59 protein-coding genes (1 of these 59 only partly in view) are annotated in these 56133 nt (G+C 59.5%); 27 read left to right on the top strand and 32 right to left on the bottom strand.

Annotated elements, in window-relative coordinates; all coding sequences use genetic code 11:
- Nucleotides 1-79 precede the first annotated feature (79 nt).
- The 3 genes from E4O97_RS00305 (at nucleotide 80) to E4O97_RS00315 (ending at nucleotide 3272) form a co-directional block, all read left to right on the top strand.
- Nucleotides 80-1093, top strand: coding sequence for a diguanylate cyclase (locus E4O97_RS00305; protein WP_148852669.1), 1014 nt, complete (start codon nucleotides 80-82; stop codon nucleotides 1091-1093).
- 114 nt (nucleotides 1094-1207) lie between these two features.
- The gene (locus tag E4O97_RS00310) at nucleotides 1208-2461 is read left to right on the top strand and encodes an aspartate aminotransferase family protein (protein ID WP_078822269.1); all 1254 of its coding nucleotides are present in this window, start codon (nucleotides 1208-1210) and stop codon (nucleotides 2459-2461) included.
- A gap of 94 nt (nucleotides 2462-2555) precedes the next feature.
- Nucleotides 2556-3272: a hypothetical protein gene (locus tag E4O97_RS00315; RefSeq protein ID WP_032879566.1), complete on the top strand. Its 717-nt coding sequence runs from the start codon at nucleotides 2556-2558 to the stop codon at nucleotides 3270-3272.
- Nucleotides 3273-3374: 102 nt separating this feature from the next.
- Here the strand turns inward: E4O97_RS00315 and E4O97_RS00320 are convergent, their stop codons facing one another.
- Nucleotides 3375-4469: a pyridoxal phosphate-dependent aminotransferase gene (locus E4O97_RS00320; protein WP_248160735.1), complete on the bottom strand. Its 1095-nt coding sequence runs from the start codon at nucleotides 4467-4469 to the stop codon at nucleotides 3375-3377.
- Nucleotides 4470-4681: 212 nt separating this feature from the next.
- Between E4O97_RS00320 and E4O97_RS00325 the strand changes: the two genes are divergently transcribed.
- Both E4O97_RS00325 and E4O97_RS00330 read left to right on the top strand, forming a co-directional pair.
- Complete coding sequence (locus E4O97_RS00325) at nucleotides 4682-5287, top strand: helix-turn-helix transcriptional regulator (RefSeq protein ID WP_005791243.1); 606 nt, start codon at nucleotides 4682-4684, stop codon at nucleotides 5285-5287.
- Nucleotides 5274-6152: a queuosine precursor transporter gene (locus tag E4O97_RS00330; protein ID WP_032879563.1), complete on the top strand. Its 879-nt coding sequence runs from the start codon at nucleotides 5274-5276 to the stop codon at nucleotides 6150-6152. The genes E4O97_RS00325 and E4O97_RS00330 overlap by 14 nt, the downstream gene beginning before the upstream one ends.
- Before the next feature lie 141 nt (nucleotides 6153-6293).
- On the opposite strand, the gene queC is transcribed toward E4O97_RS00330, so the two are convergent.
- The 8 genes from queC to hmpA all read right to left on the bottom strand — a co-directional run bounded on the left by queC (nucleotide 6294) and on the right by hmpA (nucleotide 14689).
- Nucleotides 6294-6992 carry a 7-cyano-7-deazaguanine synthase QueC gene (queC, locus tag E4O97_RS00335; RefSeq protein ID WP_248160736.1) on the bottom strand — a complete coding sequence of 233 codons (699 nt, stop codon included), beginning with the start codon at nucleotides 6990-6992 and terminating at the stop codon, nucleotides 6294-6296.
- Nucleotides 6993-7159: 167 nt separating this feature from the next.
- Nucleotides 7160-8047, bottom strand: a complete 888-nt coding sequence (cyoE, locus tag E4O97_RS00340; protein WP_005791249.1) for a heme o synthase — start codon at nucleotides 8045-8047, stop codon at nucleotides 7160-7162.
- A gap of 11 nt (nucleotides 8048-8058) precedes the next feature.
- Complete coding sequence (gene cyoD / locus E4O97_RS00345; protein ID WP_003194051.1) at nucleotides 8059-8394, bottom strand: cytochrome o ubiquinol oxidase subunit IV; 336 nt, start codon at nucleotides 8392-8394, stop codon at nucleotides 8059-8061.
- Nucleotides 8394-9020 carry a cytochrome o ubiquinol oxidase subunit III gene (locus tag E4O97_RS00350; protein ID WP_005791252.1) on the bottom strand — a complete coding sequence of 209 codons (627 nt, stop codon included), beginning with the start codon at nucleotides 9018-9020 and terminating at the stop codon, nucleotides 8394-8396. The genes cyoD and E4O97_RS00350 overlap by 1 nt, the downstream gene beginning before the upstream one ends.
- 3 nt (nucleotides 9021-9023) lie before the next feature.
- A complete protein-coding gene (gene cyoB, locus E4O97_RS00355; RefSeq protein ID WP_005791254.1) occupies nucleotides 9024-11042 on the bottom strand; it encodes a cytochrome o ubiquinol oxidase subunit I in 2019 nt (672 codons plus the stop codon).
- Between the two features lie 3 nt (nucleotides 11043-11045).
- Nucleotides 11046-11987, bottom strand: coding sequence for a ubiquinol oxidase subunit II (cyoA, locus tag E4O97_RS00360; RefSeq protein WP_005791256.1), 942 nt, complete (start codon nucleotides 11985-11987; stop codon nucleotides 11046-11048).
- Between the two features lie 792 nt (nucleotides 11988-12779).
- Nucleotides 12780-13286, bottom strand: coding sequence for a disulfide bond formation protein B (locus E4O97_RS00365; protein WP_057703946.1), 507 nt, complete (start codon nucleotides 13284-13286; stop codon nucleotides 12780-12782).
- Nucleotides 13287-13507: 221 nt separating this feature from the next.
- Nucleotides 13508-14689 (bottom strand): NO-inducible flavohemoprotein, encoded by a 1182-nt coding sequence (gene hmpA / locus E4O97_RS00370; RefSeq protein ID WP_032879559.1) that lies wholly within the window; start codon nucleotides 14687-14689, stop codon nucleotides 13508-13510.
- A 147-nt stretch (nucleotides 14690-14836) separates the two neighbouring features.
- Here hmpA and norR point away from each other — a divergent pair, with 147 nt between their 5' ends.
- Nucleotides 14837-16381, top strand: a complete 1545-nt coding sequence (norR, locus tag E4O97_RS00375) for a nitric oxide reductase transcriptional regulator NorR (RefSeq protein WP_248160737.1) — start codon at nucleotides 14837-14839, stop codon at nucleotides 16379-16381.
- A gap of 14 nt (nucleotides 16382-16395) precedes the next feature.
- Here norR and E4O97_RS00380 read toward each other — a convergent pair whose 3' ends face one another.
- Entirely contained in the window at nucleotides 16396-17298 is a 903-nt protein-coding gene (locus tag E4O97_RS00380) for a DMT family transporter (protein WP_032879555.1), read from the bottom strand.
- A 136-nt stretch (nucleotides 17299-17434) separates the two neighbouring features.
- Between E4O97_RS00380 and E4O97_RS00385 the strand changes: the two genes are divergently transcribed.
- Nucleotides 17435-18310: an AraC family transcriptional regulator gene (locus tag E4O97_RS00385; protein WP_216092084.1), complete on the top strand. Its 876-nt coding sequence runs from the start codon at nucleotides 17435-17437 to the stop codon at nucleotides 18308-18310.
- A 403-nt stretch (nucleotides 18311-18713) separates the two neighbouring features.
- On the opposite strand, the gene E4O97_RS00390 is transcribed toward E4O97_RS00385, so the two are convergent.
- From E4O97_RS00390 to E4O97_RS00405, 4 genes are all read right to left on the bottom strand, one after another.
- Nucleotides 18714-19625 carry an SDR family oxidoreductase gene (locus E4O97_RS00390; protein WP_005791267.1) on the bottom strand — a complete coding sequence of 304 codons (912 nt, stop codon included), beginning with the start codon at nucleotides 19623-19625 and terminating at the stop codon, nucleotides 18714-18716.
- A gap of 130 nt (nucleotides 19626-19755) precedes the next feature.
- Nucleotides 19756-20658, bottom strand: a complete 903-nt coding sequence (locus E4O97_RS00395) for an alpha/beta hydrolase (RefSeq protein WP_032879552.1) — start codon at nucleotides 20656-20658, stop codon at nucleotides 19756-19758.
- A complete protein-coding gene (locus tag E4O97_RS00400; protein WP_248160738.1) occupies nucleotides 20658-21440 on the bottom strand; it encodes a class II aldolase/adducin family protein in 783 nt (260 codons plus the stop codon). The genes E4O97_RS00395 and E4O97_RS00400 overlap by 1 nt, the downstream gene beginning before the upstream one ends.
- Before the next feature lie 145 nt (nucleotides 21441-21585).
- On the bottom strand, nucleotides 21586-22041 hold the full coding sequence (locus tag E4O97_RS00405; protein ID WP_032879551.1) for a flavodoxin: 456 nt from the start codon (nucleotides 22039-22041) through the stop codon (nucleotides 21586-21588).
- 129 nt (nucleotides 22042-22170) lie between these two features.
- Between E4O97_RS00405 and E4O97_RS00410 the strand changes: the two genes are divergently transcribed.
- A complete protein-coding gene (locus tag E4O97_RS00410; protein WP_216092086.1) occupies nucleotides 22171-22638 on the top strand; it encodes a PAS domain-containing protein in 468 nt (155 codons plus the stop codon).
- Between the two features lie 58 nt (nucleotides 22639-22696).
- Nucleotides 22697-23302 (top strand): hypothetical protein, encoded by a 606-nt coding sequence (locus tag E4O97_RS00415; protein WP_248160739.1) that lies wholly within the window; start codon nucleotides 22697-22699, stop codon nucleotides 23300-23302.
- Nucleotides 23303-23304: 2 nt separating this feature from the next.
- Here E4O97_RS00415 and E4O97_RS00420 read toward each other — a convergent pair whose 3' ends face one another.
- Complete coding sequence (locus tag E4O97_RS00420; RefSeq protein ID WP_248160740.1) at nucleotides 23305-24261, bottom strand: MerR family transcriptional regulator; 957 nt, start codon at nucleotides 24259-24261, stop codon at nucleotides 23305-23307.
- 212 nt (nucleotides 24262-24473) lie between these two features.
- Here E4O97_RS00420 and E4O97_RS00425 point away from each other — a divergent pair, with 212 nt between their 5' ends.
- From E4O97_RS00425 to E4O97_RS00450, 6 genes are read left to right on the top strand one after another with little or no spacing between them, the layout of a single operon-like run.
- Entirely contained in the window at nucleotides 24474-25031 is a 558-nt protein-coding gene (locus E4O97_RS00425; RefSeq protein ID WP_032879547.1) for an antibiotic biosynthesis monooxygenase, read from the top strand.
- Nucleotides 25032-25089: 58 nt separating this feature from the next.
- Nucleotides 25090-25797 carry a dihydromonapterin reductase gene (gene folM / locus E4O97_RS00430; RefSeq protein ID WP_216092195.1) on the top strand — a complete coding sequence of 236 codons (708 nt, stop codon included), beginning with the start codon at nucleotides 25090-25092 and terminating at the stop codon, nucleotides 25795-25797.
- 20 nt (nucleotides 25798-25817) lie between these two features.
- Nucleotides 25818-26378 carry a GTP cyclohydrolase I FolE gene (gene folE, locus E4O97_RS00435; RefSeq protein ID WP_005791285.1) on the top strand — a complete coding sequence of 187 codons (561 nt, stop codon included), beginning with the start codon at nucleotides 25818-25820 and terminating at the stop codon, nucleotides 26376-26378.
- Nucleotides 26379-26380: 2 nt separating this feature from the next.
- Complete coding sequence (gene folX, locus E4O97_RS00440) at nucleotides 26381-26752, top strand: dihydroneopterin triphosphate 2'-epimerase (RefSeq protein ID WP_032857710.1); 372 nt, start codon at nucleotides 26381-26383, stop codon at nucleotides 26750-26752.
- Nucleotides 26753-26767: 15 nt separating this feature from the next.
- On the top strand, nucleotides 26768-27064 hold the full coding sequence (locus tag E4O97_RS00445; RefSeq protein WP_248130471.1) for a DUF1244 domain-containing protein: 297 nt from the start codon (nucleotides 26768-26770) through the stop codon (nucleotides 27062-27064).
- Nucleotides 27057-27398, top strand: a complete 342-nt coding sequence (locus E4O97_RS00450; RefSeq protein WP_148852675.1) for a HopJ type III effector protein — start codon at nucleotides 27057-27059, stop codon at nucleotides 27396-27398. The genes E4O97_RS00445 and E4O97_RS00450 overlap by 8 nt, the downstream gene beginning before the upstream one ends.
- A 123-nt stretch (nucleotides 27399-27521) precedes the next feature.
- Here the strand turns inward: E4O97_RS00450 and trxB are convergent, their stop codons facing one another.
- Entirely contained in the window at nucleotides 27522-28484 is a 963-nt protein-coding gene (trxB, locus tag E4O97_RS00455; RefSeq protein ID WP_003194076.1) for a thioredoxin-disulfide reductase, read from the bottom strand.
- A 294-nt stretch (nucleotides 28485-28778) separates the two neighbouring features.
- Here trxB and cysZ point away from each other — a divergent pair, with 294 nt between their 5' ends.
- The 4 genes from cysZ (at nucleotide 28779) to E4O97_RS00475 (ending at nucleotide 31678) form a co-directional block, all read left to right on the top strand.
- Nucleotides 28779-29543 (top strand): sulfate transporter CysZ, encoded by a 765-nt coding sequence (gene cysZ / locus E4O97_RS00460; RefSeq protein WP_078822280.1) that lies wholly within the window; start codon nucleotides 28779-28781, stop codon nucleotides 29541-29543.
- 54 nt (nucleotides 29544-29597) lie between these two features.
- Nucleotides 29598-30776 carry a glycosyltransferase family 1 protein gene (locus E4O97_RS00465; RefSeq protein WP_248160741.1) on the top strand — a complete coding sequence of 393 codons (1179 nt, stop codon included), beginning with the start codon at nucleotides 29598-29600 and terminating at the stop codon, nucleotides 30774-30776.
- Between the two features lie 234 nt (nucleotides 30777-31010).
- A complete protein-coding gene (locus E4O97_RS00470) occupies nucleotides 31011-31472 on the top strand; it encodes a hypothetical protein (RefSeq protein WP_248160742.1) in 462 nt (153 codons plus the stop codon).
- Nucleotides 31473-31498: 26 nt separating this feature from the next.
- A complete protein-coding gene (locus E4O97_RS00475) occupies nucleotides 31499-31678 on the top strand; it encodes a hypothetical protein (protein ID WP_032879540.1) in 180 nt (59 codons plus the stop codon).
- Nucleotides 31679-31727: 49 nt separating this feature from the next.
- Here the strand turns inward: E4O97_RS00475 and E4O97_RS00480 are convergent, their stop codons facing one another.
- From E4O97_RS00480 to rplU, 7 genes are all read right to left on the bottom strand, one after another.
- Entirely contained in the window at nucleotides 31728-32831 is a 1104-nt protein-coding gene (locus E4O97_RS00480) for an NADH:flavin oxidoreductase (RefSeq protein ID WP_032879538.1), read from the bottom strand.
- 219 nt (nucleotides 32832-33050) lie between these two features.
- Nucleotides 33051-33533 carry a glutathione peroxidase gene (locus E4O97_RS00485; protein WP_216092091.1) on the bottom strand — a complete coding sequence of 161 codons (483 nt, stop codon included), beginning with the start codon at nucleotides 33531-33533 and terminating at the stop codon, nucleotides 33051-33053.
- 101 nt (nucleotides 33534-33634) lie between these two features.
- Nucleotides 33635-34099 carry a CreA family protein gene (locus E4O97_RS00490; RefSeq protein ID WP_032879534.1) on the bottom strand — a complete coding sequence of 155 codons (465 nt, stop codon included), beginning with the start codon at nucleotides 34097-34099 and terminating at the stop codon, nucleotides 33635-33637.
- 16 nt (nucleotides 34100-34115) lie between these two features.
- Nucleotides 34116-35234, bottom strand: coding sequence for a glutamate 5-kinase (proB, locus tag E4O97_RS00495; RefSeq protein ID WP_005791305.1), 1119 nt, complete (start codon nucleotides 35232-35234; stop codon nucleotides 34116-34118).
- Nucleotides 35235-35343: 109 nt separating this feature from the next.
- The gene (gene cgtA, locus E4O97_RS00500; protein WP_005791308.1) at nucleotides 35344-36567 is read right to left on the bottom strand and encodes an Obg family GTPase CgtA; all 1224 of its coding nucleotides are present in this window, start codon (nucleotides 36565-36567) and stop codon (nucleotides 35344-35346) included.
- 192 nt (nucleotides 36568-36759) lie between these two features.
- Entirely contained in the window at nucleotides 36760-37017 is a 258-nt protein-coding gene (gene rpmA, locus E4O97_RS00505) for a 50S ribosomal protein L27 (RefSeq protein WP_003176049.1), read from the bottom strand.
- 34 nt (nucleotides 37018-37051) lie between these two features.
- Nucleotides 37052-37366: a 50S ribosomal protein L21 gene (gene rplU / locus E4O97_RS00510; RefSeq protein WP_003176051.1), complete on the bottom strand. Its 315-nt coding sequence runs from the start codon at nucleotides 37364-37366 to the stop codon at nucleotides 37052-37054.
- A gap of 239 nt (nucleotides 37367-37605) precedes the next feature.
- On the opposite strand from rplU, the gene E4O97_RS00515 reads away from it, so the two are divergent.
- The 3 genes from E4O97_RS00515 (at nucleotide 37606) to E4O97_RS00525 (ending at nucleotide 39514) form a co-directional block, all read left to right on the top strand.
- Complete coding sequence (locus E4O97_RS00515) at nucleotides 37606-38574, top strand: polyprenyl synthetase family protein (protein ID WP_005791318.1); 969 nt, start codon at nucleotides 37606-37608, stop codon at nucleotides 38572-38574.
- 181 nt (nucleotides 38575-38755) lie between these two features.
- Complete coding sequence (locus E4O97_RS00520) at nucleotides 38756-39097, top strand: zinc ribbon domain-containing protein YjdM (RefSeq protein WP_005791320.1); 342 nt, start codon at nucleotides 38756-38758, stop codon at nucleotides 39095-39097.
- A 159-nt stretch (nucleotides 39098-39256) separates the two neighbouring features.
- On the top strand, nucleotides 39257-39514 hold the full coding sequence (locus E4O97_RS00525) for a hypothetical protein (protein WP_005791321.1): 258 nt from the start codon (nucleotides 39257-39259) through the stop codon (nucleotides 39512-39514).
- Between the two features lie 60 nt (nucleotides 39515-39574).
- On the opposite strand, the gene E4O97_RS00530 is transcribed toward E4O97_RS00525, so the two are convergent.
- Nucleotides 39575-40192: an FKBP-type peptidyl-prolyl cis-trans isomerase gene (locus E4O97_RS00530; RefSeq protein WP_014719893.1), complete on the bottom strand. Its 618-nt coding sequence runs from the start codon at nucleotides 40190-40192 to the stop codon at nucleotides 39575-39577.
- Between the two features lie 104 nt (nucleotides 40193-40296).
- A complete protein-coding gene (locus E4O97_RS00535) occupies nucleotides 40297-41493 on the bottom strand; it encodes an OprD family porin (protein ID WP_216092196.1) in 1197 nt (398 codons plus the stop codon).
- Nucleotides 41494-41703: 210 nt separating this feature from the next.
- Here E4O97_RS00535 and E4O97_RS00540 point away from each other — a divergent pair, with 210 nt between their 5' ends.
- The 4 genes from E4O97_RS00540 to E4O97_RS00555 all read left to right on the top strand — a co-directional run bounded on the left by E4O97_RS00540 (nucleotide 41704) and on the right by E4O97_RS00555 (nucleotide 48070).
- Nucleotides 41704-42600 (top strand): LysR family transcriptional regulator, encoded by an 897-nt coding sequence (locus E4O97_RS00540; protein WP_198845094.1) that lies wholly within the window; start codon nucleotides 41704-41706, stop codon nucleotides 42598-42600.
- 107 nt (nucleotides 42601-42707) lie between these two features.
- A complete protein-coding gene (locus E4O97_RS00545) occupies nucleotides 42708-44135 on the top strand; it encodes an AbgT family transporter (RefSeq protein ID WP_032879527.1) in 1428 nt (475 codons plus the stop codon).
- A gap of 19 nt (nucleotides 44136-44154) precedes the next feature.
- Nucleotides 44155-45984: a CocE/NonD family hydrolase gene (locus tag E4O97_RS00550; protein ID WP_248160743.1), complete on the top strand. Its 1830-nt coding sequence runs from the start codon at nucleotides 44155-44157 to the stop codon at nucleotides 45982-45984.
- A gap of 166 nt (nucleotides 45985-46150) precedes the next feature.
- Entirely contained in the window at nucleotides 46151-48070 is a 1920-nt protein-coding gene (locus tag E4O97_RS00555) for a methyl-accepting chemotaxis protein (RefSeq protein WP_032879524.1), read from the top strand.
- A 626-nt stretch (nucleotides 48071-48696) separates the two neighbouring features.
- Here E4O97_RS00555 and E4O97_RS00560 read toward each other — a convergent pair.
- Genes E4O97_RS00560 through E4O97_RS00575 form a run of 4 tightly spaced genes read right to left on the bottom strand, consistent with a single transcriptional unit; the run spans nucleotide 48697 to nucleotide 52795 of the window.
- On the bottom strand, nucleotides 48697-49065 hold the full coding sequence (locus E4O97_RS00560) for a glyoxalase superfamily protein (protein ID WP_078822285.1): 369 nt from the start codon (nucleotides 49063-49065) through the stop codon (nucleotides 48697-48699).
- A gap of 29 nt (nucleotides 49066-49094) precedes the next feature.
- Nucleotides 49095-50558 (bottom strand): D-aminoacylase, encoded by a 1464-nt coding sequence (locus tag E4O97_RS00565; protein WP_248130475.1) that lies wholly within the window; start codon nucleotides 50556-50558, stop codon nucleotides 49095-49097.
- Nucleotide 50559: 1 nt separating this feature from the next.
- The gene (locus tag E4O97_RS00570) at nucleotides 50560-51420 is read right to left on the bottom strand and encodes a MurR/RpiR family transcriptional regulator (protein WP_216092095.1); all 861 of its coding nucleotides are present in this window, start codon (nucleotides 51418-51420) and stop codon (nucleotides 50560-50562) included.
- A gap of 25 nt (nucleotides 51421-51445) precedes the next feature.
- Nucleotides 51446-52795, bottom strand: a complete 1350-nt coding sequence (locus E4O97_RS00575; protein WP_228308955.1) for a gluconate:H+ symporter — start codon at nucleotides 52793-52795, stop codon at nucleotides 51446-51448.
- Between the two features lie 246 nt (nucleotides 52796-53041).
- Here E4O97_RS00575 and E4O97_RS00580 point away from each other — a divergent pair, with 246 nt between their 5' ends.
- Nucleotides 53042-53422, top strand: coding sequence for a lysozyme inhibitor LprI family protein (locus E4O97_RS00580; RefSeq protein ID WP_032879519.1), 381 nt, complete (start codon nucleotides 53042-53044; stop codon nucleotides 53420-53422).
- Nucleotides 53423-53458: 36 nt separating this feature from the next.
- Here E4O97_RS00580 and E4O97_RS00585 read toward each other — a convergent pair whose 3' ends face one another.
- From E4O97_RS00585 to E4O97_RS00595, 3 genes are all read right to left on the bottom strand, one after another.
- Complete coding sequence (locus E4O97_RS00585; protein ID WP_248160744.1) at nucleotides 53459-54904, bottom strand: SulP family inorganic anion transporter; 1446 nt, start codon at nucleotides 54902-54904, stop codon at nucleotides 53459-53461.
- Between the two features lie 195 nt (nucleotides 54905-55099).
- On the bottom strand, nucleotides 55100-55993 hold the full coding sequence (locus tag E4O97_RS00590; protein WP_248160745.1) for an NAD-dependent epimerase/dehydratase family protein: 894 nt from the start codon (nucleotides 55991-55993) through the stop codon (nucleotides 55100-55102).
- A 103-nt stretch (nucleotides 55994-56096) separates the two neighbouring features.
- Nucleotides 56097-56133, bottom strand: the 3' portion of a protein-coding gene (locus E4O97_RS00595) for a LysR family transcriptional regulator (protein WP_248160746.1). 860 nt of this gene lie beyond the right edge of the window; the window shows 37 of its 897 coding nt (coding positions 861-897); its start codon lies off the right edge, out of view; the stop codon is at nucleotides 56097-56099.

Genomic DNA, 56133 nt, shown 5'->3' on the forward strand with positions numbered 1-56133 from the left:
GCACAACAGCAGACCCGGCGCGACGGGGAAACTAATTGAGAACGCCCCCTAGAAGCCAGCCCTTGCAGGGAGCGCGCTGATGGACGATACACCCGGCAACGAGCCACTACGCAATGACTTTTCCGAACTCAACGCCGACCTGCTGCACGCCATCATGGAACTGGTCAGTGACGGGATCTGGGACTGGAACGCCACGACTGGCTACGTCTACCGCAACCCCGGCTGGTACGAAATGCTCGGTTACTCCCGAGACTCGCTGGAAAACAACGTGTCCACCTGGGAAAGCGTGATCCATAGCGAGGATTACCCGCGCGTGATGGCGTTGTTTGATGACTACATCAGTCAACGTTCGCCCCTTTACCGCGCCGAATACCGCTGCCGGAAAGAAGACGGCACTTACCTGTGGATCGAGGATCGTGGCTACATCATTGCACGCAACCCCGACGGCTCAGTGGCGCGCATGGTGGGCGCGCACCGCGACATTCATACGCGTAAATGCTCCATTGAACGCTTGCAAAAGCGCAACCAATCCCTTGAAGCACTGGTGGCAGAACGTACCCTTGAGCTATCGCGGGTCAATCAACAATTGCAGATACAGCTGGACGAAAACCGCTCCCTGGCCGAGCGCGACGCGCTGACACGCATCGCCAACCGTTATCGCCTGGAAAAATGCCTGCTGGAAGAATGCGACCGCGCCGAACGCTTTCGTGTGCCCCTGGCGCTGGTGGCGATGGACATCGATGACTTCAAGCCGGTCAATGACCGATACGGTCACGGCGTCGGTGATCAGACGTTGATAGGGGTGGCGGAACGTCTGGAAAGCTGCGTACGCACAACTGACCTGCTGGCTCGCTGGGGCGGAGATGAGTTCATGGTGGTGCTGCCCGCAAGCAACCTGGACACGGCGAAGGAATTGGCCGAAAGGATTCGCCGTGCAATCAAACAGTCGCCTATCGTCAACGACCTCAACGTCACCCTGAGCCTGGGGATTGTAGAGCGGCGCATGGGTGAGTCTCCCGCCGCGCTGGTGGCAAGGGCTGACCGAGCGCTATATCGGTCCAAGGCGGCTGGCAAAGATGGGGTGTCGGATTAATGCAGACAAGCGCTCCTTCCGATTTGGAATGACCCGGCGACTTTATTTCGTTTGCGGCAAGGCCCGGTGCGCGGCTTAGATAAACCACGCCCAGCCTTGTCGAGTACGCGATTCATGAGCCACGCCAGCATCAGCCAATCGATTTCCATCGTCCATCCCATCAGCCTCAGCCACGGTAAAAACGCTGAGGTGTGGGACACCGCGGGCAAACGCTACATCGATTTTGTCGGCGGTATCGGCGTGCTCAACCTGGGCCATTGCCATCCGGGCGTAGTGGCGGCGATTCGCGAGCAAGCAACCAGGCTTACCCACTACGCATTCAACGCCGCACCGCATACGCCCTACATCGAGTTGATGCAACGCCTGACGGCGTTTATCCCGGTGCACTACCCGGTCAGTGGCATGCTCACCAACAGTGGCGCGGAAGCGGCGGAAAATGCGTTGAAGATCGTCCGCGGCGCCACCGGGCGATCGGCGGTGATCGCCTTTGATGGAGCCTTCCACGGCCGAACCCTGGCGACCCTCAACCTCAATGGCAAGGTGGCGCCCTACAAGCAGAAGGTCGGCGTACTGCCTGGCCCGGTGTATCACCTGCCGTACCCCAGTGCCGATAACGGCGTGACCTGCGCCGAAGCGCTGAAGGCGATGGACCGTCTGTTCAGCGTGGAAATCGACGTAAACGATGTGGCCTGTTTCATCATCGAGCCGGTGCAGGGCGAAGCCGGTTTCCTCGCCCTCGACATCGAGTTTGCCCAAGCCCTGCGGTGCTTTTGCGACGAGCACAACATTCTGCTGATTGTCGATGAGATCCAGTCCGGCTTTGGTCGCACGGGGCAGCGCTTTGCCTTTTCGCGCCTGGGCATCGAACCGGATCTGTTGCTGCTCGGTAAAAGCATCGCTGGCGGCGTGCCGTTGGGTGCTGTGGTGGGGCGCAAGGCGCTGATGGACAACCTGCCCAAGGGCGGCCTCGGCGGCACCTACTCCGGCAACCCCATCGCCTGCGCGGCGGCACTGGCTACCCTTGAGGCGATGACCGATGAACACCTGCAAGCTTGGGGGGCACAGCAGGAGGCGGCCATTGTCAGCCGCCATGAAAGCTGGCGCTCACAACAACTGTCGCCCTACCTGGGCCGCCTCACCGGCGTCGGCGCCATGCGTGGTATTGAACTGGTGAATGTCGATGGCACTCCGGCCTCCAGGCAACTCACTCAGTTGCTGGGCCTGGCGCGAGACGCCGGCTTGCTGTTGATGCCCAGCGGCAAGTCGCGGCACATTGTGCGCTTGCTGGCACCGTTGACCATCGAGCCTTGGGTGCTGGAGGAGGGCCTGGATATTCTCCAGGCGTGCTTCGCGCAACTGGACCAATAACGTCACCTGCCCGAACCTGTCTTGACCTGATCCCCCACCCCGCCGAAAATGCCCGACGTTTTTGTCTCCCCGTTTACTACGCAGTGAAATTTTAATGCCTGATTCCTACACCGCAGAATCCGCCGAAGAATCCGTAACCGCCTTGCATGCCAAAGCCGAATACGAAAACGCCATCAATCTTTCACAGCATGTGCCAGCGGCCAAGATCATCAGCGAGATGGTGCTGGACGCGTTTCATACCTCCAAGGAAAGCGACCAGATCCGCGAGCTGCGCATCGCCATCCGCCAGGCCCATGACGCCTTCGACGATGACAAAGCCTACGACCTGATGGGCCAGCTCAAACAATTGAAGGACGCCGAAGCCGCCGATAACGCCGCCCTCGAAGACCTGAGCAGCAAGTTCTCGATCAGCCGCATCCTGTCCAGCTTCAAGGACGATCCCCAGTTTCAGGAACTGGTCTATGGCCTGGCCCTCAAGGTGCTGAACCAGTCGCACCAGGCCATCAGCAACCCAAGTGCCGGCAAGGGCAAGGCAGCACGTGCCAAGAAAGAAGCCGAGGTGTTCGTGATCAGCAAGGATGGCATCAGCGTCACCCTGCCGCTGCGCACACCGCGCTCCAGGCTCAGCGTGGACCGCGAAGCATTCGAGTTCCTGGGGTTCAACTTCGTCGGTGAAGGCGACGAGGCCGAACTGGAAGTGGAAAGCTTTGTGGATAACGCCGGTAATGAACAGCCGTTGAGCCGCAAAAGTGTGATTACTGCGCTGCAGCAGCAGACAGCGTTTGCCGGCTACAGCATTGCCCAGCAGTAACGCGGCAACACCGCTGGACTAAACATCACTTTCAAGAGATAGCACACTGTGGCGAGGGAGCTTGCTCCCTTGCCACAGCCTTGGCTGGCTGCAGGTAATGTTTCAGCCAACACGCGCGATCTGCGCGGCAAACACCTCGCGAAAGCGTTCCATCTCCTGCTGGTTGCCCACTGTCACCCGCACCCATTGCGGCCAGTTCTGCCATACGCGCCCCACCAGCACATTCTGTGCGGCCAGCCGCTCAACCACCTGCTCGGCTGGTTGCTTTACATCGATCATGAAGCAATTGCTCTGGGAAGCCGTGCAGCTAAAGCCCCGGCCTTTGAGCCAGGCGACTGTCTCATCACGCAACCTGGCATTGAGCGCTTTGCGTTGGCCCACCAACGTGGCGTCCTCCAGGCTGGCACGTGCGCCGAATAGGCTGGCAGCGGCCGGAACGTTGTCACCGCCGAACACCGCCAGCCGCTCCAGCAGCGCCGGATGACCGATTGCCAGCCCCAGACGCGCTCCGGCCATGCCGTAGATTTTCGAGAACGTGCGCAGCACCAACAGATCGTCGTGGTCGTTGACCCAACTCACACAGCTGGGTGCATCGCAGAAGTCGATATACGCCTCGTCCACCACCAGCACGCTGCCTTTGGGTTTGTTCGCCAAGGCTTGGCGGATGGCCTCAGTAGGGGTCAGGGTGCCGGTGGGGTTGTTGGGGTTGCACAGGTACAACATGCCGGCCTGTGGGTCTGCCGCGAGCATGGCCGGTACATCATGGGCATGACCGGCGTCGAGGTTCACTTCATGCACCGGTGCCTTGATCGACTCGGCCGCCTGACGCACAAGTTCATAGGACGGTGTCGCCATGACCAGGCTACGGGTTTGGCTGGTAAACGCCAGCACCGCAAAACGCAGGGCCGCCATCGAGCCGGCAAACACCGCGACGTTTTCTTCGGCAACCCCCTGCTGGTGGGCAAACTGCGCGGCCAAGGCGTACATGTCCGGGTAGGGATAGCGCCCAGACGCTGCAATCGCTCGCTGCATCGCCTCACGGGCGGCGTCTGAAGGGCCGTAGGGGCTTTCGTTGTAGTTGAGCCGTACCTTGTCGGATTGAGCCGGCAGCGGGCTGGCAACCGCCCAATCCAGCTGGCCAAGTACAGGTAACGCCGCCCCAAGCGCGAGAAGGGACCTACGGCTGAAGCTGACCATGGTGACTACTCCTTGTCGAAGTGCGAGGGATTCGCACAGGTCGGATATAACGGTATGACGAGAAAGCAGTTGCCTGATTTAGCGTCGGGACGTATCCCTGCACTCAGTACTTTATTGTCAACGCGAGCCCATGCAACACTTGCGCTGCCGCGGGCCTGGAACTAGACGTTCTGCCGGGTATGGACTGATGACTAAATGGAAGTGGTGAGCACTTGATACACAGACGAGAAAAAACCGAGCACTTGAAGAGCAATATCAAGTACTTGATCAAAAGTCGTGGCGAAACCCAGCTTTCGTTAAGCAATGCCGCCGGCGTGACCAGGACGACCATCTACAACATCCTGGAAGGCAAGGTCGTCAAAGTGCAACAGTCGACCATTCGCAAGATCTCTGATTTCTTCGGCGTTTCGTACGAAGAAATCGAGACCGTCAACTTTGAAGCCAAGGAAGTCATCGAAAGCAATGTTTCCCCCCTGGGCAACAAGAACCCGGCGGCAGTGCCTGTGCTCAAGGAAAGCCTGCTGATGCAGAACCTGGGCAAGCGCATCGGCGAACTGGCCACGCTTTACCCACTGACTTACTACTTCGGCAACTCCTGCAACTTGATCGGCGTTCGCCTGGAGCATGCGATTCCCGGCATCAATGAGCCGGGGGACTTGCTGATCGTGCAGAAAGGCGCATCGAGCGACGATAAAGAAAAGCTGGTGTACGACCGCGCCACCAAGAAGCTGTTCATCACCCTTGAACCCTGCGGCAACTCAGACCGCTTGTGCGTCATCGGCGATATTCTTGAGGAGCGCTTCAATGACAACCTTTGAAGGCGCCGTGGAAAACAGCAAATACAAGTTGCTGGGCTTTGAAAATGACAAGCGCCTGGCGGTGATCATGGTGATCGCCACGGGCAAGGTCGTCAAAATCAAGCTCAGTGAGGTGCTCAACAGCGAAATGATGGACAACTTCAACAAGCTGGAAATCAAGAACCTCTACAAGAAGTTCTATTCACAAGCAGGAGCACTCACCGCCTACGACATTAACGACCGCAATGAAAACTCGTGGATGATCTACATCATCCTGAACCTGTTGCTGTTCACGTTTTACATCTTCACCAGCATCGCCGCGACCAAACCGATCTACCTGGAATCCATGGGCATCATTGTGACGCCGGGGACTTTTTTGTACCCGCTGACCTTCTTGATTGTGGATCTGCTGAACGAGAACTTCGGCCTGCGCCTGGCCCGGCGAGCCATTATGTTTGCGTTTGCCAGCAACGCGATGATCATCATCCTGTTGTATGGCTCAACGTTCCTGCCGGGGCTGCCGGGCTGGAAACTCGATGGGCCGTATAACGACGTGATCCTGCAGGTGTCGTCGGTGCTGGTTGCCTCTTCGGTGTCGTTCCTGGTCTCGGAGAATATAAATTCCTATCTGCTGTGCAAGATCAAAGAGCTGACCAACTCCAGGTACCTGTACCTGCGGATTTTCTTCAGCACCTTCTTTGCGGTGATCATCGACAGTTTTCTGTTCTGCTTTATTGCCTTCTACGGCGCCATGCAGACCAGCGATATCCTGAGCATGATCTATGTGCAGATTGCGATCAAAGTCGGTTTTGCGTTCTTCAACATCCTGCCTGCCTATGGGGCGCGCTCGTTGTTCAAGCGCTACCTGACCACTGCCAACACATGAAACCTATGTGGGAGGGGGCTTGCTCCCGATGGTGGTGGGTCAGCTAAGAATGTATTTGCCTCGACACCGCTATCGGGAGCAAGCCCCCTCCCACATTTGGACTTCATACATCAGGTAGAGCCTGGCGGGCCTTGGATGCGGTTACTTCAGTTGCAACTTGTGCTTCAGGCTCTGCATGACATCCGCCTTGTTTTGCAGGTAGTCATTCAAGCCCCGGGCACGCAGGTTGCACGCATCGCAGTTGCCGCAGCCGGTGCCAATGACGCCGTTGTAGCAGGTCAGCGTCTGCTCGCGCACCAGTTCCAGTTGGTTGTGGTAATCGGCCAGAGCCCAGGTTTCGGCCTTGTTCAGCCACATCAACGGGGTGTCGAGGCTCACGTCGTATTCCATGCCCAGCTTGAGGGCCTGGTTCAATGCCTTGACGAACTCGTCACGGCAATCGGGGTAGCCCGAGAAGTCGGTTTCGCACACACCGGTAATCACGGCCTCGGCCTTGACCTGGTAGGCGTAGATCGCAGCCAGGGTCAAGAACAGGATATTGCGGCCCGGCACGAAAGTGCTCGGCAGGCTTTCGCCTGAGCTGTTAACGGTCGGTACCGGAATGTTGTCACGGGTGAGGCTGCTGATCGCCAGCTCATTGAGCAGCGACACATCCATCACTTTGTGCACGGTGGCGCCCAATTGCTTGGCCAACTTGCGGGCCACTTCGATTTCCGCCACATGGCGCTGACCATAATCGAAGGTGATGCAGTGCACTTCGTCATACTGCTTCAATGCCTGGATCAGGCAGGTGGTCGAGTCCTGCCCGCCACTGAAGACCATCACGGCTTTTTTACTCATTGCATTGCTTCCTGCATTTGTAGAATTGGGGTGTAGGAGCGAGGCGGGCGGCTAGCCCTTGCTCACGAAAAACGTCAACGATAACGCAGCGTATCCGGTTTAGCGCAGCGCTCAATAAAAAACCCCGCGCGTCTTTCGAAGGCGGGGCTTTTTTACTGCAAGACCACTCAGTGCGCGTAGGTCAGCAACAGCTCTTTCGGTACCTGGAAATCCAGGGACATCATCACGCTGAGCGCGGTGATGGTGAAGATCGAGAACACGAAGAGCTTGCGCGCCCAGACGGTGTCGTCCACCGCCTTGTAACCGGTCCAGGCCATGTACAACCAGTACATGCCCATGGCGGCGGCTACGGCGAGGTAGCTCATGCCGGCGTAGCCACTGAAGGTCAACATCAAGGTCGCCACGAGGAAGGCCAGGATGTAGAGCAGGATGTGTTTCTTGGCCACCTGGATACCACGCTTGACCGGCAATACCGGAATCGACGCAGCCAGGTAGTCATTGAAGCGGAAAATCGCGATGGCGTAGGAATGCGGCATCTGCCACAGGCTGAACATCACCAGCAGCACCAGCGCGGCCATGTCGAAGCTATTGGTTACAGCCACATAACCAATCACCGGCGGCATCGCCCCCGACAGGCTGCCCACCAGCGTGCCGTGAACCGACTTGCGCTTGAGGTACAGGCTGTAGAGGCCGACATAGATGACAAAACCGATCACGGCAAACAGCGCCGCCAACGGGTTGGCCACCTTGTACAACAACACTACGCCCGCAACACCCAGGATGGTCGCGAAGATCAGCGCCAGCTTCAGGGAAATAAGCCCCTGGACCAGCACTCGATTCTTGGTGCGTTCCATCTTGATGTCGATGTCACGGTCGATGCAGTTGTTGAACACGCATCCGGAAGCAACCACCAGGGACGTACCGATCATCGCAGCCAGGAAGATGGCCAGATCGACATGTCCCTTGGAGGCCAGGAAGAAACCGCCCGCCACAGAAAGCACGTTACCGAAAATGATCCCCGGTTTGGTGATTTGGATAAAGTGCTTAAGCGACATCGGGTCTTACCTCACTTCGCCATCATGTAGGTGTGGATGCTGAACATGATCCACAGCGACAGACCAACCAGCAGAACGATCACCAGGCCTGCGAACACAAACGCGATCACATTCTCGCGCTGCTCTTTGGAGCGATCCAGGTGCAGGAAGTACACCAGGTGCACCAGGACCTGAATCACCGCGAACGCCAGGACGATCATCAAGGTGATCGACTTCGGCAAGGTTGGGTACATCACCAGGCCGAACGGGATCAGGGTCAGGATGACCGACAGGATGAAGCCGATAGCGTAAGACTTTACGCTGCCGTGGCTCGAATCGTGGCTGTCATGGGAGTGTGCATTAGCCATTACAGAGTCCCCATCAAGTAAACGACGGTGAATACGCAGATCCAGACCACGTCCAGGAAGTGCCAGAACAGGCTCAGGCAGCTCAGGCGGGTCTTGTTGGTGTTGGTCAGGCCGTGTTTGTTGACCTGATAGATCATCACCGCCATCCACAGCAAACCTGCGGTTACGTGCAGACCGTGGGTGCCGACCAGCGTGAAGAACGCCGACAGGAAACCGGAACGGCTAGGACCGTAGCCTTCGGAGATCAGCAGGTGGAACTCGTTGATCTCCATGCCGATAAAGCCCAGGCCGAACAGGAAGGTCAGGCCCAGCCAGGTCAGCACGCCCTTCTTGTTGCCTTTGTAGAAGGCCAACATGGCGAAGCCGTAGGTGATCGAACTGAACAACAGCAAGGCGGTTTCGCCGAGCACGTAAGGCAGTTCGAAGATGTCGTGGCCCGACGGGCCACCCGCTACGTTGTTTACCAGTACCGCGTACACCGCGAAGATCGACGCAAACAAGATGCAGTCGGTCATCAGGTAGAGCCAGAAACCGTAGACGGTTATTGGCCCCGAGTCGTGGTGATGGTCATCGTGCCCATGGTCATCGACATGGGCGTGTCCAGCATTGGTCACTAAGTTCGACATGGTTTAAGCCTGTTCCAACGAGGTTTCTACACGGTTGGCCGGAATCTTCTTCTCGGCTACCAGGCGAGCGTGCTGCTCGGCTTCGATGCGTTCGATCGTTTCGACCGGCACCATGTAGCCTTGATCATCACGGGCAGCGTGAATGATGAAGTAACCGATAGTGCCCACCAGGCTCGCGATTGCCAGCCACCAGATGTGCCAGATCATCGCGAAACCGAACACGGTCAACAGCGCACCCATCACCACGCCAGTGGCGGTGTTGTTTGGCATGTGGATCGGCTCGTAGTGCTTGGGCTTCTGGTACGCAGTACCGTCTTCCTTGGCTTCGGTGAAGGCATCAATGGTGTTCGCAGTCGGGATCACAGCGAAGTTGTAGAACGGTGGCGGCGACGAGGTCGACCATTCCAGGGTGTGGCCGTTCCATGGGTCGCCGGACTCGCACATGTTCTTCTTGCGATCACGCACACTGACGTACAGCTGGATCAACTGGCAGGCGATGCCCACAGCGATCATCACCGCACCGAACATGGCAACGTACAGGTACGGTACCCACTCAGGGTTGGTGGTGGCGTTCAGACGACGGGTCATGCCCATGAAGCCCAGTGCATAGAGCGGCATGAACGCGACGAAGAAGCCCGAGATCCAGAACCAGAATGCAGCCTTGCCCCAGCCTTCGTGCAGCTTGAAGCCGAACGCTTTCGGGAAGTAGAAGCTGAAACCAGCGATGTAGCCGAATACCGCACCACCGATGATCACGTTGTGGAAGTGCGCGATCACGAACAGGCTGTTGTGCAACACGAAGTCAGCACCCGGGATGGCCAGCAGTACGCCGGTCATGCCGCCAATGGCGAAGGTCACCATGAAGCCCAGGGTCCACAGGACCTGGCTGGTCATGCGCAGACGACCGTGGTAGATGGTGAACAGCCAGTTGAATAGCTTCACCCCCGTCGGGATGGAAATCAGCATCGTCGCCAGGCCGAAGAAGGCGTTGACGCTGGCCCCCGAGCCCATGGTGAAGAAGTGGTGCAGCCACACCATGAAGCCCAGTACGGAGATCGCGCCCGATGCGTAGACCATCGAGTGGTGACCGAACAGGCGCTTGCCGGTAAAGGTCGAGATCACTTCGGAGAAGATACCGAACGCTGGCAGGATCAGGATGTACACCTCAGGGTGACCCCATGCCCAGAACAGGTTCACGTACATCATTGGATTGCCACCAAGTTCATTGGTGAAAATGTGGAAATCCAGGTAACGGTCAAGCGACAGCAGCGCCATGGTAGCGGCAAGGATCGGGAACGAAGCCACGATCAGCACGTTTGCCCAGGTGCAGGTCCAGGTGAAGATCGGCATGTCCATCAGTTTCATGCCAGGGGCGCGCATTTTCAGGACGGTGGCCAGGAAGTTGACCCCCGTCAATGTCGTCCCGAGTCCTGATAACTGTAGGGCCCAGATGTAGTAGTCCACACCCACGCCCGGACTGTATTGCAAGCCCGACAATGGCGGATACGCAACCCAACCGGTCTTGGCAAATTCGCCGACGCCCAGGGAAACGTTGATCAGCACCACGCCGGAAACCAGCAGCCAGAAGCTCAGGGAGTTCAGGAACGGGTAGGCAACGTCACGCGCACCAATCTGCAGCGGCAAGGCAAGGTTCATCAAGCCGGTGAAGAATGGCATCGCCATGAAGATGATCATGATCACACCGTGGGCGGTGAAGATCTGGTCATAGTGTTCAGGTGGCAGGTAGCCAGGCGAACCCTCGGTGGCCATGGCCAACTGGGTACGCATCATGATGGCGTCGGCAAAACCACGCAGCAGCATGACCATGGCAACGATGACGTACATGACGCCGATTTTCTTGTGGTCGACCGAGGTCAGCCACTCGGTCCACAGGTAGGACCACTTCTTGAAGTACGTAATACCCGCAACCAGTGCCAGACCACCCAGCGCGATCATGGCGATGGTCACCATCACGATCGGCTCGTGGAATGGGACCGCGTCCCAACTTAATTTACCAAACATCGTTTACTCCTCTGCCCCAGCAGTTGAATGCGCGCCTGTATCAGAACCTTCAACCGCGGCCACTTCTTTCTTCTCGTGCTTGACCGGCTTGCCTGGCTTCATACCTTCGTACTTGTCGACGATTTTCTGAAACAGGTCCGGCTCATACGCGGAGTACAAGGCGACAGGGTTGTTCTGGCTTGGTTTGGTCAGGGCGTCGTATTCAGCTTGATCAAGCTGTTTAGGTGCGGCCTTGACTGCAGCTACCCAGGCGTCGAAATCTTCCTGGCTTGTCGAGATCGCTTTGAATTTCATGCCGGTGAAGCCAGCGCCGCTGTAGTTGGCGGAGATGCCTTCCATTTCAGCTTTCTGGTTGGCGATCAGGTGCAGGCGGGTCTGCATGCCTGCCATCGCGTAGATCTGGCCACCCAGTGCAGGGATGAAGAACGAGTTCATCACGGCGTCGGAGGTGATCCGGAAGTTAAGCGGGGTGTGCTCCGGGAAGCGGATCTCGTTGACGGTGGCGATACCCAGGTCCGGGTAGATGAACAGCCACTTCCAATCCAGCGCGACCACTTGGATGTTCACAGGCTTCACGTCGGATTCCAGTGGACGGTACGGGTCCAGAGCGTGGGTCGACTTATAGGTGATGTAACCCAGGGCGATAATGATGAGGATCGGGACCAGCCACACCGCGATTTCGATCTTGGTGGAGTGCGACCACTTCGGCGCGTAGGTGGCGCTGGTGTTGGACGCGCGGTATTTCCAGGCGAAGGCGAAGGTCATCACGATCACAGGAACCACAACCAGCAACATCAGCAGGGTAGCGGTGATGATCAGGTTTCGTTCATCCAGACCGACCTGTCCTTTTGGGTCGAGCAAGGTCCACTTGCAGCCTCCCAGCATTAAAAACATGCCAAGCAGCGGCAAAAAGCCTAGTAATCGGGGGTACCTGTTTTTACTCATCTCACGACCTCTAAAGCAGCTTGCGCAATGCAGTTGGGTTTTGATCGCCAACACTTCACCCTGCCAAGGGTTGGCATTTCTCTTCGATTGAATAAGAGCCTGCCCGACACGTCATAACTGTACGTTTCACGGACCTGCAGTGAGTTCTTATTCGATTTCGTGGCTAAAGGCCTTGTTACAGACCAATTCCATTTGGTGCGGATAGTTGAAAGGCTGCCGGAACCTGGGGTCGCACAGAGCCTTCCATCTGCTCCTCGACCGCTCCAATGCTCAAATATTGAACAGCACCGGACATTCAGTGCGGGCGATTGTAGTTAGCTAGCGATGTATAAACCATGTCTTATAAAGAAATAATTTTTATCGATTCCAGCAACAATCCTTCACCAAAGTTGCAAAGATTCGCGATCTTATCGCGTTCGATTCTCAACAAAAACCACAAAAATTGCCGTGTTATTGGGCAGATTGCCACTTCCCTTACAGCCTGTAAGGGCATGACCAATGGATGCAAGTGCCCATAAACCAAGGGATTCGCAGATCCATCAAGCTCTCCAGACTCGCGCCCGTCACGGCACGGCCAGGCCCATGAACTGACAGCACAATTTGTGCGCAGGGTGCAAATTTAAGGGTCGATTCGGCGGGTCAGAAACGTCCTGCGACAGCGTCCGTGTGACAACATGTCGCACGCTGCGCACACCTTAAGTTGCCCCTCGTCACAGCGCTATCACAAATCCCTACAAACCAAAACGCTCCGGCCTACTCAAGAAGGCCGGAGCGTTTTGTCGCTGCGAGGGGTCAGGCTTTGGGATGACGGTTGCGGTAGATACACAGGGGTACCAGGATCACTGTCAGCACGAACGCCACCAGCGCCCATTGGGCCAGGGACAGGCCGAGGATCGGCGGGTAGGGGGTGCTGCAGAAACCATCGACCTGGAATCCCAGGGGAAACACTTTGGCCAGGGGCAGATCATCGACGATCGGTTGCAACACATCGATGCCGCAGCTGACCTGAGGAAAGAACTGGGTGTACACATGATGGCCGGCGGCCGCCACGCCACCCAAGGCGCTGAGCACCACCAACCCTTCAAAGAAGGTCACCGCGCCTTTGGTGCGCATGGCGGCACCGATAAACGCGAAGACCGCAATCAGCAGCAAGGCATAGCGTTGCAGGATACACAGCGGGCACGGCGCTTCGCCCAGCACCACTTGCATGTACAGCGCGCCGCCAATCAGCGCCAGGCAGATAATGCCCAGCAACACCAGAAAGCGCCGCTCCCTGCCCAAACGCATGTCGTCAATCATCCCCGTCTTTCCCTTTCTCTGATTATGGTTGTGCCTGATGGCAACAAGTTTACACACAGGCAGTGGTTAAAACAGAGAGGGGTTAACAGCGGATTAATCATGGTAAATGTAGTGATTATGCGGACGCCACCACGGGCAAGCCCGGCTCCCACAGAGAACGCATTCCAATGTGGGAGCCGGGCTTGCCCGCGATGATGCCGATACGGTCAATGGGCTAAAATCTATTCAAGCGCCGCCGCCGGGCCGAAGAACTCATAGCGAGCCTGCTTATCCGGCACACCCAGGGCCTTGAGGTGACGCTTGATCGCCGCCATGAAGCCCTTGGGCCCCAGGAAGTACGCATCGATATCACGGTCTTCGGGCAACCAGGCCGCCAGTTGCTCCTGATTGAGCATCCCGATCTTGTCCGCCGCCGGGCTGATACCGTCATCCTCGGCGTAGCAGTAGAAGCGCTTGAGCTGCGGGTGCTTGGCCGCCAGGGTGTCCACCCAGTCACGGAACGCATGCACCCCGCCATTACGCGCACAGTGAATAAAGTGCACCGGCCGCTCGCTCGCCAGGGCTGCTTCGAGCATCGGCAGGGTTGGCGTAATGCCCACCCCGCCGCTGATCAGCACCAGCGGCTTATCGCTGGCAGCCAGGGTGAACTCGCCCGACGGTGGAAACAGGTCAACCGTTGCGCCAACGTGCATCTGGTCATGCAGGTAGTTGGACACTCGCCCGCCGGCTTCGCGCTTGACGCTGATGCGGTACATGCCGGTATCGGTGAGGGCCGACAGGGAATAGTTGCGACGCACCTCTTCGCCGTCGAGGACCAACTTCAGGCCGATGTACTGGCCGGGCTCGGCAGCCAGGATCGGGCCATTGTCCACTGGGGCGAAATAGAAGGAGATGATCTCGTCACTCTCCTCCACACGCTTGACCAACAGGAATGGTCGCGCCCCCCGCCAGCCGCCGGGCGCCTGGGCTTTTTCGTCGTAGATGGCCGCTTCGGCACCGATCAAAATGTCCGCCAACTGGCCGTAGGCCGCGCCCCAGGCACTCATCACCTCAGGGGTGGCAATCTCGCTGCCCAGCACTTCGGAAATAGCCCGCAGCAAGCAGGCACCCACAATCGGGTAATGCTCCGGCAGGATCTGCAAGGCCACGTGCTTGTTGATGATCTTGGCCACCAGGTCACCCAACTGGTCCAACTGGTCGATATGCCGCGCATACATCAGCACGCCATTGGCCAGGGCCCGGGGCTGGTCGCCGCTGGCCTGGTGGGCCTGGTTGAACAGCGGGCGGACTTCGGGATACTCGGACAGCATCATGCGGTAGAAGTGGGTAATCAGGGCTTCGCCGCCGCTTTCCAGCAGGGGCACAGTGGATTTGACGATGGCACGGTCTTGGGCACTTAGCATGGCAGACTCCTGGGTCTTTTTACTCATTACCTTTAGGCAGTCAGTATTCGTGCCAACTAATAAATCCTTAATTTTCAACATCTTAAGTATTTTGTAGTCAATATGACTTCTTACGCTTTATAGTCATATCGACTACAAGGAGTCATTATGACTGCAAAATCGCTGCTCACCGCCCTGCTGCCGCTGGTCGCCGACCTGTCCCGCGAATTGCCCGAAGGCGAGCGCTACCGCCGCCTGCTGCAAGCCATGCGCGCCCTGCTGCCGTGTGATGCCGCCGCGCTGCTGCGCCTGGATGGCGAATGGCTGGTGCCGCTGGCGGTGGATGGCTTGAGCGCCGATACCCTGGGCCGCCGTTTCAAGATCAGCGAACACCCGCGCTTTGAAATATTGCTCAGCAGCCCCGGCCCTACCCGCTTCGACAGCGACAGCCAATTGCCCGACCCCTATGACGGCTTGGTCGCTGGCTTGCACGGCCACCTTGAAGTCCACGACTGCATGGGCTGCCCGCTGTTTATCGACGACCAGCCCTGGGGCCTGCTGACCCTTGACGCCCTCGACAACGAACGCTTTGAACGGGTCGAACTGGACGCGCTGCAAGCCTTCGCCAGCCTGGCCGCGGCCACGGTCAATGTGGCTGAACGCATTGAGCGCCTGGCGCTACGGGCCGAGGACGAGCACCAGCGCGCCGAAATCTATCGCCAGGCCAGCGGTCAGCAGCACAAGGAAATGATCGGCCAGAGCAAAGCGCACAAACGGCTGGTCGAGGAAATCAAGCTGGTGGGCGGCAGCGACCTGACCGTGCTGATCACCGGCGAAACCGGGGTCGGCAAGGAACTGGTGGCCCAGGCGATCCATGCCGCGTCATCGCGTGCCGACAAGCCGATGATCAGCCTCAATTGCGCCGCGCTACCGGAAACCCTGGTAGAGAGCGAGCTGTTCGGCCATGTGCGCGGTGCTTTCACCGGCGCGTTGAATGAGCGACGGGGCAAATTCGAACTGGCCAACGGCGGCACGTTGTTTCTGGACGAAGTGGGTGAACTGTCATTGAGCGTGCAGGCCAAGCTGCTGCGCGTATTGCAAAGCGGCCAGTTGCAGCGCCTGGGCTCGGACAAGGAACACCAGGTGGACGTGCGCCTGATTGCCGCCACCAACCGCGACCTTGCCGAAGAGGTGCGCAATAGCCGCTACCGCGCCGATTTCTACCATCGCCTGAGCGTGTACCCGCTGCAAGTGCCGGCGCTGCGTGAGCGCGGACGGGATGTGCTGCTATTGGCAGGCTTTTTCCTCGAACAGAACCGGTCGCGCATGGGCCTGGGTAGCTTGCGCCTGACCAGTGACGCCCAGGCGGCGCTGCTGGCTTACAACTGGCCGGGCAATGTGCGCGAACTGGAACACCTGATCGGACGTAGCGCGCTCAAAGCCTTGGGCAACTGTCGCGAACGCCCGAAGATTCTCAGCCTGAGCGCCCAGGACCTGGACTTGCCTGACGTCAGTGCAGCGGTGATTGAAGTACCAGTGCAAGCCGCGCCCATCGCCACTGGCGACCTGCGCCAGGCCACCGAGCACTATCAGCGCCAGATCATCAGCGCCTGTCTGGAACGTCATCAGCACAACTGGGCCGGCGCCGCCCGCGAACTGGGCCTGGACCGCGCCAACCTTGGGCGCATGGCCAAGCGCCTGGGCCTGAAATAGACCAGGCAACTCGGTTAAATGTGTTTCGCTTGGAAAACCGGGTTTACCGGTTTGGGTTTACGAAACACCAATACATTCCCCAACATCACCAGCACCAGCCCCACCAACGCCGGCGCCGTCCACTGGTAGCCCTCGGCGAATGCAGACACATTCAACGCCACCACCGGAAACAGCACGGTGCAATATGCCGCTTTTTCCGGCCCCATGCGGCCGACCAGGGTGAGGTAGGCGGTAAACCCAATTACCGAGCCCGGGATCACCAGGTACCACAGTGCACCGATATACCGTGCGCTCCAGTCCATCTCGAAGGGAATGCCACGCACTGCGCAATAGGTCGCCAACATGGCTGCCCCATAGGCCATGCCCCAGGCATTGGTGGTCAACGGTTTGAGCCCGGCCTTCTGTTGCAGGCTCGACAGCATATTGCCCGCCGAAAAACACAGCGTTCCCAGCAGCGCCAGGCCCAGCCCGAGCAAGGTCTGCGGGCTGGCGGTATGCCCGGCCAGTTCCGGCCAGAACAGAAAGCCCAGGCCCAGCAGCCCCAGCGCGCCGCCCGTCAATACGTTACGTGCAACCCGCTGGCCGAAAAACACCCGGGCATTCAGGGCATTCCACAAGGTCGCCGTGGAAAACACCACGGCGACCAGGCCACTGGGGATCCACTGGCTGGCGGTGAGAAAGCACATGAAGTTGACGCAGAAAAGGCACAGCCCTTGGGCCAGGCAAATCAGGTGCCCGCGGCGGTTCATCACCTGCAATTTGCGGCTGAGCAGCAACAGCGCGAACAGCACCAGCGCCGCCAGGCCGAAGCGATAGACAATCGACACGGGAATCGCCACCACGCCCAGTTGCCATTTGAGCGCGATCCAGGTGGTACCCCAAATCAGCACCGTGAGTAAGTACAAGAAGAGGTTCATAGCAGGCTCCGACGATTGAGCCACAGTGTTGCGGTTAATCGCCCTGAGGTTCTTGCACATTCTTGCGCTTTTGTCGGGTGACGGGCTCACAGCGCTCGCCGCCGGGAGTAGGATGCAAGGCGTCGGAGAACACACCATGCCAGAGCTGGAATCGCTGCACGTCTTTCAATCCCTCAACCGCTCGCCCCACGCACGCCTGGAAGCCTGCGCCGAGCTCGGTGACGGTTTGTCTGCGGCCGTGTGGAGCAACCACCACGATGCCCAGGACTATCAGGCGCCCAGCCATCACACCTTGTCCTGCTATATCGGCGGCGGCACGGGCACCTTTCGTCGCGACCGGCCGGGTACCAAGGGCGGCCCCGACAAATTGTGCATTCTGCCGGCCGAGCACCAGTCGGCGTGGGTGATCAATGGCGAGATTCGCCTGGCCCACGTGTATTTCAGCCCGGAGCAATTTGCCCTCGGCTGCGTCACTCTGCTGGACCGCGAGCCGCGGGAATTGCAGTTGCGTGAGACGACCTTCCTTGAAGACGCCCGCCAGGCCCGGCGCTTTCACCAGCTGATTAGCCTCAACTGGCTCGAACCCGCAGAGTGCTTGCTGACCAGCAGCCTGGCCCATGAGTTGCTCAGCCACACCCTGCTCAACCAGGTCGGCGTACGCGAGGGCCTGCGCCTCAAAGGCGGGCTGGCGGCGCACCAACGGCGGCGTCTGGTGGAGTACATCGACCACCATGTCGAAGACTCCATCAGCCTCGGCCAGTTGGCATCGATGTGCGCGCTGTCGGAATACCATTTCGCCCGGATGTTCCGTCAGAGTTTCGGCGTGCCGCCCCATCAGTACCTGCTGGCACGCCGTCTGGCGCGGGCGAAGACCCTGCTGCGCAGCAGCACGCTGCCCCTGGGTGAAGTGGCTTTGAGGTGCGGTTTTTCCAGCGCCAGCCATTTCAACCAGCGCTTTCGCCAGGCCTTGGGGGCCACCCCGGGCGAATACCGCCAGGCATTACGCGCCTAGGCCATCAAGCCCAGCGTCGTCGCCTTGGCCACCGCCTGTGGCGTGAAGATGGCGCATGAATGAGGTGGATAGAGGGTTATCAGAAGAGTCGATGAACGCCGCACAACTGTTGCGTAATTGGTAACAGTCCTTGTCCTGAACTGCTATTACTCATTTTGTTACAAGCGACTATTCTTACCTCGCTTTCAGGGCAAATGGCCCGCTCCCTGCTTGGGGAGAACAGCAGATTTACAACGGATTGATCCCGTATTCAGTCTGTTACCGGTGTTCACTGACGTTGATTTGTCGCTCCTTGATCCAACGTCTTACTTCGGCCGCTGCTTATGCAGCGGCCTTTTTTATGCCTGAAATGAAACGGGGCGTCATCGACGCCCCGCGAGATTCAGTGATGTTCCGGCAATGATCAGAGGCTGAACTTCTGCAAGTTGGCCATCATCTCCTTCAATGCCTCAATGTTGTCCTTGGGATGTGCAGCCCCTTCGAAATCACAGATCTGCTGCCAATGCGCCGCCACGTCGTCCGGCGAGAAGCCCGCTTCGGGATCAAACCCCACCCCCAGGCTGCGCTCCCAACGGGTCTTGCCGATCCAGCCGCCACCCACTTCGAACAACCCTGAAGTTTCCTGGCAGGCTTCACTGCCCAAATACACCACCAACGGGCTGACCAGTTCCGGCTTGAGCCGCTCGAATACCTGGGGCGGGATCAGCCCTTCGGTCATGCGCGTACCGCCGGTAGGGGCGATGGCGTTGACCAGGATATTGTTCTTGCGCCCTTCCAGCGCCAGGGTGCGGGTCAACCCATACAGGCCCAGCTTGGCCATGCCGTAGTTGGACTGGCCGAAGTTGCCGTAGATGCCTGACGTGGAGGCGGTGAAGATCACCCGGCCATAACCTTGCTCGCGCAGATGGGGCCAGGCAGCGCGCGTAACCTTGTAGGCGCCTTCGACATGCACCCGGTAAACCAGATCCCAGTCGCCGTCGTCCATCTTGTGGAAAGTCTTGTCGCGCAGGATCCCGGCGTTGTTGACTACCACGTCGATCCGGCCGAAGACATCCAGAGCGTTCTGTACGATCTTGTCACCGTCGGTGACCGAATCATGGTTGGCCTCGGCAATGCCGCCTGCCGCGCGAATCTCTGCTACCACCCGGTCGGCCGCCGAGGCGTTGGCGCCCTCGCCCTGGGTGGAGCCACCCAGGTCATTGACCAGCACTTTGGCTCCGTGCCTGGCGAACAGCAATGCATGAGCACGGCCCAGGCCACCGCCGGCACCGGTGACGATCACGACCTTATCCTGGAACTGCACTGATTCACTCATACCGAACTCCGCTGGCGACAATGGGAATAGGCAGAGTGTCACGCACAGCGCCTTTGGTCACAATAAAGACGGCCGAGGCTGAATGGTGCTCGATAAGGCAGCAGGATGATACCCGCTGGAGAAGCCAGGCTCAGGAATAGACCGCTTGCGGCGAAGGCTGGCCGATGCGATCACGAAAGGCCTGGTAATGCCTGAGCACCTGCACCGGCGCCTCGATCTGCGGGTAATGGCCGATATCGGCCAGCAATACCGTGTCGGCGTGGGGCACCAGTTGCTCAAAGCGCTCGACCATATGGCCGCCGGAAATCGGGTCCACCTCGCCGTCGATCACCCGCATCGGCACGCTGCCGTGCTGCATGGCGGCCACCCAGCGATCACGCAGGCGTCGACGCTGGGGAATGTAGGCGATCAGTTTGTGCAGGATACGCGGCCCGTCGTTGCAACTGATCAGACTCCAGAAATCATCCAGAGCGCTTTCACTGGGCCGCGTTCGCGGGCCGAATATCTGGCTGAAACTGCTGGCCAGGGCATTGCGCCCATAAGCCCGGCCGATCATCCAGCCCAACGGGCTGAGCAATAACTTTTGCACCAGGGTGGGACGGTGGGTTTCCGGGAACAGCCCGCCGTTGAGAAATACGCAACTGGCCATCTGGAAGCGGCCTTCGTAATGCCGGGCAAGTAACTCCTGGGCGACACTGTCGCCATAGTCATGGGCCAACACATGCACCGGCTGCTCCACTCCCAGGTGTTCAAGCAACGCCTGTTGCAAGTCGGCTTGCTCCAACAGGCAATAGTCGTGGTTCAGGGGCTTGGCCGAGTCACCAAAACCGAGCATGTCGCAGGCAATCACCAGATTGCGCTGGGCCAGGGGCTGCCACAGGTAATGCCAATCCCAACTGGCGGTGGGGAAGCCATGAATAAGCAGCAGAGGCGTGCCCTGCCCGGCCACCCAGTAACGCAGGGTACGGCCACGAAAGACGAAGTCCTGGCCGCGTTTGCGCCAGGCTCTGAGCGGTATCTCGGCGAGTGGCATCAGCTTTTATACCCGGGGTTCTGGTGGTCCAATTTGCGCAGCAGCGCCGGCCAGGCCAGCGCACCTCCCATACCTTGGGCGCTTTTTGTGACAGCCGCCACCATCGCCGTGGCGCCAGCCAGGATTTGCGGCTCGATGGCAATCAGCTGCGCTGCGCCGTTTTGCGCCAGCACCTGGATCTCGCAGGCGCGCTGGAAGATGAACATCATCAGGAAGGTATCGGCGATAGTGCCAGCACAGGTCAGCAAGCCGTGGTTATGCAGCATGAGGAAATTGTTTTGCCCCAGGTCCGCCTGCAAACGGGCTTTTTCCTCGTGGTTCAGCGCTACGCCTTCGTAGGCGTGATAGCCGAGGCTGGACAGCACAAACAGCGACTGCTGACTGATGGGCAATACGCCTTGCTTTTGTGCGCAAACCGCTACACCGGCAGCGGTGTGGGTATGCAACACGCAGGTCACGTCATGACGCACTTCGTGGATGGCGCTGTGGATGGTATAGCCCGCGGGGTTGATCTCGTAGGGGCTGTCCATTTGCTTGTTGCCGGCCTGGTCAACCTTGACCAGGCTTGAGGCCGTGATTTCGTGGAACATCAGCCCATAAGGGTTGATCAGGAAATCTTCCGTGCCCGGCACCTTGGCGGAAATATGCGTGAAGATCAGATCATCCCAACCATGCATCGCCACCAGGCGATAACAGGCCGCCAGGTCAACGCGGGTTTGCCATTCGGCAGCACTGACCTGGGCTTTGATGTTTTCTGGCGATGATGCAGGGGCTAGGCTCACGGCAACGTCCTCCTTGGCGCACTTGTTATTGTGTCTAAGTGAGAGCCAGTCTAGTCAGACGCCGTGGCACAAGGAGTTGCCTTCGCAGCCAGCTTGATGACTGAGCGAGTCAGCCAAGAGAATAGTACAACGGCCGCCCCTTCGCTCAACCGCGCAGCGCGACGACCAGTTCAGCCAGCCAAGGCTCGGCGTCGGCTTCCGGGGTCACGCTTTCGCTGGCGTCCAGGCGCAGCATCGGCAGCACTTCACGCACGCCCAACTCGCCGAACAGTTCGCGCATTTGCTCGCCGCCACCGCAGAACGTATCGCCATAGCTGGCGTCACCCAGGCCGATGACCGCGCCCGGCAGCCCGCGCCAGGCGGCGGGGAGTTGGTCGCGAATGCTTGAGTACAGCAGTTGCAGATTATCGGGCAACTCGCCCATGCCGGTGGTCGAGGTCACCGCAAGGAACGCATCGGGAGCAAACGCCTGCACCTCGCCCAGGCTGGCGCGAGGGTTGTGCCAGGCTTCAAAACCGGCGTCCTTGAGGATTTTTTCCGCATGGCGAGCGACTTCTTCAGCCGTACCGTAGACCGAGCCGGAAAGGATGGCGACTTTCATCAATCTGATCCTGTAGTTGAGTCAAAGCCTGGGATATTAGCAGTCTGTGCCGATAATTCAGCGCGCAGCGTGCAAGAATCAAGACTTGCCTTAAACTTGCACCGTCAAACACAAGCCATGGACCGCTCAATGATTAACGCCAAGCTGCTGCAAATGGTCGTCAATGCCTCCAACGATGGGATCGTCGTTGCCGAGCGTGAGGGCAAGGACAAACCGCTGATCTACGTCAACCCTGCGTTCGAACGCCTGACCGGCTACACCCTGGACGAGATCCTTTATCAGGACTGCCGCTTCCTCCAGTCCGGTGACCGTGACCAGCCGGCACTGATGGCCATTCGTGAAGCCCTCGACAACGGCGGCGCATGTCGCGAGATCCTGCGTAACTACCGCAAGGACGGCACTCACTTCTGGAATGAGCTGTCACTTTCGACGGTGTACAACGAGGCGGATAGGCAAACGTATTTCGTCGGTGTGCAAAAAGACGTCACCACTCAAGTCAAGGCGCAGCAACGCGTCGCCCAGTTGGAAGCGCAGTTGGCCGAGCTTAAAAACGAGCTCGCGGCGCTCAAGGCGACGAGTGGAATTAACAAACTGTAAAAAACGCGGTCTTTAGAGCGATAATGGCTCTTTAATGCCTCAGCCTTGAGCTAGATCAATGCACCGCGACACGCTTTTGACGCAGGACGAACTGGACTTTATCCAGGACATGCAGCACAACCCGCAGCTCAATCTGCGGGATGCGTGGTCGAGCCTGACGGTTAATGGCGGCGCGCAGATTCGTGATTTGCTCACGCGGCTGGCCGCTCACGACCAGGTCACCATCCAGGCGCAGTTCGACAACCAGCAACTTACCTTCCCCCTGCGCTTGGTGGAAGATGAGTTTCATGCGGTGCATCTGCGCCTGGGCGTGCCGAGCATTTTCGAAGACGGGCCGATGATCCGCCCGTGGCGCCTGGCCCTTGAAGCGCCCGTGGCGTTGGAAAACGTCAAGGGCTACCCCAGTGCATTGTGGGTGCACGAAATATCATTCAAGGGTGTACTGGTAGAAGTGCGCGGCCGGGCAAAACCGCCCAAGACCTTTTCCCTGTGGTTCAGCCCTTCCGGCTACGAACGTATCGTGCTTCGCGGCACGCTGGAGCGGGAAACTGCCCGAGGCCTGTTCGCTTACCGACTGAACCAGAGTGATGCAGATGAGACCGAGCGCCTGCGCCAGTTCATTCTGCACCAGCACCGCCTGGTTCATCCCCATGTGCACGCCTGAGTTCAGGTATCCAGGCGACCGCTGAGAAACTGCTGCAAGCGGCGCTGCATCAAACGTCCGTCATTGCCCAGGCAACCTATCGATGAGCCTGCCAGGCTGTGCTCGGCGAGGTCCGAGGCATCGCCAGCCAACAGCAACGGGCAATTGAGCGTCAATGCCAGGCGACTGAGCCGCGAAGGCAGTTCTGCACCGGGAGAATGGTTGGAAAACAGCACCAGGGCTTGTGGCCGAGTTCTCTCGCAGACCAGCGTCAACTCATCGAGCGGTTGGCCAACACCCAGGACTTTTACCGCGAGCTTGTCGCTGGATATCAATAAACCCGCGACCAACAGTTCCAGCTCACGACACTCGCCGGCAATGGCGGCCAGCAACACCCTCGGTGCCGGTGAAGCGCACGCCAATTGCAGCCGTTGAGCGGTGCGCGCACGCAGGAAGTTGTCGAAAAACAGCCATTCGCTGGCTTGGCCAAAACGCCCCTGGTGACGCAGCAGTTGCTGCCAGAGGGGCATCATGATGTCCTGAAATACGACGGTGGTTGAATAAGCGCTGAAGATTTGTCCGTACAACTGCCCCAGTTCACGATCATCAAAAGCGCTGATGGCCACCCGCAGTTGCGCCTGCCACTGCTGCCATTCCAGTTCGATATCGCTGCGTGACGCCGTGGCCAGCTCGCCGGGCCGTTGATCACGCGCCAGGATCTTGCCCACTTTGCTCACCGCTACGCCGCGTTCGATCCAGTCAAGAATGCGATGAACCGTGTCGATATCGGTGCTTGAGTACAGCCGATGCCCACTTTCGGTGCGAGTGGGTTGAATCAAGCCATAGCGACGCTCCCAGGCACGTAAAGTCACCGGGTTAACGCCTGTAAGTCTTGCCACTTCACGAATTGGAAACAGCACTTCGGCGTCAGCGTGACTATCAGGTGATGCTTCAAGAGACGGAGCTATGATTTGGGACATCAGCTGTCAGCAATATCCATATGGATTTGGATCCTATTTAACGCCCATTGATGCCCATGATTCAAGATCTACGGCGATCCATCCGAAGTTTCTGGCGTATTTCGGCAAAACAGGAATAATCCTTGCCTGTTTTTTACGTCGCTGCAGCACCCCGCAGCCTCGTTCGTGCGCCGCTTACCCGGCCCAGCGCACTCGATACCTGGAGATACACCATGTCTACCTCACCCGTCACGTTGATGGTTGCGCGCCGCGTCGCCAAAGGTCGCTACGAAGAATTGATGGCTTGGCTGCGCGAAGGCGAGCAATTGGCCACTGACTTCCCGGGTTACCTGGGTTCCGGCGTACTCGCCCCGCCACCCCATGATGATGAGTTCCAGATCATCTTCCGCTTCGCCGATGAGAAAACCCTGCACGCCTGGGAATTTTCAGCCTCGCGCAGCGCCTGGCTGAGTCGCGGTAGCGAGCTGTTTGCCAACCCTTGCGAGCGTCGTGTCAGCGGTATCGATGGCTGGTTTGGTGCCGTAGGGGCACGCCCGCCGCGCTGGAAACAGGCGGTCGCGATTTGGCTGGCGTTCTTCCCGGTGTCATTGTTGTTCAACTTCGGTCTCGGCCCGCTGCTTGGCGAGTTGGACCTGTTCAGCCGTGTACTGGTCAGCACCGCCGCCCTGACGCCGCTGATGGTTTACCTCTTTATTCCGCTCTCGACGCATCTGTTGGCGAACTGGCTGCACCCCTCGCCACCGCGCAAAGTCACCGAAGCCGCCGTATGAGCACAGGGGCCGGGTCGCTGGTATAGTTTGCGTCTGCCAGCGACTTGAGCCTCCCATGATTGCAACCCACGCACCGATCCTGATCACCGGTGCCGGCCAGCGCGTCGGCCTGCATTGTGCTGAGCGCCTGTTGGATGATGGCTACTCGGTGATTTTCAGTTACCGCAGCGAACGCCCAGGTGTGCAGGCGCTACGTGAACGAGGGGCCATCGGCGTATTTGCCGACTTTTCCAGCGAAGCCGGGATTCTTGCCTTCATCGCGCAGTTGCAAACCCATACCCAAAGCCTGCGTGCGATCATCCACAATGCTTCGGCCTGGGTCGCAGAAACAGCGGGCGACGAAAGCCGCGCGTTTATCGATATGTTCAGCGTACACATGCTTGCGCCGTACCTGATCAACCTGCATTGTTCACCCTTGCTGCAACGCTCGACACCTGCCGATATTGTGCACATCAGCGATGACGTGGTGCGCAAGGGCAGCCGTCAGCACATCGCCTATTGCGCCACCAAGGCCGGCCTCGACAGCCTCACGCTATCGTTTGCCGCGCAGTTCGCGCCGCTGATCAAGGTCAACGGTATCGCGCCGGCCATGGTGATGTTCAACGAAGGCGACGACGCGGCCTATCGCGCCAAGGTCCTGGCCAAGTCGGCCCTGGGCATCGAGCCCGGGCCTGAGGTGATCTACCAGAGCGTGCGTTACCTGCTGGACAACCCCTATGTCACCGGTACCACCCTGACCGTCAACGGCGGGCGGCATATCAAGTAAGCCGTTTGCGAGGATGTTGTATGACCCTTTCCCTGCCCCACCACTACCGCGAAATCCTCAAGGGCCTGGGCGAAGACCCAGAGCGCGAGGGCCTGCTCGACACGCCCAAGCGTGCCGCCAAGGCCATGCAGTACCTGTGTCATGGCTACGCGCAGAACCTGGAAGAAATCGTCAACGGCGCGCTGTTCGCCTCCGACAATGACGAGATGGTGATCCTCAAGGACATCGAGTTGTACTCGTTGTGCGAGCATCACCTGCTGCCCTTTATCGGCAAGGCGCACGTGGCCTATATTCCGACCGGCAAGGTGCTGGGCCTGTCTAAACTGGCGCGCATCGTCGACATGTTTGCCCGGCGCCTGCAGATCCAGGAAAACCTTACGCGGCAAATCGCCGACGCCATCCAGGACGTAACCCAGGCCGCCGGCGTGGCGGTGGTGATCGAAGCCAAGCACATGTGCATGATGATGCGCGGCGTAGAGAAACAGAATTCAACCATGAACACCTCAGTGATGCTCGGCGCCTTCCGCGAATCGAACACCACGCGCATGGAGTTCCTGCAATTGATTGGACGGAGCAAGTAGCAATGCCACAACTTCAACCAGGCATGGCGCGTATCCGGGTCAAAGACCTGTGCCTGCGCACTTTTATTGGCATCAACGAGGACGAAATCCTCAACAAGCAGGATGTGCTGATCAACCTGACCATCCTGTATGCCGCCCAGGACGCCGTGCGCGACAACGATATCGACCACGCCTTGAACTACCGCACCATCACCAAGGCGATCATCGCCCATGTGGAAGGCAACCGCTTCGCCCTGCTGGAGCGCCTGACCCAGGAATTGCTGGACCTGGTGATGAGCAACGAATCGGTGTTGTACGCCGAGGTGGAAGTCGACAAGCCCCACGCGCTGCGCTTTGCCGAGTCGGTTTCGATCACTCTAGCCGCCAGCCGCTGATACTAAGTGAGCCCTATGAACGACCAACAACGCCTCGAACTCGAAGCCGCCGCCTTTCGCCGGCTGGTGGCCCACCTGGACAGCCGAAAGGATGTACAGAACATCGACCTGATGAACCTGGCCGGCTTCTGCCGCAACTGCCTGTCCAAGTGGTACAAGGCCGAGGCCGATGAGCGCCAGATCGAGGTCAGCCTCGATGACGCCCGTGAAGTGGTGTACGGCATGCCGTACGCCAAGTGGAAAGCCCAATACCAGCAAGAAGCCAACGCCGACCAACAGGCCGCGTTCGCCAAAGGAAAACCCCATGACTGATCTGAACACCCTGCGCGCCAGCCTCAACAGTGGCGAACACGTCTTTGCCGACACCCTGGCCTTTATCGCCGACGGTTACGACTACCAGCCACAAGCGTTCACCAATGGCGATGTGGAAAACGCAGCCGGACAAAACGAAGGGTCGTGCAAGACCCTGGGTCTGGCCTTACTGGAAGGCTTGAGCGATCAGGAAGCGTTGCTGGCGTTTGGCGAGCATTACCGGTCGGTGGTGGCGACGCCTGAGGGCAGTGACCATGGCAATATTCGGGCGTTGATTGCCCATGGGTTGGATGGGGTAAAATTTGCCGCGCAGCCCCTGGCTCGCAAATCCTGAGTCAAATACATATCCAAATGTGGGAGGGGGCTTGCTCCCGATAGCAGGTTTCAGCCAAGTATTAGTTGGCTGACACACCGCTATCGGGAGCAAGCCCCCTCCCACATTTTTTTGCAGCGTTGTTTAGAACGAAGCGTCCTTCAAACCATCGAGGTAGCGCTCGGCATCCAGGGCCGCCATGCAACCGGCGCCGGCCGAGGTGATGGCCTGGCGGTAGACATGGTCAGCCACGTCACCGGCAGCAAAGATACCTTCGATGTTGGTCGCAGTCGCATTGCCTTCACGGCCGCCCTGCACCACCAGGTAACCGTCTTTGGCTTCCAGCACGCCCTCGAACAACGAAGTGTTCGGAGTATGGCCGATGGCAATGAACACGCCATCTACTTTCAATTCGTCGAAGCTGCCATCGTTGTTCTTCAGGCGCGCACCGGTCACGCCCATGTTGTCGCCCAGGACTTCATCCAGGGTGGCGTTGAGCTTGAGGATGATCTTGCCTTCTGCCACACGGGCATGCAGCTTGTCGATCAGGATCTTCTCGGCGCGGAAGGTCTCGCGACGGTGAACCAGGGTCACAGTGCTGGCGATGTTGGCCAGGTACAGCGCCTCCTCCACAGCAGTGTTACCACCACCGACCACAGCGACCGGCTTGTTGCGGTAGAAGAAACCGTCGCAGGTAGCGCAGGCCGAAACCCCCTTGCCCATGAACGCTTCTTCCGATGGCAGGCCCAGGTAACGAGCACTGGCACCGGTGGCGATGATCAGGGCGTCACAAGTGTAGACGCCACTGTCGCCGGTCAGGCTGTAAGGCTTCTTGGAGAAGTCGACCTTGTTGATGTGATCAAACACGATCTCGGTTTCAAAGCGCTCGGCGTGCTCTTTCATACGCTCCATCAGCACCGGGCCGGTCAGTCCGTGGACATCGCCCGGCCAGTTGTCGACTTCGGTGGTGGTGGTCAACTGACCGCCCGCCTGCATGCCGGTGATCAGCAGCGGCTTGAGGTTGGCCCGGGCAGCATAGACGGCAGCGCTGTAACCGGCAGGGCCGGAACCGAGAATAATCACTCGCGAATGGCGGGTATCAGACATGACTCGCTCCTATCGACCGCCCGGACTACAAGGCGGCTGGAATAAAAAAGGGACCACGAAGCACTTGGGGAAGGCTTGAACTCGCAGGCCCTGAAAATAATGGGTGCAGCGTATCGAGGGGGGCAAGATTAAGGAAATACGGAATAACAATCCAGCTCATAGGTGGTCTCTATGCAGTCGGCCCGATTAATCGACGCCATTGCTCCCCCTAATGTTACTGATGATGTCGCCGCTTTCGCCCACGATACAAAGCCGGTAAGGTCGGCGCGTTCGTCATCCTGCTCGGAGTTCACCATGCCCGCCCCCGCTCTTTCCGGTCCGCAATACCTGCGTGAAGGCCTCAAACTGGTGTTGAGCCCTGGCTTGCGCTTGTTTGTGCTGCTGCCGCTGGCGATCAACCTGGTGCTGTTCGTCGGCTTGATCTATTTCGCCGGCCATCAGTTCAGCCTGTGGGTCGACCATCTGATGCCGACGCTGCCCAGTTGGCTGAGTTTTCTGAATTACCTGTTGTGGCCATTGTTTGTGGTGTTGGTGGTGCTGATGGTGTTTTTCACCTTCACCATGCTCGCCAATATCATCGCAGCGCCGTTCAACGGCTTTCTCTCGGAGAAGGTTGAAGTGGTGGTGCGCGGCACCGATGACTTTCCGGCGTTCAGTTGGGGTGAGTTGATCGCCATGGTGCCGCGTACCCTGGCCCGGGAAATGCGCAAGCTGGGCTACTTCCTGCCACGAGCTATCGGACTGTTTATCTTGTCGTTCATTCCAGTGGTCAACCTGATCGCTGCGCCGCTGTGGTTGCTCTTTGGCGTATGGATGATGGCAATCCAGTACATCGACTACCCGGCCGACAACCACAAACTGGGCTGGAACGAGATGCTCGCCTGGCTGCGCCAGAAGCGCTGGCAGAGCATGAGCTTCGGCGGTGTTGTCTATCTGGTGCTGCTGGTGCCGGTGGTCAACCTGCTGATGATGCCGGCGGCAGTCGCCGGGGCGACGTTGTTCTGGGTGCGTGAGCAAGGTGCCGAGGCGATGACGCAGCAGGCCGTGACCCCGTCATAAATCCATCATCACTCAGACACAATGGCGACATGGCCCGCGGTGACACTGTGGGTCATGACGACAGCCTCGCTTCACATCACCCTCATTACCGAAACCTTCCCGCCGGAAATCAACGGCGTGGCCAATACCCTTGGCCGCCTGTGCGAGGGTTTGCGCTCGCGTGGTCATCAGGTCGAACTGGTGCGTCCACGCCAGGGCGCTGATCAGAGCCGACCGAGTGACGATCAACTGCTGCTGTGCCGCGGCTGGCCATTACCCGGTTACCCAGGGCTGCAATGGGGCCAATCGTCGATGCGCAAACTGCTCAGACGCTGGAGCCGCCAGCGCCCGGACGTGTTGTATATCGCCACCGAAGGGCCGTTGGGTTTATCCGCTCTGCGTGCGGCGCGGCGTTTGGGAATCAGTGTTGTCAGCGGCTTTCATACCAACTTCCAGCAGTATTCGAACCAGTACGGCTTGAGCCTGCTCAGTCGCATGGTCACCCATTACCTGCGCTGGTTTCACAACCGATCGAGCCTGACCCTGGTACCAAGCGCCAGTCAGCGCCTGGAACTGGAGCGTCGGCATTTTGAGCGCCTGGGGATGTTGGCCAGAGGCGTCGACAGCCAATTGTTCCACCCCGCCAAACGCGACAGCGCTCTGCGGGAAAGCTGGGCATTGAATAATGAGCAAATCGCAGTGCTGCATGTAGGGCGGCTGGCCCAGGAAAAGAACCTGGGCCTGCTCAAGCGCTGTTTCGAGACCTTGCAGAACAGATACCCCATGCGTCAGATGAAACTGATCATCGTCGGTGATGGACCACAACGAGCAATGCTGGAAAAGGACCTTCCCGAAGCAATTTTCTGCGGTGCCTTGCGCGGTGAAGAACTGGCTCGTCATTACGCGTCCGGCGATGTGTTCCTGTTCCCCAGCCTGACCGAAACCTTTGGCAATGTGGTACTGGAGGCCATGGCGTCAGGGTTGGGGGTGGTGGCCTACGACCAGGCTGCCGCCACACAGCATATTCGTCACGGCTACAACGGGGTGCTGGCGATGCCGGGTGACGAAAATGCGTTTTGCGACGCCGCCAATTGGCTGCTGGAGGACGCGGAAAGTTTACGCCGTATGCGCCTCAATGCGCGTCAACACGCGAGCCGCCAGGGCTGGCCAGCGATTGTCGAACAGTTCGAGCAGCAGTTACGAGGTGTGTGTGGGGAACATTTTATCGTCCCAACACAGCCGCACGCAGGCTGAAGACTCAGCAATGACTGTAAGTCACTTCACCTGCCTGACAGACGAGCCCCCGAGTAATGGCCCAGGCGTTAGGCTTTTTCGCGCCAGAGCGCCTGAATAAGCGCCCCCACACAGGATATTTCTGGAACGCCGCAGGATTTATCACCACCCACATGACACCTGTCTTATCAGGGGTGTCTTTTACAGATCGCACCCAAGAGGCAGGCATTCATGATGGAAACTTAAGAGATAACTATGTCGACACTGATAAACGAATCCATGGTTCCACGGTACCCGACTACCGATATCTTCAGCCAGAGGCCTACGGGGCCCGACAATGGCTGGTACCGCCCGCAGCAACCCCCACGTCCCGACTACGGCTGGCATCGCCCGCAGCAACCCCCACGTCCCGACTACGGCTCGCATCGCCCGCAGCAACCTACACGTCCCGACTATGGCTGGCATCGTCCGCAGCAACCCACACAACCCGACTATGGCTGGCATCGTCCGCAGCAACCCTCACAACCCGATTATGGCTGGCATCGTCCGCAGCACCCCACACAACCCGATTATGGCTGGCATCGTCCGCAGCAACCCTCACAACCCGATTACGGCTGGCATCGTCCACATCAGCCCACACGCCCCGAATACGGCTCGCATCGTCCACAGCAACCGACATACGACCAAACCCTGACGCAGCCAGTACGCCCCTATTGATCAGCCAACCCCAGGAGATACGGAACATGTCAATTTATGGAATGGGTGTACGCAATGGTGTCAACATGCCAACCGCGCAATGGACCCAGCAGCAACAATGGCTGGATCAAGCCCGTGCTGAACCGCCAATCTACGGCCAGCCTGGCCATAAAGACACGCTCAAGACTGATCACAGTAAAGAGTTGAATAAGCGACCAGAGTATTAATCGCTAAAGAGAAGAAACTCCCTGTGACGCTCACAGGGAGTCCAGCCGTTTACACCAGAGTGGTCAACGCGTCGCGACTGAAGGGCAAGATGTCCCCTTCGCGCCCTTCGCGCACCTTCACGGCCCAATCCGGGTCCACCAGCAGCGCACGCCCTACGGCCACCAGGTCGAACTCATCGTTATTCAGGCGCTCCAGCAGCTTTTCGAGGCTGGCAGGTTGCGCGACCTTGTCGGTGTTGACCATAAATTGCAGGAACTCGCCATCCAGGCCAACACTGCCCACGGTGATAGTCGGCTTACCCGTGAGCTGACGCGTCCAGCCAGCAAGGTTGAGGTCGGAGCCTTCAAACTCCGGCTCCCAGAAACGGCGAGTGGAGCAGTGGAAAATATCTACGCCGGCCTCAGCCAATGGCTTGAGGAACTCACCCAGCGCCTCAGGGGTTTGCACCAGGCGTGCGGTGTAGTCCTGCTGCTTCCACTGCGAGAAACGCAGGATGATCGGAAAATTCGGCCCTACAGCAGCACGGGTGGCCTCGATCAGCTCAATGGCAAAGCGCGAACGGTTGGCCAGGCTGCCACCGTATTCGTCGGTGCGCTGGTTGCTGCCCTCCCAGAAGAATTGATCCACCAGGTAACCGTGGGCGCCATGGATTTCTACACCGTCCATGCCGATCGCCTGGGCGTCACTGGCAGCTTGGGCGAAGGCGTTGATCACGTCCCTGATGTCCTGTTGCGTCATACCGTGCACAACCACGTTGCCGTCCTTGAGCTTTTCCATCGGGCCATAAGCAGGCACGCTGGCATCAGGCTCGGTGCCAATACGGCGCACGCTACCCACATGCCACAACTGCGGGACAATCTTGCCGCCTTCGGCGTGTACCGCGTCGACCACTTTCTTCCAGCCGGCCAGCGCGGCCTCACCGTAGAAATGCGGGACGTTGGGGTAGCCGTTGGACGCCCGGTGATCGACCACGGTACCTTCAGTGATGATCAGGCCCACACCGGCCGCCGCACGACGACGGTAGTACTCGATGACCTTGGAGTTGGGTACACCACCCGGAGAGAACGAACGGGTCATGGGCGCCATGACCACGCGGGTCGACAGTTGCAGTCCACCGAGTTGGAAGGGTTTGAACAAGGCTTGGACAGGCATGGAGCACTCCACCAGGACGGGATTTATGACGCGGATAATATGGCGAGTGTGCAGTGCTTAGTAGCACTATTGATCTGGGTGATTAAAGGGGTAGAAGTAGCCGAATACCTGTAGGAGCGAGCTTGTTCGCGAAGAATCCGGGAACACGCGTTAAGTCAGGATCAACGCGTTATCGTTGGCGATCTTCGCGAGCAAGCTCGCTCCTACAGTGGGTGTGTTTCAGCTCAGGGCTTTTTCGATGGCCTGCATGATAGTCGGGTCGTCCGGGGACGTACGCGGCGAGAAGCGCGCGAGTACCCGGCCATCTTTACCCAACAGGAATTTCTCGAAGTTCCAGGTGATGTCCCCTGGAAACTCGGCGCCCTCACCTGCCAGCAAGCGGTACAGCTGATGACGATCCGGGCCGTTGACCTCGAGCTTGCTGCCCAGGGGAAAACTCACCCCGTAGTTCAGGCTGCAGAACTCGCGGATCTCTTGTTCGGTCCCCGGCTCCTGGCCTGCAAACTGATTGCACGGCAAGCCGAGCACCGTGAATCCCTGGTCTTTGTATTGCTGGTAGAGGTTTTCCAACGCTGCGTATTGCGGGGTCAAACCACATTTGGACGCCACATTGACCACCAGCACAACCTGGCCCTTGAAGGGCGCCAGCGGTAGCTCTTGTCCGTCCAGGGCTTTGAGTTTCAGATCGTGGAAAGCACTCATGACGAACTCCAGATATCCCATATTCTTTGCATTGCAGCTCTCGGAGCTTACAACCGGCGAGTCTGCAATCATAGACGCCGGTGACAAAACTCGCCTGCAGGTTACTGAGCGGTCGGCCAGGGCAGAATCGGAATCGCCGTCACCGCGTTCTGCGGGCTGCCTTCGATCAGGCGGTCGCTGTAGACCAGATACACCAGGGTATTGCGCTTCTTGTCGAGGAAACGCACCACCTGCATGGTCTTGAACACCAGGGAGGTGCGTTCCTTGAAGACTTCGTCCCCGTCCTTGAGTTCGCCCTTGAAATGGATCGGGCCAACCTGGCGGCAGGCAATCGAGGCCTCAGCGCGGTCTTCGGCCAGGCCCAGGCCGCCTTTGACGCCGCCGGTCTTGGCACGCGACAGGTAGCAGGTCACGCCGTCAACCTTGGGGTCGTCAAACGCTTCGACCACAATCCGGTCGTTAGGGCCGACAAACTTGAACACCGTCGAGACCTGGGCGATTTCTTCCGCCGAGGCCAGCAGTGGCATGAGCAATAACAGGCCGAGTAATCCCTTCATTACACGCATCGGGTATTCCTTTCGTTTAAACCAGGATGAGGTTATCGCGGTGCACCAGTTCCGGTTCCGCCATATAGCCCAAGAGTCCGACAATAGCGTCAGACGATTGTCCAATAATCTTCTGCGCCTCAAGGGCGCTGTAGTTGGCCAGGCCACGGGCAATCTCACGACCGTCCGGCGCGACGCAAACCACCATTTCGCCACGGCGGAAGCTGCCCTGCACCAGCTTGACGCCCACCGGCAGCAAGCTCTTGTTGCCTTGGGACAACGCCGAGACCGCGCCCTCGTCCAGCACCAGGGTGCCACGGGTTTGCAGATGCCCGGCCAGCCACTGCTTGCGCGCCGCCAGCATGCCGCGTTCCGGTGATAGCAGCGTACCGATGCGCTCACCGGCCTTGAGGCGATCCAGCACACGCTCCAGGCGCCCACCAACGATGATGGTATGGGCACCGGAACGCGCAGCCAGGCGAGCGGCGCGCAGTTTGGTCTGCATACCGCCACGGCCCAGGGCACCGCCGACACTGCCGGCGACCGCATCCAGTGCGGGGTCATCGGCGCGGGCTTCGTAGATCAACTGGGCATCGGGGTTGTTGCGCGGGTCGGCGTCGAACATGCCGTCGCGGTCGGTGAGGATCACCAACAGGTCGGCTTCCACCAGGTTGGCCACCAGCGCAGCCAGGGTGTCGTTGTCGCCGAAACGGATTTCGTCTGTGACCACGGTGTCGTTTTCATTGATGACCGGGATGACCTTGAGCTCCACCAAGGCGCGCAAGGTGCTGCGGGCATTGAGGTAGCGCTTGCGGTCGGACAGGTCGTCGTGGGTCAGCAGGATCTGCGCCGTGTGGCGGCCGTGCTCGGCAAAGCTGGACTCCCAGGCTTGCACCAGGCCCATCTGGCCGATGGCCGCGGCGGCTTGCAGTTCGTGCATCGCGCTGGGTCGCGCGGTCCAGCCGAGGCGGCTCATCCCGGCGGCAACCGCCCCGGACGACACCAGCACCAACTCGACACCGGCCTCATGCAAGGCCACCATCTGCTCGACCCAGACGCTCATGGCTGCGCGATCCAGCCCCTTGCCATCGGCCGTCAGCAACGCACTGCCGATCTTCACGACCCAGCGCTGCGCACCTGTCACTTTGCTCCGCATCATCTTCAACCTTAGAGTGAGGGCCGCGCGACCCAGCGCCGCCCATAACGTTATACCCGGATACCAAAACGCCGCTCCAGGGAGCGGCGTTCAAGTTTATCGCAACGAATCAATCGCGCACGTAAATGATTTCCGGACCGTCTTCATCATCCACGTCTTCTTCGTCCCAATCATCGTCGCCGATGTCATGGACCGACTTCACGCCGCTGCGGCGCAGGGCACGCTGGTCGTCCAGAGCCTGCAACTGGGCACGGGCTTCGTCTTCGATCTGCTGGTCAAGCTCGGCAAGCTCGGCCTTGAATACCGGGTCGGCCGCCAGGCGGTCGGCTCGGTCTTCCAGGTAACGCATGATGTCGCGGGTCAGGCGTTCGGTGCCTTCTTTGGCAATGGCCGAGATCACATAGACCGGGCCTTCCCATTCCAGGCGATCGACGATTTCCTTGACGCGCTCTTCGTGCTCTTCCTCAAGGATCTGGTCGCACTTGTTCAGGACCAGCCAGCGATCACGCTCGGCCAGGGCCGGGCTGAACTTGGTCAGCTCGCTGACGATCACTTCGGCGGCATCCGCAGCGCTGGTGTCATCCAGCGGCGCCATGTCGACGAGGTGCAGCAGCAAACGGGTGCGGGACAAGTGCTTGAGGAAGCGAATGCCCAGACCAGCACCGTCGGAAGCCCCTTCGATCAGGCCAGGAATGTCGGCAACCACGAAGCTCTTCCAGCGGTCGACGCTGACCACGCCCAGGTTTGGCACCAGGGTGGTGAACGGGTAGTCGGCGACCTTCGGCTTGGCGGCCGATACCGAGCGGATGAAGGTACTTTTGCCGGCGTTCGGCAGGCCCAACAGGCCCACGTCGGCGAGTACTTTCATTTCCAGCTTCAGGTCACGCTGTTCGCCCGGCTTGCCCGGCGTGGTCTGGCGCGGCGCACGGTTGGTACTGGACTTGAATCGGGTGTTACCCAGGCCGTGCCAGCCGCCCTGCACAACCATCAGTTTCTGGCCGGCCTTGGTCAGGTCGCCAATCACTTCCTGTGTCGCGGAATCGATGATCGTGGTGCCGACCGGTACGCGCAGTACCAGGTCTTCACCTTTTTTGCCGGTGCAGTCGGTGCTGCCGCCGTTGGAGCCACGCTCGGCATCGAAGTGCCGGGTGTAACGGTAGTCGACCAGGGTGTTGAGGTTTTCGTCGGCCATCATGTAGATGGAGCCACCGTCACCGCCGTCACCGCCGTTCGGACCACCGTTTTCGATGAATTTTTCGCGACGGAAACTCATGCAACCGTTACCGCCGTCGCCTGCTTTTACTCGGATGGAAACTTCATCAACGAACTTCATAACAAAACGCCTCTCGCCGCATGGACGAGCTTAAGAAACCAAGACATAAGACTCTTGCAAAAATGAGCGCAGCGACCTCAATCAGCGACCGCAAACTTGCGCCTGAGCTCATCACAAACAGCTTTGCAAGAGACTCACTCCACAAACGAAAAAGCCCCGTCGCAAGACAGGGCTTTTCCAGCGATCTCGCAATTAAGCTGCGACAACGCTCACGTAACGGCGGTTGAACGCGCCCTTTACTTCGAACTTGATCACGCCTTCGATTTTAGCGAAGAGGGTGTGATCTTTACCCATGCCAACACCGTAACCGGCGTGGAATTGGGTGCCGCGCTGACGCACGATGATGTTGCCCGGAATGATTTTCTGGCCGCCATACATCTTCACGCCAAGGCGTTTGGCTTCTGAGTCGCGACCGTTACGGGTACTACCACCAGCTTTTTTGTGTGCCATGAGTCAATTCTCCTAGTGAGGAATTAGGCTGAAATTAAGCCTGAATACCGGTGATTTTGATCTCGGTGTACCACTGGCGGTGGCCCATACGCTTCATGTGGTGCTTACGACGACGGAACTTGATGATGCGGACTTTATCGTGACGACCTTGGGAGATCACTTCAGCCACAACGGTAGCGCCAGCAACAACTGGAGCGCCGATGTTCACGTCATCGCCATTGGCGACCAACAGAACGCGATCAAAAGTAACGGATTCGCCAGTAGCGATTTCCAGTTTTTCGATCTTCAGGTATTCACCTGGGGCGACTTTGTATTGCTTGCCACCAGTAACAATTACTGCGTACGACATGGTATTTCTCCGATAATCCTGCTCACCCAGCGCTTTATAAGAAGAGGTATTGGCTGGCATGGCTGCATGGGATGGACGTCCCGAATGCAATTGCGTAAGGCAGGTGCTGCCCAGGAAGTTCAGGGTGCGCGATTGTACGCAAGCTATGGGAGGCTTGCAAGGGGCCGTCTATCGCGCCTTGACACCCGGGGGTCAGGGTCCTAGCATGCCGCGCAACCCTTCTGGAGCGACTGTCGCTGATGCAACCCCAAGCTTTCTACCGCGCGGTCGCGGACGATTTTAGCGCCGTCGACGGCATCATCAAGCAGCAGCTGACGTCTAAAGTGCCGCTGGTCTCCAAAATTGGCGACTATATTACGTCGGCGGGCGGTAAACGCCTGCGTCCTTTATTAGTACTGCTGTGTGGCAAGGCGCTGGGCCGCGAAGGCGATGACCTGCGCTTGCTGGCCGCGACCATCGAGTTCCTGCACACCGCCACCCTGCTGCATGATGACGTGGTCGACATGTCCGGTATGCGGCGTGGCCGCGAGACCGCCAATGCCATGTGGGGCAACGCACCCAGCGTGTTGGTGGGCGACTTCCTGTACTCGCGCTCGTTCGAAATGATGGTCGAACTGGGCTCGATGCCGGTGATGAAGATTCTTTCACAGGCCACGCGCATCATCGCCGAAGGCGAAGTGTTGCAGCTGTCCAAGGTCCGCGACGCCAGCACCACCGAAGAAACCTATATGGAAGTGATTCGCGGCAAAACCGCGATGCTCTTCGAAGCGTCCACCCACAGCGCTGCCGCGCTGTGTGGCGCCACCGCCGAACAGGCCGAAGCCCTGCGTACCTTTGGCGATCACCTGGGCGTGGCGTTCCAACTGGTGGATGACCTGCTCGACTACAAGGGCGATGCCGAGACCCTGGGCAAGAACGTCGGTGACGACCTGGCCGAGGGCAAGCCAACCTTGCCGCTGATCTACACCATGCGCGAAGGCACGCCGGAACAGGCCGCCCTGGTGCGCAAGGCCATCCAGAAAGGCGGGATCGAAGACCTGGAGGCCATCCGTGCCGCCGTCGAAGCCTCCGGTTCCCTGGAGTACACCGCGCAACTGGCGCGTGACTACGTGGCGCGGGCGATCCAGTGCCTGGAAGCCTTGCCGGCCAGTGAATACCGGGATGCATTGGTGGAACTGAGTGAGTTCGCTGTGGCCCGTACTCACTGATTCCGCGTTGATTAATGTGGGAGCTGGCTTGCCTGCGATGACGGTAGTGAACTCACCATCGCTATCGCAGGCAAGCCAGCTCCCACATTTAGATCGCATTCACCACTGACCTCCCCGCTCTCGCCGCAAAACCCTATATAATGTGCGACTTTTAGTCATCCCTGAATCTCAAGGAGCTTTAGTGAGCACGTTGCCACCCTGCCCGAAATGCAATTCCGAATACACCTACGAAGACGGCACCCAACTGGTCTGCCCGGAATGCGCCCATGAGTGGTCCGCCAATGGCGAGGCCGAAGTGGCCGGCGATGAGACCGTGAAGAAAGACTCTGTGGGCAACGTCCTGCAGGACGGCGACACCATCACCGTGATCAAGGACCTCAAGGTCAAGGGCACCTCACTGGTGGTCAAGGTCGGCACCAAGGTCAAGAACATCCGCCTGTGCGACGGAGACCACGATATCGACTGCAAGATCGACGGTATCGGCCCGATGAAACTCAAGTCCGAGTTCGTGCGCAAGGTCTGAAGCTGCTGCATCCATCCCGCGCCCGCCGCGGGATGGCGTTTCGCCCTCCTGATTGATCGAAAACAATATCCACACAAAAAAACCCGGAAACCGCCAATAGATACTTGCTATTCTACGAATAAGAATTATTCTCATTGAAACTCATCAAGGAGAACGACCATGACTTATTTGATAGATGCCTGGCTGGATCGCCCCCACCCTTACCTGCGAATCCTGCATCGGGAAACCGGCGAAGTCTGTGCGGTGCTTGAGGAAGAAGCACTGAACGAACTACAGGACCAGGGTGACCTGGACGTCAATGGCCTGAGTTCCAGTGAGCCTGGAGTACTGAAAGAAGTGGTGAGGAATTTGTTTCTGTTCTGCTATGCCCGAGCATTGCGCCCGGCGACCGACTTGAATGGCAAGTTCCATCCATGAAGAAACTGGCAAATGCCTGTTGGGGCGAACGCGTTCGTCCCAACAGGTAACCAGCAGGTCTTACAGAACGTCGAGCAGCTCGACGTCGAATACCAGAACGCTGTGCGGCGGGATGCTGCCAACGCCTTGAGCGCCGTAAGCCAGTTCGCTCGGCACGTACAGACGCCATTTGCTGCCGGCATTCATCAGTTGCAGGGCCTCGGTCCAGCCGGCGATCACGCCGCCAACCGGGAATTCTGCAGGCTGGCCGCGCTCGTAGGAGCTGTCGAACACAGTGCCGTCGATCAAGGTGCCGTGGTAGTGGGTACGCACTTGATCTTCACGGGTCGGCTTGGCGCCGGTGCCGGCAGTCAGCACTTCAAATTGCAGGCCGGAAGCCAGGGTGGTGATGCCATCACGCTTGGCGTTTTCAGCCAGGAAAGCCAGGCCGGCACCCGCGGCGGCTTCAGCCTTGGCAGCGGCTTCGGCTTGCATGATCTCGCGGATCACTTTGAAGCTGGCAGCCATTTGCTCCTGGTCAACACGGCTCGGCTGGCCTGCAAATGCGTCGGTCAGGCCGGCCAGGATTGCGTCCAGGCTCACGCCCGGCGGCGGGTTGTCGCGCAGTTGGTCGCCCAACTGACGGCCGATACCGTAGCTGACGCGGGTTTCGTCGGTGGACAGATTAACTTCGGACATGAAGAGGCTCCGCTGTAGGACAACATGGTTTCCCGCGCTGCCCAGAACTAAAAGGGCCCGCAGACTAGCACACAAGAGCAGCCCATGATCAGCCCCCTCCCCGGCTACCAGAGCGCCAGGTCGTAGGTCAGGTACACCCGGTAGTTGTCCCGATCACTGGCATAAGTCGAGCGGTAAGTGGCCTTGCGCAACTCCACGCCCAGTCCTTTGAACGTGCTGTCCTGGACCACATAGCGCAGATTCGTGTCGGACTCCCACTCACGCGCCTCGCGCCCTTTGAACTCGCCGTTTTGCCCTTTGTAGTAGCGGGTCATGAAACTCAAGCCCGGCAGTACCGCCGTCAAGTCATAGTCGTAGCGCAGCATCCATGTCTGCTCACCAGACTGGATGAACTTGCCAACACCGGCGTTACTGAAGGAATACACCGTCGACACGCTGGCATACGGCAACGCTGTGTCGCCGCTGACTTTCTGATAACCAACACCCAGCGCCTGCGGGCCCAGGCGGTAAGTGAACAGACCGCTGAACATGTCACTGTCGACCTCGCCGTTACGCGCCTCACCCGCTTCGTTACTAATGAAGTAGCGCAAGTCGCTGGTCAGTGTGCCGCTGCCCAACGGCTGCTTATGCACCAGGCCAAAGAATTGCTGGCGATAGAATTGGCGCATTTCACCGTAGTACCAGGTGCCGCTGAGCTTCGGCGTAAACGCGTAGCTAGCGCCGGCAAAATCGAAATCACTACCCTTTTTTCCGCTGTAGCCCTGGGGATAAATATCCACACTGTCAGTGGAGTTACGCAACTTGAATTTGTCCAGGTGCCCAGCGTGCAGGTACAGGTCACGAATACCACTGTATTCCACTTGTGTGCCCTGGAAGGTCTGCGGTAACAAGCGGCCATCGTTGTGCACCAGCACCGGGATTTTCGGCAGCAACGTGCCGGTTTTCACCACTGCATCGCCCCAGCGCATCTTGGCCGTGACGCCCAGGCTGGAAAACTCACTGGCCGCATGACCATCGTCGTGCACAGGTAACAAGCCCGTCCCGGCGTGCGTCGGGCTGGAGTCGAGACGCAGGCCCGCCAGCCCCAGGGCATCCAGGCCAAAACCCACGGTGCCCTCGGTATAACCAGACTGAAGATTAAGCAGAAAACCCTGAGCCCATTCCTTGCGGTCTTCACCACCGTCGCGATAACCGTCGTTGAAGTAGAAGTTGCGCAAGGTCAATCGGCCGTGGGAATCCTCCCAGAAACCCTGGGCCATCAATGTCGGTGACAGGCTCGCCAGCAGCCCCGCCGAGACCATTCCCCCTTTCGTGAAAAACTCACGCATAAACCATTCCTCAATGCCGTGTTGTGTTTTTTATGGGCAGTTGCACCGCGCGGCAGGCTGGACGGCATGTCGCGTTGGAGCGGACACTAACGGCTCGTCGACAGCCCCACAACGTTATGCGAGAAGCGCATCAGGCTATGCGTGAAGTACCGGCCGCCCTTCCCAACCGACAGGAAAAACACGGTGAACCTCAAGCAACTCGAAGCCTTCAAAGCGATCATGGCCACCGGCTCGACCATCGGCGCAGCAACGCGCATGGGCCTGTCGCAATCGGCGGTCAGCCGCCTGCTGAGCCAGTTGGAAGAGCACTTGGGTTTTGCCTTGTTCCTGCGCAAGAAGGGCCGCCTGATGGCGACGCCCGAAGCCGAGGAACTGCTCGCCGAAGTCGCCGGACTGGTGGATGGCATGCAACGAATCCAGCGCCTGGCCGACGAAATGCGCGTGGGCCGCTCACGCAAGAGCCTGCTCAAGGTCGGGGTGCCCACCAGCATGACCCAGGAGCTGTTGCCGCGCATCGTGGCGCAGTTTCTCAAGGAGCATGACGACATTGTCGTGGAACTGCTGACCGGTTCTTACGACACGATCGAGCGTGCGGTGCTGGACCGTTCCGCCGACCTGGGCTTTGTACGCCTGCCCACGGAAATACCTGACTTCGATGTCGAGCCGGTGCTGCAAACCGAAGGCGTCTGCGTGATGCCCGCCGACCATCCGCTGACCCGTCACGCCTGCATCGAAGTGCAGCATCTGCGCGATGTGCCGTTGGTGATGCTCGGCCGGCAACGGGCATTGCGGGCCGAGCTGAACCAGGTGTTTCGTGCCGCCAACCTCACGCCGCAGGTGCGGGTCGAGGTGCACTCGGTCGGGGCTGCGTGCAGCTTCGTTGCCGAGGGGCTGGGGGTGTCGATCGTCAATGGTCTGCTGGCCAGCCACTTCCGGCACTTGCCCATCGTCACCCGCCCGTTTCGCCCGGCGCTGCCCTACGCATTCGGCCTGGCGTTTCGCGCCAATGAGCCCAGGTCGCAGCTGGTGAACGCGTTTGCCGAGCATCTCAAGCAGCGTCTGTCCGCACAAAACGCATAGCCCAACCCAACCCACGCATAACGTTGTCGCCGCGAAAACTTTGCCCTAGTGTCCGCCCCACACGTGTCACCCCTATAACAATAACGGCGCAAGCCGGGGCCACTAGCATGAGCGAATCCCAGAGCATCCCCACCCAAGCAGCGGTGGGAAATACCACGCAACGCAAGCAGATCAATCCCGCCATCATCCTGCTGAGTATCGTCCTGCTCGCAGTGGCGTTTACCTACGCCGTGAACTCGGGCACGTTCCAGCGCCAGAATGGCCTGGTGATCCCGGGCTCTTACCAGGTGCTGGAAAAACACGACTCCCTGAGCCAACTGTTCGCACTGGAACCACGCAAAGCCGGCGACACCGTGGCTCGCCCGGTGTCCCTGGTGGAAGGCTTCATGGCGATTCCCCAGGGCATCGAGAAGCGTGCGGCACTGATTTTCATGGTGCTGTTCATCGGTGGCATGTTCGGCGTGCTGAACAAGGCCGGGGTGATCGACGCCGGGCTGGAGCGCATGCTGGGTCTGACACGGGGCAATATCTATGTGCTGGTGCCGTGCCTGATGCTGGTGTTTTCCGCCGGCAGTACCTTCATGGGGCTGGCCAAGGAATTTATTCTCATCGTGCCGTTGATGGTTGCCATGGCTAATCGGCTGGGGCTGTCGAACCTGATCGGGCTGGCCATCGTCACGATCTCAGTCAAGATCGGCTACCTGGCCTCGATATCCAATCCAGTGGCGCTGTCCGTGGCCCAGCCGATGGTCGGGCTGCCGATCTTCAGTGGCCTGAGCATGCGTGTGCTCGCCTACTGCAGCTTCCTGCTGGTGGGCATTGCCTTCGTGCTGTGGAGTATTCGCAAGCACGGTTACGATGCCACGGCGCAGATCACTTTCGAAAGTACGCCGTTGCCCCTGCGCCATCTGATCAACCTGATCGTACTGCTGACGGGCATCGCTTTCCTGGTCTACGCCTCCAACCGCTGGGGCTGGAAATACCACGAGCTGTCGGCGTTCTACCTGCTGCTGACGCTGGCCTTCAGCGTGATCGCCGGGCTCGGCGCCAGCGTTGCCGCCAGTGCTTTTGTCGATGGAATGAAGAAGGTGCTGATCGCCGGCGTGCTGATCGGTCTGGCTACCGCCGTGGAGATCATCCTCAGTACCGGCCAGGTCCTGGACACCATCGTCAACAGCCTGGCCAACCTGGTGGGCGACCATGGTCCGATCGTGTCGGCCTACGGCATGTTCTTCGCACAACTGGGGCTGGATGTGCTGATCCCATCCACCTCCGGCCAGGCGGCGGTAACCATGCCGATCTTCGGGCCCTTGGGTCAGTTGTCCGGCGTCAGCCCGCAGACCACGGTGTTCGCATTTCTGATGGGCAATGGCCTGACCAACATGATCACCCCCACGTCCAGCGGTCTGCTGGTGCTGTTGGCCACCGCCAATGTCGGTTGGGGCCAATGGGCGCGCTACATCCTGCCGCTGTTCCTGATCTACGCCGTGCTGGCGATGGTGTTGCTGGCCATTGCGGTAACGAGCGGGTACTGAATCGATGAGTGTTCTCCCCATGCATATTTTGCACAACCAAATGATCCGGATGCGTGACGGCATCCACCTGGCCACTGACATCTATGTGCCGGAGGACAGCAATGGGCCGTTTCCGGTGGTGATCGAGCGCACGCCCTACGACAAGAGCAAACCCTCCCGCTCGGAAAAACAGCTCGACGGCCAACACATCTCCCGTGAGCAAATGGCCGCACGGTTTACCGAGCAAGGCTTTGTCGCAATTTTCCAGGACTGCCGTGGACGCTACGCCTCCGAAGGCACATTCACCAAATACACCGCCGAGGGCGAAGACGGTTTCGACACCCTGGCCTGGATCATCCAACAGCCCTGGTGCAACGGCAAGATCGGCAGTATGGGCTTGTCTTATGCTGCCCACACACAACTGGCGATGGCTTGCCTGCACCCGCCGGGCCTGAGCAGCATGGTGCTCGACAGCGGCGGCTTCGCCAACGCCTACCATTGCGGGATTCGCCAGGGCGGCGCCTTCGAACTCAAGCAGGCCACCTGGGCCTTTCGCCAGGCCAAGGAAAGCCCTGCTGCCCTGGCCGACCCGTTGGTTCGTGAAGCGCTGGAACAGGAAGATATTTATCAGTGGTTCACGCGTATGCCATGGCAACCCGGGCAATCGCCCCTGCGCCATGTGCCGGAATACGAAGCCTATGTGTTGGAGCAATGGGCTCAGGGCACCTTCGGTGAGTATTGGCAAAAGTCTGGCCTCTATGCCGAAGGTCACTACGCACAACTGCCCGATATCCCGGTGCTGTTCATGTCCAGTTGGTACGACGCCTACGTCAGTTCGACCCTGGCCAATTACCGCGCCTTCACACTCCAAGGTACGGCCAGCCAACGACTGGTGATGGGCCCGTGGCTGCACGGCGACCGTAATATCAGCCACAGCGGCGATGTGGAATTCGGCCCGCAAGCCGCCTTTGACGGCCAGGTCGATCAGGATTGGCTCAGTTGCCGACTGGCCTGGTTCGAGCAATCCCTCAAGCCGTCGCCGCGAACCACAACGGCCAGCGTACAGGTGTTTCTGATGGGGGGCGGCAGCGGTAACCGCGACGAAAACGGACGCCTGCACCATGGCGGCCGCTGGCTGCACACCACGCAATGGCCGCTGCCCGGCAGCCAAACACTGACCCTCTATCTGAATGCACACAGGCAGTTGAGCCACACGGCACCTGTCGAGGCTGACGCCCACTTGAGTTACCGCGCCGACCCGGCCCACCCGGTCCCGACCATCGGCGGCGCGCTAACCTCCGGTGCCCCCGTGTTTGTCGGCGGAGCCTTCGATCAACGGGAGCGCCTCGATTTTTTCGGCACCCAAGGGGACAACCGTCCCCTGGCCCAGCGCGATGACGTGCTGGTGTTCCAGACCGAGCCGCTCGACGACGACCTGATCGTCGCCGGTGACGTGCAGATCGAGCTGTGGATCGACAGCGATGCACCCGACACCGACTTCACCGCCAAGCTGGTGGACGTGTACCCGCCCAGCGCCGACTATCCCGAGGGCTTTGCGATGAACATCACCGACGGCATCCGCCGCTGTCGTTATCGCAACTCATGGGAACAACCGACGGCCCTGACGCCGGGTGAGCGAGTGCAAGTGCTGATCGAGCCTTTCGCCACCTGCAACCTGTTCAAGCGCGGCCATCGGTTGCGCCTGGACATCGCCAGCAGCAATTTCCCGCGCTTTGACGTCAACCCCAACAGCGGCGAGCCTTCAGGCCAGGCCAGCCACCCTCGGGTTGCCCACAATAATGTGCACCTGAGCCACGCCGCCGCCTCCTGCCTCAGGCTTACCGTGGTGCCCAACACGGCGGAGTCCTGAGCGCATCGGATCGCCATTGCTGCACGGTAATGGCGACCCTTCGTCACCCCGCAAGAAAAGTACTTCAGAATCATCCTTTGCCGCCGATACAGCCCTACACATCTTGGCTGGCTCAAACAACAACACACCGTCCAGCAGACAGACATCACTCTTCAAGGAGCTTTCGATGAACAGCTGGTTCGGTAACATCAGCGTCAATCTCAAACTCGGCCTGGGCTTTGGCCTGGTGCTGGTCCTCACCTCGATTCTGGCGCTCACCGGCTGGACCAGCCTGGGCGGCCTGATCGACCGCAGCAACTGGATGAGCGACATCACCCAGCTCAACGCCTCGCTGACCAAGCTGCGGATCGTACGCCTGCAATACATGCTGGCCAATGGCGACGAAGCCGTGGCGCAGAATGTGCAGACCAGCCTGGATGCCTTCGCAGCTCAACAACAGAAATTGCTGGACAGCTTCAAGAGCCCGGAAAACCTCAAACTGCTCAATGACCAGAAAGCCGTCATCACTGCTTACCGCCAGTCCCTGAACAAAATGCGCGAGGCCTACCGCAATGGCAACGCTGCGCGCGACGTCATGGGCGCCAAAGCCGATGTCGCCAACGCACAAATCAATGCACTGGAAACCAGTGTGCAGCAGGCGCCCGATAGCCCGGAGCGCTTCACGCAATTTCTGGCCGTGACCCAAGCCAAGAATGAGTTCCAGCAAGCTCGCTACGAAGTGCGCGGCTATACCAATAGCCCCAACGCAGAAACCGAAGCCCGCGCTGCTGCGCAACTGGAAAAAGCCGTCGGCGGTTTGAAGGGCCTTAGCGCGGCGTTCGGTACCGGCCAGCAAAACGCATTGTCCGCACTGGAAGCCGCCCTCGGTGCCTATCGCAGCGCCGTGCAGAGCTACAAGGCAGCCAACGCCAACATCGTCACCGCCCGCGCCGAAATGACCACCCAGGGCGCCGATATCGTGACGATCAGCGACAAGCTATACGACATCCAACTGGAACGTCGCGACGCTGAAAGTACCCAGGCCCGCAGCCTGCAATTGATCAGCACCTTGCTGGCACTGCTGGTCGGCGTGATTGCCGCCTGGGTCATCACCCGTCAGATCACCCGCCCGATCCAGGACACCCTGGCGGTGGTGGAGCGCATCGCTTCAGGCGACTTGAGCCACAACATCCAGGTGACCCGTCGTGATGAGCTGGGCGTATTGCAACAAGGCATCCAGCGCATGGGCACGACCCTGCGCGAGTTGATCAGCGGCATCCGCGATGGCGTGACCCAGATCGCCAGCGCCGCTGAGGAGCTATCAGCCGTGACCGAGCAAACCAGCGCCGGTGTGAACAGCCAGAAGATCGAGACCGATCAGGTGGCCACCGCCATGCATGAAATGACCGCTACCGTGCAGGAAGTTGCGCGCAATGCCGAGCAGGCGTCCCAAGCCGCCTCCGACGCCGACGGCCAGGCCCGCGAAGGCGACAAGGTGGTGGCCGAAGCTATCGCCCAGATCGAACGCCTGGCGGCCGAAGTCGCCCGCTCCACCGACGCCATGACGCACCTGCAACAAGAGAGCAACAAGATCGGCAGCGTGATGGACGTGATCAAGGCCGTGGCCGAACAGACCAACCTGCTGGCCCTCAACGCCGCCATTGAAGCCGCGCGTGCCGGTGAAGCCGGCCGTGGCTTTGCCGTGGTCGCCGACGAAGTACGCGGCCTGGCCCAGCGTACACAGAAATCCACCGAGGAAATCGAAGGCCTGGTGGCCGGCTTGCAGAACGGCACCCAACAAGTCGCCAGCGTGATGAACAACAGCCGCAGCCTCACCGACAGCAGCGTCGAACTGACGCGCAAGGCCGGGGTATCCTTGGAAAACATCACCCGCACCGTGTCGAATATCCAGTCGATGAACCAGCAGATTGCCGCGGCCGCCGAGCAGCAGAGCGCCGTAGCGGAAGAGATCAGCCGCAGTATCGTGAATGTGCGGGACGTGTCCGAGCAGACCGCGACTGCCAGTGATGAGACGGCCAAGTCGAGTGTGGAACTGGCTCGATTGGGTAGCCAGTTGCAGCAGATGGTCAGTCATTTCCGGGTGTAGACACCAAAAAGCCGCCTCGATCTAGACCGAGGCGGCTCCACCTCTCAGACCTTAACGGTCATCGAAGCTGTCCCGCAGGAACTTCCATACGTGATACGCACGCAGGCAGTTCACTACGAGGTTCCATGTACGTCGTGCAAACTTAGACATACTCGGCCCTCCGTGAGTTGGGCCTTACCTCCAGCGCACTTACCGGAACATGTGGGCCTTTGGATGCACACCAGTGCTCCTGTGAGGCGGCTGGGTTTATGGTCCTCCCGCGTGAATCCGGCACGGATTACTAGCCCGTGGCGGGCGGTCCAAAATTTGCGCGCGAACCCAGCCAACCTACTTCACGACGAACACAGAACGAGGGCGATACTAGCTCAGCACTCTGCTCCAAGGTGTAACGAACAACGGCCAGCTAGCCTTAAAATCTGTTGCTGTTTTTTGCAAAGTTAAACAACACAAAAGATCAATGCTGCCGTGAAAAACTCTTGTTCGTCTGGTGTTGCATAACGCCCTAAAGCAGCAGTAGTATTGTGACCACGCCAGTGCTCCTGTGAAGCCGCAACCCCAGCCACTAACTGGGTTTGCAAAAAAAACCGCCTTACCAAGGCGGTTTTTTATTGCCTGCCATTTGCCACTTAGCCCTCGCTGTCCTCGACAAACACCAAGCGATTCCCGAACGGATCCCGGATGCTCATTTCCCGCGATCCCCAAGGTGTTTCCTCGACCGCAGGCTTGGCATATCGGTACTCTTTGCCCAGCAACTGCTGCTGATACGCATCGACTCCTTGCGCCTGGATGCGCACGGCCGCCCCCGGCGAAGCATCGCCATGATGCTCGGACAAATGCAGCACGCATTCCCCCAGCGACACCTGAAGGTACAACGGAAAATTCGCCTCGAAGCGATGCTGCCAATCGACCTTGAACCCCAGGAAGTCGACGTAGAACTCCAACGCCTTGACCTCGTCGAAAATCCGCAGAATGGGGACGACTTTTCCTAAGTGCATGGCGCCAGCTCCGTATAAAAGAACACCCACTATAGAGCCGTAAACCCACCACGCAAATCCCCGCTGCGCGCCAGGAAGCGGCCCGCTCGCTCACCGTTCGCCTGCCCCTCGCGATAGCTCAGTACGCCATTGACCCACACACCCTCAATCCCTTCAGCCGCGCGCTGTGGCGTGGTGAAATCCGCCACATCCCGCACCCGCTGAGGGTCGAACAGCACCAGGTCGGCCCAGTAGCCTTCACGGATTTCGCCACGCTCGGACAACCCAAAACGCGCCGCCGATAAACCGGTCATCTTGTGCACCGCCGTGTGCAACGGGAACAGGCCGACATCCCGGCTGAAATGCCCGAGCACCCGTGGGAAGGCACCCCACAAGCGCGGATGGGGAAACGGGTCTTCAGGCAAACCGTCCGACCCCACCATCGACAACGGATGCGCGAGGATGCGCCGAACGTCGGCCTCATCCATGCCGTAATACACCGCCCCCGCCGGCTGCAAGCGACGGGCCGCGTCGAGCAGCGAAACACCCCACTCGGCAGCGATATCCTGCAAATCGCGCCCGCCCATTTGCGGGTGCGGCGTCGACCAGGTGATGGTGATGCGAAATGTGTCGGTGACTTGCTTGAGGTCCAGAGTCGAGGAGCTGGCGGCGTAGGGGTAGCAATCGCAACCCACCGGGTGGTTTTTCGCCTCAGCCTCCAGGGCCGCCAACAACTGCGGACTACGCCCCCAGTTACCGGCACCAGCGCATTTAAGGTGGGAAATAATCACCGGCACCCTGGCATGTCGGCCGATCAGAAACGCCTCATCCATTGCCTCCAGCACCGGCTCGAACTCGCTGCGTAAATGCGTGGTGTACACCGCACCATAGGCCGTCAGTTCCTCAACGAGTTGCAACACTTCATCGGTCTCGGCGTTGAATGCGCTGGCGTAGGCCAGGCCTGTGGATAACCCCAGGGCACCGGCCTCCAGGCTCTCTTGCAACTGCACGCGCATGGCCGCGATTTCATACGGTGTAGCGGTGCGATGCAGGTCATCCATATGGTTGCTGCGCAGCGCGGTGTGGCCGATCAATGCCGCAACGTTCACTGCCGGATGGGCGCCTTGCACTGCGTTGCGATAATCGCTGAACCGCGGATAACAGAACTGCTCACGGCTGCCCAACAAGTTCATTGGGTCTGGCGGGTCACTGCGCAAACTCACCGGCGAAGCGCTGATGCCACAGTTGCCGACAATCACCGTGGTCACGCCCTGGCTGAGCTTGGGCAGCATCTGCGGCTGGCGGATCACCACCGTGTCATCGTGGGTGTGCACATCGATAAAGCCCGGCGCCAATACCCGGCCATGCGCATCGATGACATGCGCGGCCTCGTCGGCGGACAGGTCACCCATCGCCTGGATGCGCCCACCGCGCACGCCCACATCGGCGACAAACCCTTCGGTGTTGCTGCCATCAATGACCAGCGCCTGGCGAATCAGCGTGTCGTATTTCATATCAGTCTCCAAGCGGCAGGCTGTCAGGGCCGCCGCGGTAATCATCCAGGGCCAGCTTGATCCGGCGCAGGCGTTCCTGATTGTCGTCCGGCAAGGCCAGCGCCAGCTCGGTGGCAAGCAGGTCGATGGCCAGTAACATGCCGTAGCGGGCGGCGGTGGGTTTGTAGATAAAGCTGGTCTCCGCCGGTTGCAGCGGCAGCAACACATCCGCCAGTTCGGCCAGGGGTGAGTCCGCGAGGGTGAGGGCAATAATCCGCGCGTCGTAGTTGCGCGCCAGCTTCACCACATCCAGTAATTCGGGCGTACGGCCGGTGAGGGAACAGACAATCAAGGCATGTTGCGGGCCCAGGGTCGCGGCCGTGACGCGCATCATCACCGGGTCATGGCAGGCGGCAATCGGGTAGCCCAGACGCACCAGGCGCACTTGCAGTTCATCACTGCACAGGCTGGAGGGGCCGCCCATGCCGAACGCGTGAATCATCCGCGCCTTGCTCAGCAAAGTGACCGCGTCGGCAAAGCTGTGCTGGTTGAAACCTGACAAATGCTGGCGCAACGTCGCTTCGATATCGCCCAGGATTTGCCGATGAAAGGCCGACTGTTCCGGCAGCCCCGCCGGGTCCAGGAAGCGACTGCCCACGCCACTGGCCTGGGCCAGTTGCAGGCGCAAATCGCGCAAGTCACGGCAGCCGACGCTGCGGGCAAAACGCGACAAGGTCGCGGTGCTGACCTCGGCCCGCTGAGACAACGCCTCCAGGCTGGCCGAGGCGGCAAAGCCCACATCCTCAAGCATCAACTTGGCGATACGCCCTTCGCCGGCGCTGAACGAGGCCTGGCGGGCGCGGATCTGGTAGAGGATGTCCATGGAGGCTCCGGTTAGAGGGTCAGGCTCATAAAACCAGTGACAGGCCGTAGGTCAGACCGAAGGCGACCAGCGAAATCAGGGTCTCCAGTACGGTCCAGGTCTTGAAGGTCTGGATCACCGTCATATTGAAGTATTCCTTGATCAGCCAGAAGCCGCCGTCGTTAACGTGAGAAAAAATCACCGAGCCCGCGCCGGTCGCCAGCACCAGCAATTCGGGGTGTGGATAACCCAGGCCCAAAGCAACGGGCGCGACCACCCCGGATGCAGTGGTCATGGCAACGGTGGCCGAGCCCGTGGCGATGCGCATCAACGCAGCGAACAGCCAGCCCATCACCAGCGGCGACAAGTGGAACGCGTGGGCCAGGCCGAGGATTTCATTGGTCACACCGGCATCCACCAGAATGCGATTCAAGCCACCGCCCGCGCCCACCAGCAAGGTGATACTGGCGGTCGGCGCCAGGCACTCGTTGGTGAACTTGAGAATCGACTCCCGGTTGAAGCCCTGGGCCAGGCCCAGGGTCCAGAAACTCACCAGGGTCGCCACCAGCAGGGCGATCACCGAATTGCCGATAAACAGCAGGAACTGATTGAAACCACTGCCCGGGGTGGAAATCACATTGGCCCAGCCGCCGATCATCATCAGTACCACCGGCAACAGGATGGTGCCCATGGTCAGTGCAAAACTGGGCAGGCGAGTACGCGGTTCGCGCTCGATAAACTGGCGCTCCAGCGGGTTCTCGGCCGGCAGGTGAATATGCGGCACGATGAACTTGGCGTAGACGGGGCCGGCGATGATCGCCGTGGGGATACCGATCAAAATCGCATACAGCACCGTCTGCCCGACCGAGGCGTTGTAGGCCAGCACCGCCATCATCGCCGCCGGATGCGGTGGCACCAGCGCGTGCACCACCGACAAACCGGCGACCATCGGCAGGCCGACCATCAGGATCGACACGCCCACGCGCCGCGCCACGGTAAAGGCAATCGGCACCAGCAGCACAAAGCCGACCTCGAAAAACAGCGGCAGCCCCACCAGGAACGCAATGCACACCATCGCCCAGTGGGCATTGCGTTCACCGAAGCGGTTGATCAGCGTACGCGCCACCTGCTCGGCGCCACCCGACTCGGCCATCATCTTACCGAGCATGGTGCCCAGCGCCACCACCAGGGCGATATGCCCCAGGGTTTTACCGACGCCCGCCTCATACGACCCCATGATCGTGTCCGCCGGCATTCCGGCCATCAGCGCGAGGCCGATGGACACCAGCGTAATGACGATAAACGGGTTGAGTCGGTAACGTGCAATCAGCACGATCAATGCAATGATGGCAATGGCAGCGTATGCCAATAGCCCGAAGCCCGGTAATGCGGCCATGCGGTACTCCTCGGAAAGGGTCACGTCGAATTGGTTGTGAAACTCATAAATCATTACCGAGGAGTATTTTCAATTTTCATGAAAGTAATTTTCGCCCACGGACAAGCGTTGTCGCATGGAGATATGTCCAGCGCCAGCCCATGAAAATACGGGGGATGTTCTTACATGAAGATCAGGAATGCCGGAAACTCAAGCGCCGCCCTTGAGTCATAGAATGCGCATCCACTCATGCTCAGGAAACCGCCCATGATTCGCACCACACTCGTCGCCAGCGCCCTGCTTCTCTGCTTGGGTGGCACAGCGTATGCCGCCGACAATGCCGCGTTGAAAAAATGCATGGACAGCGCCAATACCACGGCAGACATGGTCAATTGCAACGCCAAACAAGCCAAGGTGCAGGACGAGCGCTTGAACCGCGCCTACAAGACCGCCCTCGCCGCCCAGGACGGCGCGCACAAGCAGCAACTGCAAGACGTGCAGCGCCTGTGGATCAAATACCGCGATGCCAACTGCGCCTTCGCCGGCAGCGCCACCGGCGGCACCATTGATCAGGTCAACGGCTCCGGCTGCGTGCTGGACATGACCCAGACCCGCGCCCAGGAGCTTGAAGACCTGGTAGGCCCCTGACTGCTGGAGCCGGTCTATTGTGGCGAGGGAGCTTGCTCAGTCATGGTGAACCCTGGCGCGCTTGAGCAGTTTCTTGCAGCGCTCGGATAAATGCAGCACCCGCAGATGCTTACCGGCCTTGGCATAGCGCTCGCGCAACGTCATCAGCGCAGCGATCGCCGAATAGTCGACAACACTCAGGTGGCGGCAATCCAGCGTCACCTGGGCCGGGTCATTGGCCGGGTCGAATTGGTTCAAGAACGGCGTGGTCGAGGCGAAGAACAAGGTGCCATGCACCCGGTAAAGCTTGCTGCCGTCGGCCTCCAGATGTTCATCGGCGTACAGCTCTCGCGCCTGCTGCCAGGCAAAATTCAACGCGGCGATGACGATACCGCACAGCACCGCGGTGGCCAGATCCGTGAACACGGTGATGATCGTCACCGCCATGATCACCAGCACATCATTGAGCGGCACCTTGTTGATCACCCGCAACGAGGCCCAGGCGAAGGTCTGCTGCGACACTACAAACATCACGCCCACCAGCGCCGCCAGCGGAATACGCTCAATCAGCGGTGACAGAAACAGAATGAACAGCAGGATCATCACACCGGCAAACACCCCTGAGAAACGCCCGCGCCCACCGGAGCTGAGGTTGATCACGGTTTGCCCGATCATCGCGCAACCGCCCATGCCGCCAAACAGGCCCGAGACCATATTCGCTGCGCCCAGCGCCACGCTTTCGCGGTCGGGGTAGCCTCGGGTTTCGGTGATTTCGTCGGTGAGGTTGAGGGTCAGCAGGGTTTCCAGCAGGCCGACCATCGCCATCAGGAACGCGTAGGGCGCGATGATGCCGAGAGTGTTGAAGGTCCAGGGGATTTGCGGCAGGGCGAAGGTCGGCAAGCCACCGGCGATATGCGCCATATCGCCCAGCGTACGGGTCGGCAGACCAAGCAGGTACACCGCCAGACCAACGCCAAGGATCGCCACCAACGCGGGCGGCACAGCGCGGGTCAGGCGTGGCAGCAGGTAGACAATCGCCATGGTCACCACAACCAGGCCCGCCATCACATATAAAGGCGTGCCGCTTAGCCAGCGTTCGCCGCTCTTGAAATGTTCCAGTTGCGCCAGCGCAATGATGATCGCCAGGCCGTTGACGAAACCGAGCATCACCGAGTGCGGCACCATGCGCACCAGCTTGCCCAGGCGCAGCAGGCCGAAGGCGACCATGATCAACCCGCCCAACAGTACTGTCGCCAGCAAATACTCCACACCGTGTTGCACCACCAGCGCAACAATCACCACCGCCATCGAGCCGGCAGCGCCCGAGACCATGCCCGGGCGGCCACCGAACAAGGCGGTGAGAGTGCAGATGATAAAGGCGCCGTAGAGCCCCATCAGCGGGTTGAGGTGGGCCACCAGGGCAAAGGCGATGCATTCGGGCAGCAGCGCAAAAGACGTGGTGAGGCCGGCCAGGGCGTCGGCGCGCAGACGGGTGAGGTTCATGGAGTACCGGGGAATTGCGAGGGATAAGGCGAGGAATGGTACGGAATTGCGTCGAGTGGGGCTAGCCTCCAGAACTGAGTGGCCCCAATCGGGAGAAAGCCCCCTCCCACACGTGAATGCATTCCAAAGTTGGAAATCGGTCAAATGTGGGAGGGGGCTTGCTCCCGATAGCTACACCCAGGTCTCAAGCCAACATCAGACCATCTCGTTGCGAATCCACTCCACCACCGACGTACGCTTGGGCACCCAGCCCAGCAGTTCGCGAGCGTGCTTGCCGCGTACGCGACTGTTGGAGCCCAACCCGTAGTTGGCCATTTCATAGCCCCACTCGGCTTCAGCCTCGGCCAACGGCCAATCCTGCGGTTCGCCCAGGTTCAGCGTCTGGGCAATCGCCGTAGTCATGTCGATAAACGCCGCTTCGCTGCTTTCCACAAAGTAGAAAGTACCCGGGACGTTTTTGGTCAGTGCCAGCAGATACAGGGCGACCACATCCTCAATGTGCACGTTGGACCAGATATTCTGCCCGCTGCCCACATGGCGCACTACACCGCTCTTGCGTGCCTGCTTGAGCAAGCGTGGCAATTGCACGCTGTCACGCTTCACGCCCAGGCTGTGGCCGTAGATCAGGGTGTTGCAGATCACCGCCGAATTCACACCGTCACTGGCCGCCGCGAGGATCAGGTTGTCGATCGCCACCCGCGCGGCTTTGTCGACGGTCGGCTCAGGCAGGTTGCCTTCGAAGTAGATGACTTCACTGGCCTTGCCGCCCGACGCATCACCGACAATGCTCGACCCGCTGGTATGCAGGAACGGCTTGTTCGAGCCTTTCAAGGCGGCCAGCAAGGTTTCCACGGCGGCGCGATGGTCGCTGCTGGCAGCGTTGATCACCGCATCAGCCTTCTTTGCCTGCTCGGTCAATACGGCTGCGTCGTCGAGGGTGCCGATCACCGGCGTAATGCCCAGGGCGGTCATTTCGGCGGCTTGTTCGGCGCTGCGCACCAGGCCGGTGACGTCATGGCCAGCGTTGACCAGGCCGGTGGCGATGGAACCGCCGATAAACCCTGCTGCACCGGTAACGAATACATTCATGGAGGTTGCTCCTGACTGGGTAAGTGATGCACCCAGTATCCAGCCCCCACTGCTGTCGAATAAGCCCGTACGGCCCAATTCACTCTTGCGTGCAAGTCACGAATCAGCGCGCATACCGAGCCAGCTTGGCCTGAATGAAG

The sequence above is a fragment of the Pseudomonas sp. W15Feb34 genome (genome assembly GCF_023127765.1).
GTDB lineage: Bacteria > Pseudomonadota > Gammaproteobacteria > Pseudomonadales > Pseudomonadaceae > Aquipseudomonas > Aquipseudomonas synxantha_A.

Coding starts and splice junctions, on each gene's coding strand:
- E4O97_RS00550 (WP_248160743.1), top strand. CDS start 44,155: ATGCATATTTTGCACAACCAAATGATCCGGATGCGTGACGGCATCCAC.
- E4O97_RS00380 (WP_032879555.1), bottom strand. CDS start 17,298: ATGAACCTCTTCTTGTACTTACTCACGGTGCTGATTTGGGGTACCACC.
- E4O97_RS00515 (WP_005791318.1), top strand. CDS start 37,606: ATGCAACCCCAAGCTTTCTACCGCGCGGTCGCGGACGATTTTAGCGCC.
- cyoA (WP_005791256.1), bottom strand. CDS start 11,987: ATGAGTAAAAACAGGTACCCCCGATTACTAGGCTTTTTGCCGCTGCTT.
- E4O97_RS00555 (WP_032879524.1), top strand. CDS start 46,151: ATGAACAGCTGGTTCGGTAACATCAGCGTCAATCTCAAACTCGGCCTG.
- E4O97_RS00475 (WP_032879540.1), top strand. CDS start 31,499: ATGTCAATTTATGGAATGGGTGTACGCAATGGTGTCAACATGCCAACC.
- E4O97_RS00485 (WP_216092091.1), bottom strand. CDS start 33,533: ATGAGTGCTTTCCACGATCTGAAACTCAAAGCCCTGGACGGACAAGAG.
- cyoE (WP_005791249.1), bottom strand. CDS start 8,047: ATGTCGCTTAAGCACTTTATCCAAATCACCAAACCGGGGATCATTTTC.
- E4O97_RS00465 (WP_248160741.1), top strand. CDS start 29,598: ATGACGACAGCCTCGCTTCACATCACCCTCATTACCGAAACCTTCCCG.
- E4O97_RS00420 (WP_248160740.1), bottom strand. CDS start 24,261: ATGTCCCAAATCATAGCTCCGTCTCTTGAAGCATCACCTGATAGTCAC.
- E4O97_RS00590 (WP_248160745.1), bottom strand. CDS start 55,993: ATGAATGTATTCGTTACCGGTGCAGCAGGGTTTATCGGCGGTTCCATC.
- E4O97_RS00575 (WP_228308955.1), bottom strand. CDS start 52,795: ATGGCCGCATTACCGGGCTTCGGGCTATTGGCATACGCTGCCATTGCC.
- E4O97_RS00445 (WP_248130471.1), top strand. CDS start 26,768: ATGAACGACCAACAACGCCTCGAACTCGAAGCCGCCGCCTTTCGCCGG.
- trxB (WP_003194076.1), bottom strand. CDS start 28,484: ATGTCTGATACCCGCCATTCGCGAGTGATTATTCTCGGTTCCGGCCCT.
- E4O97_RS00545 (WP_032879527.1), top strand. CDS start 42,708: ATGAGCGAATCCCAGAGCATCCCCACCCAAGCAGCGGTGGGAAATACC.
- cyoB (WP_005791254.1), bottom strand. CDS start 11,042: ATGTTTGGTAAATTAAGTTGGGACGCGGTCCCATTCCACGAGCCGATC.
- E4O97_RS00490 (WP_032879534.1), bottom strand. CDS start 34,099: ATGCGTGTAATGAAGGGATTACTCGGCCTGTTATTGCTCATGCCACTG.
- E4O97_RS00395 (WP_032879552.1), bottom strand. CDS start 20,658: ATGCCACTCGCCGAGATACCGCTCAGAGCCTGGCGCAAACGCGGCCAG.
- rpmA (WP_003176049.1), bottom strand. CDS start 37,017: ATGGCACACAAAAAAGCTGGTGGTAGTACCCGTAACGGTCGCGACTCA.
- E4O97_RS00560 (WP_078822285.1), bottom strand. CDS start 49,065: ATGCACTTAGGAAAAGTCGTCCCCATTCTGCGGATTTTCGACGAGGTC.
- cysZ (WP_078822280.1), top strand. CDS start 28,779: ATGCCCGCCCCCGCTCTTTCCGGTCCGCAATACCTGCGTGAAGGCCTC.
- E4O97_RS00365 (WP_057703946.1), bottom strand. CDS start 13,286: ATGATTGACGACATGCGTTTGGGCAGGGAGCGGCGCTTTCTGGTGTTG.
- proB (WP_005791305.1), bottom strand. CDS start 35,234: ATGCGGAGCAAAGTGACAGGTGCGCAGCGCTGGGTCGTGAAGATCGGC.
- E4O97_RS00385 (WP_216092084.1), top strand. CDS start 17,435: ATGCCAGAGCTGGAATCGCTGCACGTCTTTCAATCCCTCAACCGCTCG.
- folX (WP_032857710.1), top strand. CDS start 26,381: ATGCCACAACTTCAACCAGGCATGGCGCGTATCCGGGTCAAAGACCTG.
- E4O97_RS00310 (WP_078822269.1), top strand. CDS start 1,208: ATGAGCCACGCCAGCATCAGCCAATCGATTTCCATCGTCCATCCCATC.
- E4O97_RS00535 (WP_216092196.1), bottom strand. CDS start 41,493: ATGGTCTCGGCGGGGCTGCTGGCGAGCCTGTCACCGACATTGATGGCC.
- E4O97_RS00450 (WP_148852675.1), top strand. CDS start 27,057: ATGACTGATCTGAACACCCTGCGCGCCAGCCTCAACAGTGGCGAACAC.
- queC (WP_248160736.1), bottom strand. CDS start 6,992: ATGAGTAAAAAAGCCGTGATGGTCTTCAGTGGCGGGCAGGACTCGACC.
- E4O97_RS00525 (WP_005791321.1), top strand. CDS start 39,257: ATGACTTATTTGATAGATGCCTGGCTGGATCGCCCCCACCCTTACCTG.
- E4O97_RS00405 (WP_032879551.1), bottom strand. CDS start 22,041: ATGAAAGTCGCCATCCTTTCCGGCTCGGTCTACGGTACGGCTGAAGAA.
- E4O97_RS00315 (WP_032879566.1), top strand. CDS start 2,556: ATGCCTGATTCCTACACCGCAGAATCCGCCGAAGAATCCGTAACCGCC.
- norR (WP_248160737.1), top strand. CDS start 14,837: ATGACTGCAAAATCGCTGCTCACCGCCCTGCTGCCGCTGGTCGCCGAC.
- E4O97_RS00390 (WP_005791267.1), bottom strand. CDS start 19,625: ATGAGTGAATCAGTGCAGTTCCAGGATAAGGTCGTGATCGTCACCGGT.
- E4O97_RS00530 (WP_014719893.1), bottom strand. CDS start 40,192: ATGTCCGAAGTTAATCTGTCCACCGACGAAACCCGCGTCAGCTACGGT.
- E4O97_RS00585 (WP_248160744.1), bottom strand. CDS start 54,904: ATGAACCTCACCCGTCTGCGCGCCGACGCCCTGGCCGGCCTCACCACG.
- E4O97_RS00580 (WP_032879519.1), top strand. CDS start 53,042: ATGATTCGCACCACACTCGTCGCCAGCGCCCTGCTTCTCTGCTTGGGT.
- folE (WP_005791285.1), top strand. CDS start 25,818: ATGACCCTTTCCCTGCCCCACCACTACCGCGAAATCCTCAAGGGCCTG.
- E4O97_RS00410 (WP_216092086.1), top strand. CDS start 22,171: ATGATTAACGCCAAGCTGCTGCAAATGGTCGTCAATGCCTCCAACGAT.
- cgtA (WP_005791308.1), bottom strand. CDS start 36,567: ATGAAGTTCGTTGATGAAGTTTCCATCCGAGTAAAAGCAGGCGACGGC.
- E4O97_RS00330 (WP_032879563.1), top strand. CDS start 5,274: ATGACAACCTTTGAAGGCGCCGTGGAAAACAGCAAATACAAGTTGCTG.
- E4O97_RS00425 (WP_032879547.1), top strand. CDS start 24,474: ATGTCTACCTCACCCGTCACGTTGATGGTTGCGCGCCGCGTCGCCAAA.
- rplU (WP_003176051.1), bottom strand. CDS start 37,366: ATGTCGTACGCAGTAATTGTTACTGGTGGCAAGCAATACAAAGTCGCC.
- hmpA (WP_032879559.1), bottom strand. CDS start 14,689: ATGCTAAGTGCCCAAGACCGTGCCATCGTCAAATCCACTGTGCCCCTG.
- E4O97_RS00305 (WP_148852669.1), top strand. CDS start 80: ATGGACGATACACCCGGCAACGAGCCACTACGCAATGACTTTTCCGAA.
- E4O97_RS00570 (WP_216092095.1), bottom strand. CDS start 51,420: ATGGACATCCTCTACCAGATCCGCGCCCGCCAGGCCTCGTTCAGCGCC.
- E4O97_RS00470 (WP_248160742.1), top strand. CDS start 31,011: ATGTCGACACTGATAAACGAATCCATGGTTCCACGGTACCCGACTACC.
- E4O97_RS00480 (WP_032879538.1), bottom strand. CDS start 32,831: ATGCCTGTCCAAGCCTTGTTCAAACCCTTCCAACTCGGTGGACTGCAA.
- E4O97_RS00350 (WP_005791252.1), bottom strand. CDS start 9,020: ATGTCGAACTTAGTGACCAATGCTGGACACGCCCATGTCGATGACCAT.
- E4O97_RS00320 (WP_248160735.1), bottom strand. CDS start 4,469: ATGGTCAGCTTCAGCCGTAGGTCCCTTCTCGCGCTTGGGGCGGCGTTA.
- E4O97_RS00415 (WP_248160739.1), top strand. CDS start 22,697: ATGCACCGCGACACGCTTTTGACGCAGGACGAACTGGACTTTATCCAG.
- cyoD (WP_003194051.1), bottom strand. CDS start 8,394: ATGGCTAATGCACACTCCCATGACAGCCACGATTCGAGCCACGGCAGC.
- E4O97_RS00565 (WP_248130475.1), bottom strand. CDS start 50,558: ATGAAATACGACACGCTGATTCGCCAGGCGCTGGTCATTGATGGCAGC.